This is a genomic window from Alteromonas sp. K632G (assembly GCF_017653625.1).
Classification (GTDB): domain Bacteria; phylum Pseudomonadota; class Gammaproteobacteria; order Enterobacterales; family Alteromonadaceae; genus Alteromonas; species Alteromonas naphthalenivorans.
The window spans coordinates 173,015-215,530 of the sequence record NZ_JAGGDM010000008.1; the positions used below are offsets into that span (position 1 = coordinate 173,015).

Genomic DNA, 42,516 nt, shown 5'->3' on the forward strand with positions numbered 1-42,516 from the left:
AAATCTTGATTTACGTCGGCGTTGCTCACTTCTAAAATCTTACGTACCAGTGAGTAACCGTTAGAGTGAGGACCTGACGACCCTAGTGCGATAAGTTTCTGGCCAGGCTTCACTTTAGTGCCGTCAATAACCTTTTCGGCTTCAACTACGCCTACGCAGAAACCTGCAATGTCGTAATCGCCGCCATGGTACATTCCCGGCATTTCTGCGGTTTCACCACCAATTAGGGCACAACCCGCTTGCTCACAACCATTACCAATACCGGTTACTACCGATGCAGCAACATCAACATCTAGTTTGCCAGTAGCGTAATAATCTAAGAAAAACAGCGGCTCTGCGCCTTGTACAATAAGGTCGTTAACACACATGGCAACTAAGTCGATACCCACACCATCGTGACGGTTTGCATCCATAGCAACACGAAGCTTAGTGCCGACACCATCGGTTCCAGAAACCAGCAACGGGTTCTTATATTTTGTTGGAAGCGAACATAATGCGCCAAACCCACCAAGGTTTCCTTTTACTTCCGGACGGTGAGTCCTTTTAGTAACGGATTTAATACGGTCGACAAGTTGGTTTCCCGCATCAATATCGACACCAGCATCTTTATAACTAAGAGAGGTTTTATTTTCGCTCACGTTTGCGCCCTAGAACTAAGAGTAAGAGGTAGAAAAACGCGGATTCTACCAGTAAGTCACCACAAGTCCAATTGACTAGGGCGGATAAGGGTCAGATCATGTGAAAAAAGTGTAATTTGAGTATGAATTCCCTTTTTTGATGGCTTCAAACTTCGTTTTTTATATTTATAGATGAAATAAACATAAATATGACAGAGAATAGCGGGCAACGATCTTTTGGCGTTGTAGTGGAGTAGTGAAGAAATTGATTTCTTATCGGAACAGGAAAATTAGGCGTATGTTTCAGCAACAATTAATTCGCGGTGTAGGGGTGGCAATAGCGGTGTGCACGATGAGTGCCCATGCTACGCAGCACGTGGTGGTTAATGAAGCACAGATACCTGTTAGTGATCAGAGTCAAAAAACACAAGCCAACGCAGTAAAAAAAGCCCTAACTGAGGTGATGGTGAAGGTATCGGGAAATACCGAGGTGTTGCAGAACCCTGGTGTAAGGGCTGCACTTAGAACGCCTGAAGCGTACCTTCGCTCGTACCGTTTTTCTTATTCGGGCAACGACACCTTTTATGTTGCTGAGTTTGATAAAACGAAACTGACCGATTTAATGAAACGTGAAGGCCTGCCTTTATGGGGTGAGCGTAGACCAGAAACTATTGTGTGGTTAGCCACAGAAACTGACGACAACGAACGCATCATTTTAGATGAAAGTACACCAACACCCGTAGGGGAAATGTTGGTTAACACCGCGAAAACCCGTGGGGTGCCGGTAAGTTTACCGTTAATGGATTTAACCGACTCAGCCAGTATTTCCATTTACGATGTGTGGGGTAGGTTTGTTCAGTCTTTAACAGCATCATCACAGCGTTATGGTGTTGATAATATTATTGGCGCTCGTTTGTATAAAAATACCGCGGGTGAAATGCCGTCTATTCCTGAAGGCTTACCTGCTTCGTCCAGCGCTGGTGAAGGTGGTTCTTACCAAGATACGGATTTCCAAGATACAAATTACCAAGACAATACGTACGCTGATAATCAAAGCCAAAGCGCTATTGCAGGTACAGCGCAGCCATTAAGTGGTCAACTCGATTTAAGTGACGTTGACAACATGGTTGATGGCGGGAACCTACAGGTAAACGAAGAGCAACAAGCCAGCCTTGCAGGCGATGAAGTGACCGCCACGGCGGCTTTGGTGAATGAAGCGCAAGAAATGCCGCCTTTCACGATGGATGAATTCACTCAACACGCCCAAAAAGCACAAGAAGGTGAATATGCGCTTGATTGGGTGTTTGTGGGCAATGGCAAGGTAAGCTACGGGTCTATTTTTGCCGACGAACCTACCTCACTTACTCAACAGTTGGTTGATGCCTATGCCAACTACTTATCTTCACAATACGCGGTGATCCCAGGTGCGGTAGATGCAGAAAGAGTGCAAATATCTGTGTCGGTTGCCAATATAGACTCATTAAAAAAATACGCTAACGCTAATGCGTATTTGAAGAGCTTAAGCGTGATAGAAGAAGCGATGTTAACTGGGCAAACTGGTTCAGTAGCCACCTACAATTTAACCTTGCTTGGTACCCCGGAAGATTTACTTAATACTGTAAGGCTTGAATCTAAACTTCGGCCTGTAACGGATTCTTTCGGTCAAGTGGTAGAAGGATATACCTTTTACTGGAATGAATGACCCTTTTGCTATGCAGCTAACTCTCCCTGTAACGCTACCCACAGATGAAACGTTCGACAGTTTTGTTGATACGGGAAACCAAGAAGTGGTGGCGTTGCTTAAGGGTATTCCAAGTGCTATGCCTGCATGGCACGATGCGCCGTCTTTAGCCTCGCTTTCTGCATTACATCTGCCGTTAGTTACATTGTTAGGTGGGCAGGGCTTGGGTAAAAGCCATTTACTGTATGCATTGTGTCATCAACTGGCGCAGCAGAACGTAAACCACCTTTATTTAAATTTGAACCATCATGCCCAGTGGTCTTTCGATATTTTTGATGGGTTAGAAAACCTCTCGGTTATCTGTTTAGATAATATACATGCCATTGCGGGTCATGCACGATGGGAAGAAGCCTTATTCGACCTTTTCAATCGGGTGATAGAAAACCCTCACGCACTTATTGTGGGTAGCAGTCAGCATGGGCCTTCACATCCCGCATTTCAGTTGCCAGATTTAAGTTCTAGGCTTGCGTGGGGCGTAATTTATCATTTAATAGCGCTTAATGATGAATCGCGTAAGGAAGTAGTTCGATTGCGGGCTAATCAACGGGGATTGCGGTTGTCAGAACAGGCATTGCAGTTTTTGTTGCATCACAGCGACCGAGATTTGCGAAGCTTATTAAACTTATTAGCCAGGCTTGATACCCGCTCATTGCAAGAACAAAAAAAGCTGTCTGTCGCTATGGTTAAGCGAGAACTCGGGCTTAATTAAGACAGCTTTATTCCTGCCGCTGTCGCTCTGCCGTAATTTCAGTACCGCGTTTCTCGCCTAATGTTTCTCGCCTAATATTGACTTTCTTCCAGCTTCTTTTGTGCTTCTATAATCGCATTTTTTTCATCGCCAGTTAGCTCGACACTTTCTTCATTGTCTAAATTAACCGTATTAAACCACGTGCTACCATCAGGAAATAAAGTCGGTGTTGGCATGGCAGCTTGAATAGCCGGAATGTCGAGCAAGGGTAATACCCGGCTAACCGCATAATCTACGCGTAGTTGAAGGTTGTCATCGTTAATACGATCTCGTTGGCCCCACGTGACATTATAAGAACCATCGTCTACTGCATCACCCGAAAATATACCCACATCGGCACTGGCGCCCATTCGATAAAGCATCATGAAACGCTCGACCAAATTAGCAAAGTCCTCTCTTTCGGTATAATAGGAATAAAAGGTCACTGCGCCGTCGTTAGCAAACCAATTAGCCACTTGAGCCGCAGAGTAAGCACGCTGTGTACTGTTAGCCGCATCGCCTCCGTAGCGTACCTGCGCCAGCGCATGCAGTTGCGATGAAGTCAGTGGCAAGGTGTTTTCAAGGCCTGTAGATAAAGGAGAGTTGTTGTTAACGTAGTTTAAAGGGGTATTGCTGTTAGATAAGGACGACCAAGTTGTATAGTCGAAGAAATCATTCGCGTGGGCGAGTTCGTGGTACATCAACCATGTTAATGCGGCATCGACACCTTGCTGAGTGCGGGTTGCCCTTGTTGACGCTGCTAAGCCAGTTTGTGGGTAGTAGTATTCACCTTCTTTTACATATCGCCAAAAGATAGAAAAATCTAAATCACTACCAAAGCCGCTTCGATAGTCGGGCTGGGTATTAATGGTGTCTCGTTCTTCAGGGCTGCGCCAAAAATTATTTGCGTCCAGATAAATAGCACCCGTAACCGCCCAATAAAATGAGGGGCGAATATCGTAAGAAATTACAACCGCACTGGTTGCTCTTAGCATTTGTAGCAAATCTTCGCTGCTGTTAGAGGTTTGTAAGAATTGCTCGAACGCTTCTCCCATCCAAGGATGTGACACATAGGTTCTATCTAAAATATCATCAATAGTAGGCGATTCTGTTTGCTGCCCAATAAGAGGAAGTTGGGCAAAGGTGCAGCTTGATGTTAGTTCATTGTTGTATACACAAGCTTCTAACGCAGAGGCATAGGGGCTATTCGGACGATACGCTTGCATGTGCGAAGTCACGGTTTCTGGAATACTACCTGAGTCGTCAACGAAATACGCATCTGAATTTATATCAATATTTTTTATCACCACCTGAACGGTATCGGTTGCAACAGAATCATCATCAAAAGTTAGCGTAGCTTGAATTTCTACAATGCTGTCGGCGCTGACTTGTGGTGCTTGAAAATAAAGGTTGTAGGATAAATCGTCGTCATCAAAGGTAAATGCGGGTATGGATGCCCCTGATAGCTGTTCCCAGGTAATGTCCGTTACGGTTTTTAAACTGTTGTTATCTACGTGCAGTGAAACGCGGCCCCCTTCGCTGGCTTCGTGACCTAAGCGTAAAATGGCTTCAGGAGGCTGACCTTCAATAACGGTAAGGCTAAGCTCTTGGGTCAAGGTTTCTAGGGTAGAGGTTTCGCCGACTGAAAACGATGCGGTAACCGAAACAAGGTATTCGCCGGCCGCCGTAACATCGAAGCCTATGGCTTGGGTGTGAGAGGCAAGAGGAGCGATACTGCCTGCTTCTGTGCTTGCACCACTCACCGCATTAACGGTCCAATTTACGCTGGTGATTGATGTGCCCGATGGGGCAATAACGGCAAAATCAGCAGAGTCGCCAGCAATGAGTTCGCTGGCGCCCTGTATGGTTAAACTGGGTGGCGAAGATGGGGTGGGGGTTGTGACACTACTATCTCCTCCTGAACCGCCGCATCCATATAATGCCAACAGTGAAATCGGTAGTAGCCACTTCATCATTATTCCCCTTGTTCGAAATGCGCCTTTTCTTCTTGCATAACTTGTTTAAGTTTTTTCAATCCAAGGCCAAGTTCACGTCCACGTTTACGCGCAAACGCACTGCAACCAACGAACATTCCCACACATAGTAGAATTTCAATTGCTGCATACCAGCGTTCTTCAGGCACAGCATAAGCCACAGTACAACCGTGCATTAGATAAAACAGTACCACGAAATTTGCCCAAGCGTGAGTATACGGCTTACCTTGTATAACGCCTTTGTAAGGTAAAAGTAACGGCACTAAATAAACTAGCGTAATAAATATTGGTGAGTACGTTAGCGTTTTATTAAGAAAAAACTGCCACGCAATAATCCACACAATTAATAAGGTATGACAACCCAGTGCCAAATAACGATAAAAACGCGTATTAGGCGCCATGTGTTGTCTCCTGGTTATTCGCATGCCACAAAGCACTGGCTAAGTTTGCCAGACGTTTACCTTGAGCAATACATAAAGATTTTTCATCTTCGGTAAGTGTGACCGCATTATCTAGGGCCACATGGCTCACACCGTAAGGGCTACCACCACTTCGCGTGTGATGAAGCGCAGGCTCGCTATAGGGCAGGCCGCACATCACCATGCCATGGTGAAATAGCGGAAGCATCATAGACAGCAGCGTTGATTCTTGACCGCCATGCATAGAAGAACTTGATGTAAATACACACGCAGGCTTATTAATTAACGAGCCTTTTAACCATTGGCTACTGGTGCTGTCTAAAAAGTGCTTCACTGGTGCAGCCATGTTACCAAATCGCGTAGGGCTTCCTAGGGCAAGCGCGCTGCACTGCTCGAGTTCTTGTAAGGTTACCGTAGGGGCGGCGTTAGGGTTTGCCTCTTTTAAACTGGCGTCTGCATTTTCTTCGCCTGAGCCCTGATCACTTGAACTATTCGAGTTAATGTTTAGGCTTGCCACGCTGCGCACAATTACTTCAGGTCGCACAAATGATGCAGCGGTAGCAGGTGATGCAGAGATAGCATTGGCTTCCATGCTTGATAGTTCAGCCATTGCGCCTTGTGCTATGGCATCGGCTAACCTTTTGGTACTGCCATGTCGGCTGTAATAAAGAATTAAAATAGGGCCCATTATACGATTTCCAGTACGGCCTCTGGCGGTCTTCCAATACGGGCTGCATTGTTGTTAATCACCACAGGGCGCTCAATTAACTTAGGGTGTTCTACCATAGCGGCGAAAAGCTGCTCATCGGTAATATCTGCACCACCTAATGCATTCGCTTTATAGGCTTCTTCTTTTGTACGCATCATGTCTCGCACATTTTCTATGTTAAGTTGTCCGAACAAGGTTTTAAGTTCATCGATACTCAGTGGCGTTTTTAAATACTCTACTACGGTAGGCGAGATACCTTTTTCTTCAAGTAGTGCTAAGGTTTGGCGGCTTTTAGAGCAGCGCGGGTTATGTAAAATAGTAACCGAAGACATAATGTCGCCTCATCGTTAAATCATTGCCAAATTTTGGCGCTGACTATTGCTTGTTTGAAGGTATTTTTCAAGGTGCTAAGGCCTTATTAGTGACAAAAGCGCAATAATATTGGTGTGTAGGCCCCATAAATGAAAGGTGATGCTAAGCAATTAACCCTGCTTGTGCAAACTACGCGTTAAATCTGGCGTAAATACCAAGGTAATCTCATTCCCAAATACATGAAAATACTTGCTATTACATACGCAGCAAGGCATGTTTGCACACCGTTGTTATTTATATTGTTGTTTATATTTTTTATAAATAATAACGCTGTTTTCTATGGTAAAGAAGTATGGCAAAGAAGTACGGCAAAGAAGGTACGCTAAAAATGACGAACGCTGTGAAGCAAGGGCTGTTGATTATATTGGTGATGCTACTTTCAGCAACCGCTGGAGTATGGTTTTACAATTACCATCAAACCGACTTTGAAACCCTTCAGGGCGACACATATAAATGGCGTGATTTAGAAGGTAATTGGGTGATCATTAATTACTTTGCACCCTGGTGTGCGCCGTGTTTAAGAGAAATGCCTGAGTTACATCATTTAAGCGAAAACCTACCGCCAAACACTTTGTTATTCGCCATTAATTACGACGTGCTACCGGAAGATGATTTACAGGCCATGGCAAACAAGTTTGATATTACGCTAAATTTGATTGTGGCTAATGAAGAAACCCAGCTTCCCATTACTAAGCCGCCGTATTTACCGGCGACTTACATAGTGGGCCCGAAAGGGCAGGTTCAAGCCGAAATTTTAGGTGAGGTAACCGCTGACATCTTAAAAGACAAAATTGCAGCGTTGCAGGCTCGGGCGCTATAAACGCTGTAACCGCTCTTCTTGATCTCTAAATTGCTTTATTCTTGCCCTAATGCGCTGCTTTTGAAGATGATCGTCATCTTTCGCAAAGTTATAAGCGTACTGTAATTCATCTACGGCGCGGGTATAGGCGCCATACAGGGCGTACACTTCTGCCTTACTTTGATGCATTTGCGAAAAGCGCTTCGCTTTTTGATACGCTTCTGACATCAACTGATGCGCAATTTGGTATTCGTCGTTCACCAATAAAAAGTCTTTCAATAAGCTAATGGCATCATCGTAGCGACTAGCACTTATCATGGCATTCGCTTGGTTAAGCGCCAATACTTGATTGCGTGGGCTGTTCTCTACAAAAGGTGACAGCATTTCCACTGCCTTCAAAGGCTCGCCTTTAGCAATGTAAATATCTGTCGCGGCGTCTAGGTAAAACAGATTGCCGCTATCTTTGGTTAACAAATCACCCATAATGATTTCTTGGGCTTTGTCGTACTCTTCCGTTCGCATATACGACAATGCTAAGGCGTAAAGCGAAGCTTCTCGTACTCGATAAGCCTTTTTATCTACCTGTGCGGTGAAATACTCTACCGCGTAATCAGGTTCGAATGAGTACCTGGCCATGATTCTTGCTTTAGCAAGTTCAAACTGTTTACTTACCGGAACAAAGCGAGAAGGGTAGTCGTCTGCACGCGAACGGGCATCGGCAATACGAGATTCCGTTAATGGGTGAGTTAACAAACGCGCTGGCGGGCGAGAAACGTTTCGATACTCTTCAGCCATAATTGAAAAGAAGTCGGCAGCGCCATTGGCATCAAAACCTGCTCGAGAAAGCATGGCAATACCGATGCGGTCGGCTTCTTGTTCATTAGAGCGGGTGTAGTCAATTTGCATTTGCACAGAAGCCGCTTGGCCAGCTTGCATTGCCGCCATACCCGCCTGAGGGTTTGCCATGGCAATTAATACGCCACCAATAAGAGACGCAATCGCTAAGGGCGACGAACGTTGTTGCGCTTGCATGCTTCGAGCGATATGCCGTTGTGTAACGTGAGAAATTTCGTGAGCCAGCACCGAGGCCAACTCACTTTCAGTATTTGCCCGTCGCATAAGGCCCGTGTGAACACCTATATGCCCACCAAAGAAAGCGAAAGCGTTAATCGCGTCGTTATTTACCCAGAAAAAACGGAAGGGGAATTTAGCATTTTCGGCATGAATAACTAAGCGGTTACCTAAATCTTGTAGGTATTCGTCTAAAACTGGATCGGCGATTAGCGGGCTTTGCCCGCGCATTTGACGCATAACGGCATCGCCAACAATCATTTCTTTGTCTAAAGAAATAGCGTCAGACGCCACTACACCAATTTCAGGTAGCGCATTTTTATTCGTGTAACTCACGCTTTGCGCAATACTCGACAAGCTTGCTGTAATAAGGAAAGACAGCACCAAGAGTTTTTGAGATAACCTTTTCTTCATGTACCTGTGATTTACTGAACAATACTGGAATACGTATTAGAGCACCAAAGTACCGTTTCAGTTTCAATTATTTATTATGAATTTTATCATTCTGCCTAGATAAGTAGGTTTATGCCAGTTTTAGTGCAATTTACCCTTATCAATTACTTTGGCATTTGACCTGAATATTGCTTGTTAAATCGTCTTACCAGATTGATTTAAATAGAAAGTGTATTGCCCGATGCTTAGTCTTTACACTATGATGCGTATCCTATTCTTCAAATTTCTCAGGAAGCTTTTATGATCAGTGTGTTTGGTCGCTGGTACCGACGCAAATTTTCCGATCCTGATGCAGCTATGCTGCTTATACTCATACTTATTACAACCGCCGCGCTGCTTTTGTGGGGCGAGCTTATCATGCCTGTTTTAGTGGCAGCCATTGTGGCTTATTTACTTGATTGGCCGGTTACCCACCTTGTTAGATTCGGCGTAAGCCGCGCTATAGCTTGCGGCATCGTATTAATGGGGTTCATTACCCTCGTCATTTTCATGTTGATTGGTTTAGTGCCCATTGTCACTCGGCAAAGCATTAATCTTATTCAAGAAACCCCTTTAATATGGCAAAAGGCCCAAGATTGGATCTTAACCTTGCCAGAAAAATACCCAGACTACGTGCAGGTTTACCAGATTCATCAAATGATGGAAGGGCTAAACGACAAACTTGTTGGTGTAGGCGAAACATTAATATCAGCTTCTTTTAGCAACATTGCCAATGTGGCTGCGCTGTTAGTTTATGCGGTGCTTGTGCCTTTAATGGTGTTTTTCATGTTGAAAGACAAAATGTATTTCTTAGAAAGCATTTCTAACTTGCTGCCTAAAGAGCGCCGATTAATTACGCAAGTTGGCCATGAAATGAATTCACAAATTGCCAATTATATTCGCGGCAAAGTAATAGAAATTGTGATTGTTAGCTTAGTGTCGTGCGTGACCTTTGCCTTCATGGATTTACGTTATGCTATTTTGCTTGGCGTATTGGTAGGTATTTCTGTGCTAATTCCTTACATAGGCGCAGCGGTAGTCACCATTCCTGTTGCCATAGTTGCACTATTTCAGTGGGGCTTAACGCCTGATTTTTGGTATTTGTTTATTGCCTATTCGATTATTCAGGCATTAGATGGAAACTTATTGGTGCCTTTGCTCTTCTCTGAAGCAGTAAGCCTGCACCCACTGTATATCATTATTGCTGTGCTGGTATTTGGCGGCCTTTGGGGCTTCTGGGGCGTTTTCTTTGCTATACCGTTGGCAACATTGGTAAAAGCAGTAATAACGGCGTGGTCGAGTAATCCTGCTGGATTACCGGTGGCTGAAAGCAAATAGGCTGTACATATTTACAATCCAGTGAAATAAAAAAGGCGGTAGTGTGAACTACCGCCTTTTTTGTCAGCTTTGCATCAATCTTTTTATCAATATTAAATCGATATCAAACCGCTAACGAAATACGTTTATAAAGAGTTACTTGTTATCGGCCAAGTAATCTAACACCACTGTGTGATGCTCTTTGGTTTTAAACTTATTAAAAACGTGTTCAATAACGCCGTTTTCGTCTACTAAAAAGCTCATGCGGTGAATGCCGTCATACTCTTTACCCATGAATTTTTTCAAACCCCATACGCCAAAAGCGTCTGCTACGGCGTGGTCTTCGTCAGACAACAAAGTAAAGTTTAGGCTTTCCTTTTCAGCGAATTTAGGCAAGCGTTTAACCGCATCAGGGCTAATACCCATTACTTCCACATTCAAACCGTCTAACGCCTCTTTACTGTCGCGTAAGCCTTGTGCTTGCACGGTGCAACCTGGCGTCATCGCCTTAGGGTAAAAGTAAACCAGTACTTTTTTACCTAGGTAATCTGATAACGTAATGGTTTCATCATTTTGGTTTTGAAGTGAAAACTGTGGTGCTTTATCACCAGCTTGAAGCGTGTTCATTAGATTCCTTAATATGTTTGTCTACAACTTTACCGGTTACATTGAGTTCTTCAAACAACGCGGTTAGTTCTGATTCTAGAGCAGCAAAATCTTCCGAGGCGGGCATGTTCACAACAAACTTGCATCGCATACATTCGTTTTTACACTCGGCCGCTTTGTATGTGGCTTGTCTAAATGCACTGATTGATGCGTTACGTTTTGCGAAAAAGCCCGTCACTGCCTCAATAAGGCCAGCGGTATCTTCGCCGCTGAATTCAACGTGAAATAAGTGATCGAGATTTTGCTTTTCGTGGTGACTAGTACGTTTCATCATGGAAAGCAGATCGAGACGCTGACAAAGGGGAGGCACAGCACACTCAGCGCGAGTAATGGCTGACTGCGAACCTTCTAAAATCATAGTGAGTGAAAATTCTTGACCATAAATAGCTTGCCGACTATCTAAAATGTTGCACTGGGCTTCCGATACCGTGGATGCAATTTCACTTAATATACCCGTTTTATCTGAACCTAAAATGGTCACAATCAGTTGTTGCTGAGACATTAAAACCTACATCACAAGAAACGTATTGCGTGATGGTAGCATAGAGTTTTTTTTTAGTACCAGCGGCTTTTTGTAGTATTGATACAGATTATTGTCAAATTCTTGGCATTTAGGCGTGAGATAGCTTGTGTTTAGCTACCGACATATTTACCATGTGCGCTCATATTTTGCGGAGAGATTATGTTTACTGGTAGTTACGTAGCACTCGTCACGCCGATGTTTGAAAACGGCGACATCGATTACAAGTCACTTGAGAAGCTAGTGCGCTTTCATGTTGAACAAGGCACACATGGTATTGTGTCTGTTGGCACCACTGGCGAGTCGGCCACCTTGCCGTTTGATGAACACGTAAACGTAGTTAAAGAGACCGTTGCTATGGTGTCTGGCGCTATTCCTGTTATTGCAGGTAGTGGCGCAAACTCAACTGCCGAAGCGATTTTTCTTACCCAACAATTGGGTGCGGCCGGTATCGACGGCTTCTTAAGTGTAGTTCCTTACTACAACAAGCCTCAACAAGCAGGCATGGTGGCACACTTCAACGCCATTGCTGATGCCAGCGATTTACCGGTGTTATTATACAATGTACCGGGTAGAACCGTTGCTGACATGCTGCCTGAAACCGTTGCCGAACTTTCATCTCACAAAAACATTGTTGGATTAAAAGACGCAACAGGCGATATTGCTCGCCTTAAAGCAACACAAGCACTTGTACCTTCAGACTTCGTTTTACTCAGTGGCGATGACGGCACAAGTTGTGAGTTCATGTGTGAAGGCGGTCATGGGGTTATTTCTGTGACAGCAAACGTGGTACCTAAAGCAATTGCACAAATGTGCGAAGCCGCTTTAGCAAAAGATTTTGATAAATGTCGCACTATAGATGAAAGCATCGAATTGCTTCACAGCGCGCTATTTATCGAGCCTAATCCAGTTATTCCAAAGTGGGCTTTATACAAAATGGGCATGATGGAAAGTGCACAAATGCGATTACCTATGGTTTTACCGGAACTTGTAAGCCAAAAACATATCGAAGAACTATTACAAAAATACGCATTGATTTCGGGTTAATAAGGAACACAGATGAATAGAACGCTGGCTATAGTGAGTTCGATGGTTGTAATCGCACTTGCAGGTTGTTCAAGCCAAACAGATAGAAAGACGGCTTCAGGAACGTACAAATACTTAGAAACAAAAGAACAAACCCCAGTACGTGTTCCTGCCGACTTAGATGCGCCAACTTTTTCTAGAGAGTTTGCAGTACCTGAATTAGACGAAAGCGTAGATGAAAGTCTTGTTGGAAAGAAATTACTTGTGCAGTCTCCTGCATTGGTATTGCCGCTTGTTACGGGTTCACACGTTGAAGAAGGCAAAAGCACAGCAACAATTTGGTTTGACCAAGTTGATGATAGCCAGCCGTTAAGCCAAGCCGTGTGGAATTCTTTGTTAAGCTTCCTAGACGAGCAAGGCATTGGCGTAGATTTCTTCGATCCTGAACAGCAAGTGCTAAACACTGACTGGATGATCATCAAAAAAGAAGTGGATAGCCCGTGGTACAGCTGGACCAGCACGGAAAGTGAAGTGGGTCGCCGCTTTGAATTCGTTCTAGAAGTAAAGCCTCACGGTAGAACCGCAGCGCTTTCTGTTGATTTAAAAGACTACATGGCCACCACAGGTGACGATGTTGTTGCAGAAATTTCAAGCATGCAAGAGCGCCGCGAAGAAGTAGACGTACTTAACCAAGTGATTGGTCATTACGAATACCAAATTCAGTTACAAGAAACCCGCCGTATTGCACGTATTCGCCAAGGCCTAAATACCGAAATGGGCTTTAACGATGACGGCAACCCCGCATTTATGGTAGATGCACAATACGACGTGGTATGGCCACGTATGTTACTAGTATTGCGTAAACTTGGTTTCGACGTAAAAGATTTAGACAAATCAAACGGCTTACTGTTTGTTACCTATAATGGTAGTGACACGGGTTGGTGGGGCGGCTTGTTCTCCAGCGACAACGAGTTACTTGAAAAAGGTGACTACCGTTTAAAAGTTTCGCGTGCCGGTGAGAAACGCAGTTCAGTGACTTTCATGAATAATGAAAGCGAACCTTTTGAAGCCAATCAGGTTTCAGACCTTTACGGCGCATTTGCCGAGGTCATGTCAGAAGATAACCTTGATATATAATTGAGACTGAGAATGGAAAAACGTGACGAGCTTTACCGCGGTAAAGCAAAAACTGTGTATTTTACCGATGACAGCGATAAGTTAATTCTGCATTTCAGAAACGACACATCAGCTTTCGATGGTGAAAAAATTGAACAGCTAGACCGTAAAGGCGAAGTGAATAACAAGTTTAACCATTTTATTATGACTAAACTTGAAGAAGCAGGTATTGCTACGCAAGTAGAAGCGTTGCTTTCTGACACTGAATCTTTAGTTAAAAAGCTAGACATGATCCCAGTGGAATGTGTTGTTCGTAACCTAGCGGCTGGCTCTTTGGTTCGTCGTCTTGGTGTAGAAGAAGGGCAAACGTTGGCACCGCCTGTGTTTGAATTCTTCCTTAAAAACGACGCACTGCACGACCCTATGATTAACGATTATCATATTGTGTCATTTGGTTGGGCGACTGAAGCGCAAATTGCTGAAATGAAGTCGTTAACGTTTAAAGTAAATGCCGTACTTAAATCGCTGTTTGATGAAGCAGGCATGTTGCTAGTAGATTACAAACTTGAATTCGGTGTTGATCCTGATGGCAACATTGTTTTGGGTGATGAATTTACCCCTGACGGTTGTCGCTTGTGGGACAAAGAAACCCGTAAGAAGATGGATAAAGACCGTTTCAGACAAGGCCTAGGCTCAGTAGTTGAAACTTACATTGAAGTTGCAGAACGCTTAGGTGTTTCACTTTAACGGCTAGTAATGTAAAGATTGAACGAAAAAAGGACCCATTGCGGTCCTTTTCTTTTGTCTGTAAAAAGGTAAATTAAACAACACTTTGATTAACAGAGCTTTGATTAACAGAGCTTTGATTAAACAATGCTTTATTTAAAATAGCCTTGTTCAAAAAGAGCTTTGTGCATTTTATATAATGCTTAATGCACAACTAAACGCTATAAAATTATCATCATTATAAAAAGGGCTTTTATGTATACGCTGCTGGAGAAAACGAATGGGTAACCCGTACGGATTAGTGTGTATTGCCATGCTGGCGTTTGCGGCCAATTCGTTATTATGCCGAATGGCATTGGCTAATACTGATATCGATCCGGGCCTTTTCACCACAATACGCTTGGCCAGTGGCGCATTGTGTTTAGCCCTTTTAGTGGCCTTTACTGCCCGCCGTTCTTCAAAAAACACCAGCCCAATTGCAGCAATTAAACAACAAGCATCAATAGCAGGGGCGTTAAGCCTATTTGTTTATGCTATTGCATTTTCTTATGCGTATATCTCGATGTCGACAGGCACAGGTGCGTTGTTATTGTTTGGCGCAGTGCAGCTCACTATGATTTCAGTAGGCTTATTAAAAGGCGAACGCTTTGCTACATTTCAGTGGCTAGGGTTTTTACTGGCTTTTGCAGGTTTAGTTATCTTGCTGCTTCCAGGGGCTAGCGCGCCACCATTGTTTTCAGCCTTATTAATGATAAGCGCCGGTATTGCATGGGGTTTTTATTCCTTACTAGGTAAAAAGAGTAATACGCCCTTATTGCTAACGGCGGGTAATTTTTTATATGCCACGCTACTTACCCTGCCTTTGATTGTTTGGTTATGGGTAACCGATACTTGGCAATGGAGCAACGATGGGGTGTTATTTGCGCTGGCATCTGGAATAGTGGCATCTGGTTGTGGCTATGCCATTTGGTACAAGGCATTACCTTTAATTCAATCGACAACGGCTGCCACCGTTCAGTTAAGTGTTCCGGTTATTGCCACGCTGATGGGCTGGGCGTTTCTTGCCGAAGCCATTAGCGTACAAATTATGGTTGCGTCTTTAATGACATTAGGCGGTATTTGGTTGGTTATTAAAATGCGCAAAGCTTAATCTAATAAAGCTTGGCCTATAATAAGCCGCAACGCTAATATGAGCGGCAGCTCAGACTAAAAACCGCAGCTTCGACCATTACTATAAGGGATTAACGTGGGCTTATTGACTAACATTCGGCGTGCACTAATTGCTTCTAAATTTCAGCGTAAAGACTTAAAAATTATTGAAGCTATCCCAGGCGAAAGGTTTGCCACCATTGTTTTCGACTTTAAAGATAAAGGCTGGGAATTAACTGATGCTCGAGGCGACCTAGATGTAAGCCATGACAGTTGGCAGGGCAAGCTTCGAAAAGGCACCAGCACGCTTACTTGCACATGGAGTAAGGACGACCAAGGCGAGATAGTGGGCTTAACCCGCATTGTTGAGGGCATAGCGAAAGACTACAACTTAAAAGTGCAATCTACGCCTAGTCGATAACCCAAGTCGTTAACCCATGCCGATAAGCTGAGCTTTTGGTTTTCAACACATAAAAAAATGACGTAAATAAGCATAAGGGAAATAAAGCTAATCTACGTCATTTATCAACTGATGGAGTCGTAATGAGAGCGGTTACGTTATAGCGGTTGAGTGAATAACACGCTATTACCATTTTCCATTACAGCCATCTTTTCTCGCTTTTTACTATCAAGCTTTTTACTAAAAAGCCTAGAAACGATAAGACGCCGACACTCTAAAGCGGCGCGGTGCACCTGGCTCAACCCATACATCGGCAAAAGAGTTGGTGTAGTGCTCTTTATCGAAAAGATTGTCTACTTCTGCACGTACCACTAAGTTTTCAACCGGTTCAATTTGCGCAAATGCGCGCACGGTAGTGTAACTAGGTAAATAGAAGTCTGTTGCTGTTTGGCCTAAACGCTCATCTACGTACAACAAACCAGTGCCTAGGCGAACCGGCATATCTGAAACCATAAGGCTTTTGCCTACTTGAACGCTAAGCTGATTTTCAGGCACGTTAATTAGCGGGTCGCCCGCTTCAATAGCGGCCACAAAGTTAGCGTCAGCCGCATCGTTGGTACTTTCTGCATCGATATACGCATAAGACACCCACAACGCAATGCCATTGCTGAACTCAGCGTTAATATCTAGTTCAACACCACGACTGCGCGCTTCACCGCCAGGGGTTAAAAAGAAACCGTCAGACGCTTCATCGCTGCTATCGAACACCAAAATATTGCTTTGATCGATATTAAAGATAGACAGGGTGATGTCGCCGCGAACGTTGTTAAAGAACGACGTTAGGTCGGTTTTTACACCTACTTCGGTAGACTCAGATTGGTTTGGTTCAAACGGATTACCTGCATAATCAGAACCCGTAAGTTGGCGAAATCCTTCACCGTAGGTGGCGTAAAAACTAATGCTGTCATCAAGTAAATACACTGCACCTAACTGAGGTGAAAATTGGGTGTCATCTTGCGAGGTAATGGCTACCGGATCGCTTAAGCGGTTTTGAATTTCTTGTTCAAATTTGTCAATTCGACCACCAAAGCGCACTTGAAATTTATCGGTAATGTTCACTTGGTCTTGAATATACATACCCCATGCTTCTTGGGTTTCTAGGCGGTTTAGGTTGTCTGATAATTCAACATCAGCCACAGGCGAGTAATCTGGGTTAAGAATATCTACCACAAGATATTGGCTTAAATCCAAATCGTTAATGTCTGTATCGCCAGAAAAATAAGATGGGCGGTAGCGCAAGATAACCTGATCGTTTTCAAACTTATCGTAATCACCACCAATAATAACGCGATGGCTAATTGAACCCGTATCAAACTCACCGGCTATTTCGCCGCGCAGTACTACATAATCGGTTTCAAAGTCGCGGTAGCGTTTAAAGCGTGAAAGCAAGGTTTGATCTGGGTCGATAAACAAGGTTTGACGCCCTGCAAAGTTGGTTTCTAGTGCATTACCTTCAAAGGTAGTGTCACGCAGGCCAGCGCCAATAAGTAGGTTCCAGTCATCGTTGAGTTCGTGAGAAATCTCAAGCTGGTGCCCAACCACGTCGGTAGTAATTCTATCGCCAGATGGGTCGCCCACGAAGGTTTCAATAGGCTGTATACCTAACTTACCATCCACCGCAATAACACCACGGTCGAAGGGGATTTTTTGATTTGTGTATTCAAGCTCGTAGGTAATACGGGTATCTTCAGAAAACTCCCAGGTAACAGAAGGGTAAAAGCCTAACTTTTCGGTTTCTACCGTATCTCTGAAGCTTTCAGCGTCTTCGTAAAAGCCCACTAAGCGAACGCCAACGTCTTCTTTTGCGCCCGCTACCGTTTGCACGTCGGCTTCAATGCGCATTTGATCCCAACTGCCATAAGTGGCTTTTACTTCGCCACCTGAAACAAATTGTGGGCGCTTGGTCACCAAGTTTACCGCACCGCCAGGTTCACCACGGCCAAATAAAGCCGCTTTAGGGCCTTTTAATACTTCCACATGGTCGATACCCGCCAAATCACGAGGGCCGCCAAAGCCACGGCCAGCATTAAACCCATTTACCAAGAAACCACTTGGTAGGTTTTCATCACCAGAAAAACCACGAATGGCAAAACTATTCCACAACCCACCAAAGTTATTCTGCCTGGCTACCGAAGCAGAAAGATCTAATGCATCATTTAAGTTAATGGCACCGGCATCACCAATTAAGCCTAAGTCGATATCTTGCGCGGCGGCAGGCACTTCTTTGTATTCAAATGCACCTTGATAAGCGCGGTGCATGCCGTGTACCGTAATTTTCTCGACCTTTGCTTCTTCGTTTTTTTGAGACGCGCGTTGGGCATTTGTTTGACCGTCATTTGTTTGAGCAAAAGCAGGGGCATTGAAAAATGCAGCAATACTGATGGCGAGTGTAGATTTCACCCAGTTATTTTTCATTGGTGTTTTCCTGTGTGTTCATTTTTTGTTGTAGTAAATTGTGAAGTTGTAGTGAATTGTGGAAGCTGCTTAAGGCTGGCTTCTGTAAACTCAGGCGCAGCAAAAAGTTGTTGGTAATAAAACTCGCGCAAGGATGCGTGAAACGCGCGCACCTTATTTTCATAATCAATCATAGATTGCACGTTGGTGTTAGCGGTGTTCGATAGCAAACGCTGGGTTAGTAACGAAGGCGATAACAAAGACACATAACCTGCCAGTTGGTTTTTTCTAAGGGTGGCTTGTTGATAAGCGTTAGAAAGTTCGCTTGCCCGTTCATCGCCAACTTGTTGAAAAGCGTAATACCATTTCCAGTTAAACGAACCATCACGTTCAGGATCGTACGCCGTGTAATTAGCCCACTGTGGATGAGTTTCAATAAACTTTTCCCACGTGGCTTCTATCGGCTTATCCCAGGCGCCGTTTACGGCTTCACGTTGTGTAAGCACAATATCGCCACCTTCCGGTGTATCGACAATCGCATTAATAACGGTATGGCCGGTAACCGGCACTATTACGGTGGTAATAAGCCATACACCCAACATTAACGAGGCAAGGTGGGTGGCACTGTATTTAGCAAAACGTTGCGCCGCGCCAATGGCCAATACAATGGCAGACCACACGCTTATAGTACCCAGTACAATAACGCAGGCTAACAAGATAGAACGTAGCGATGCGCCATTTACAATGGCAAAGGCAATAAAAGGAATAAGTGTAACTAAAGCTAACGGCACCAGGGTAACTAGCGTACGCGAGGTCCATACCGCATGGCTATTGCGCGCCGTTACATTAAGTAAGTCGAAACGTCTGGCTTCACGCTCTTTTGCTTTTAAGTCGTACAGCAACAAGATAATAAATAGCGGTAGTAACACGCTTACCACAAAGGCAAAATCGAAACGCCCTAAAAAGGCTAATTCTGGGTTGTCGGTGTCGCTTTCGTATATTTGGCCTTCAAGGGCTAACATACGTATACGATGCTTCCACGGAAACACATCACGTTCACCCACAACAGCAAAGGCGAGGGGCGACGGCGGCGCATAGGTTAGATGAAAGGCGTAATACGCCACCATGCCATAGCTATTTTGATGGGAAAGCACCGCTTCACGCTCTACAGTGTCTTTTTCTAATAAGCGTTCAATAGTCGCTTGTTGCGCCTGCATTTCAGCATGACCCGACCACAAGGCTACCGTGCTTAATAGAAATACCACCAACAAGGTTAATTTGAATTGGCGGTGTGCAAACACAAACCCCGCTTCGCGCTTAATATCGTTAAACCGCATCATGGGTTTAGCCTCCTTACTGCAAGATTAAGAAGTAGTACAGCAACACCCACCCAAAGAAGAAGTTGTAAACAGTACATGGCAGCACTGCTTAAGCGCGCCATGGGGGCTTCGGGCTGGAAACTAAACTCAGACAATACTGCCCAGTTACTGGCTTCTACTACCGCTTTATCTGCGGCTTCTTCGCTAGCATTGCGGTTCATATCAAGTTTGTAATCAAGCTTTTCTACGTGCACTTTGTTTAAGCCTTGTACAAACTGCATACGTAGCATTTCGGCTTCACGCAAAAAACGGTGGTGAGTTTCAATACTGGTGCCCGCAAGCAGGGTAGAGAATGAACGCAGTGCCACGGTAGGGGAAAGCCAGCCAAACTGCCTTGCAATACGCGCTTGGGCTAGTTCTTCTTGCATGCGGCTTTCTGCAAATTCATTAATGACAACAGCTTGGCGCTGCTCTGAATATTGCGCCACTATGCCTCGAAAGTTCACGGGAAGGTCGTTTACCGAATCGACATTGTATTTATCGAGAAGGTCTTGTTTGAGTTTAACAAAAGCCGGATCGTTAACATCGTGACCATCACCTAAGCTACGAAGCTTTTCTTCTACTTTGAAGTCGGCTTCTAACTTACCAATAGAGGGCTCTAAACTGGTCGCCACACTGCTGCCCATTCTAGGTAGCAATATGCAAGCGCCCATCCAAATAACGATAAGCACGGTAAAGCTGGCACTGCTTTTTTCAAATAACGTAGAGCAGGCGGTAACCACCACAGCCCACAACATGAAGTAAAGCATGTAACCTAAACAAAAAAGGGTTACCACTAAGGCACTTTCATTGGAAAAAGCGACATACACGCAAGCTAATAACAAGGGCAGTAAAAAAATACCGCTAGCCAGCATTAAGGCCACTAGTTTTCCCAACACCAACTGCCAACGGCTAGCGCCTTGGGTAAGTAATAAAGTGAGAGTGCCTGCTTCACGTTCCCGTGAAACACTGCCGTAGCCAATTAAAATAATAAACAGTGGTGCCAACACCAACGCCAAAAAGCTTGGCGTTAAGCTACTAAAACGGGTAAGCCCTGCAGACTGACGCTGCTCGGCAAACATGGCACTGTTTTGCCTGTGGCCTTCCAAGAAAATAGCGTTACCTGTGTACGTGTCTACACCCGGTTCTATTACGCTAAGCGGGGTAGGCGTACGAAACACATAATGCCCGTAATGCACCATGCGGTGCGGATGTTTGTCGGGCTGGGATAAAAAGCGTTCTTCAGCTTCATGTTGAAGGTGTTCTCTGGCGTGCGCTGCCTCTTCAATATGAAAGCTATTTACCACAAGTGCAGCTAGGGTGAGTACACTGCCCAAAATTAACACCGTGGTAGCAACCTTGGTTCGAAGCCAATAACGCCACTGTTCGGCGCAAATTGTTTTTATTGTTTTGCTTATGATTCCGGCCATTATTTACGCCCAGCAAAGGCTGCGTGAACGGCTTCGGTATCGATAGGCGTATCGCCCGAACGTTCAAACGAACCAGTAAGCTTGCCGTTACTTAGCAACACAATACGGTGCGCAACCTGACAAGCCCCATACACATCGTGGGTTACCATAAATATGGTGGCACCATTGTTTGCTAACTCCGACACTAGCGAGTTAAATTCATCAATAGCAGCAGGGTCGAGGCCAGAGGTAGGTTCATCTAAAAACAGCACTGGGGCATTACGAAGAATGGCTAATGCAATGGCGGTTTTTTGCCTCATCCCTTTTGAGTAATTCGATAAGGTGTTGTGCCAGGCATTTTCTTGAAGCGCTACTTTTTTAAGGGCTTCATGAATAGCTTCGTCCGTTTTTTCGACACCAGCAACCGACAAAAAGTAGCGAATGTTTTCATACCCTGAAAGGTGACCATAAAGCGTGACCGACTCCGGTAAATAAGCCACCGACTTTTGCACTTCATTAGTATTGTCTGCTACCGACATACCCATAACAGACGCTGTGCCAGTGCTAGGTTTCATTAACCCTAAAAAAGTTTTAAGGGTTGTGGATTTACCCGCACCGTTTCCACCAAGAAGGGCAAACACCTCACCTTTGCCTACTTCAAAATTAAGGTTATCAAGAATAGTACGTTGGCCTATACGTATCGATAATTCACTAGCACTAATTACAGATTTTGATGTCATTGATTTACGGTATAAAGTCGAAATTTAGTGATATGTTATATTGTAACATTTGCGATGTGAAATACTTTTTGCTTTTTTCGTTTATATAGCTACTAAGCGGTTGGGAAATGACTAATTGGTGGTGATTAGATGGCTAGTTATTGGTGCGTAGCTGGGTAGTAAGTAAAGAGTCGATGGCTAATAAATAAAGAGTAGAGGCTAGTAACTAGCCACCCTTATGGCGCTATATCATTGAACAAAATAGGCATTTCATAGACGTGAACATGACTTACTATTATCTTGTTGTTATTCAGCGTTTAAGAGTATGTTGTAGTGTATATTTTGTATGGTTCTGAAGTGTCTTTGTATACGGGTAAAATTCGCGCTTACCTTAACTATAAGCAACTGCCTTTTACCGAGGTGCTGTCTACCGTATCGGTATACAATAAAATTATTCGCCCGAAAACCGGTGTTACCTTTATTCCGGTGGTGAAAACCCCTTCAGATGAATACTTACAAGATACCGCCCGCATTATTGATTACTTTGAAGCGCAGGCTAATACACAGGCAGATACCAACACCAATAATCTATCAGTAGTACCCACCACACCCGCACAGCACCTTGTAAGCGAACTTTTCGCCCTATGGGGAGATGAATGGCTGGTTATTCCCGCCATGCACTACCGCTGGAACAAAGATAACTTTCCTTTTATATACGAAGAGTTTGGGCAAGTAGTTACCCCTAAAGCCCCCAAATTTGTTAAAGCGTATTTTGGAAAGAAACTAGCCAAAAAGTTTCAAGGGTTTGTGCCACTGTTAGGCATTACCGAGAAAAGCATTCCGCATATAGAAGACTGGTACGAAAACACCGTTCTGCATTACTTAAACGAACACTTTGCTACTCATAAATATTTGCTGGGCGATAAACCCTGCACTGGCGACTTTGGTTTATTAGGCCCATTGTATGCTCATTTATACCGCGACCCTGCACCTAAAAAATTAATGGATAAGCTAGCACCCAATGTAGCCGCTTGGGTTAAGCGAATGAATACCCCTAGCGCTGAAAAGTACAGAAGTGCCGCTGCCAGCAGCCCTGCTAACAACCCCGCCTTTTTAGAAAACGACGAAATACCCGCAACCTTATTACCGCTATTAAAGGATATGTTTGCCCAGCAATGGCCGGTGTTGAAAAACACTTCAGAAGCGTTAGCTGATTGGCGAGAGAAGAATGCGGGTAATGAAAATACTTCGCGCTTTATTCCAAGAACAATAGGGCAGCACACTTTTAAAATAGGGCAGGGCGAAGCTGAAAATGTAGAAGAGCAACGTTTTATATTCAGCTTTCATCAGTACAAATTACAACGTGTATTAGATGTGTTTAATAGCATTGAACAGCCGCGTCCTGAGTTGATGAGTTTGTTGGATGAAGTAGGGGGCTTGGAATATATGCAGTTGAAGGTGAAAGACCGGGTTGCTTTTGTGGGGAATAGATTGGTGTTTGGGTGAATTAGGTTGAGGTGATTGGTGGGCTGTTTATTTATACAGTTGGTTGCTGTTTTAGAGCTGTTGGAAATAAAAAGGAATTATTCCAGAATGTGGGAGTGCCTTTGAAAGGTTGGAGTGTAATAGATTGATAATAGGTTGTTTTCGTGCGAAAGTTTGTGAATTAGGGAAATGATGTACGGAAACTTTCCATCTTGTATAGAGGAATTTTTTCGTATAATAAGCTGTTATATTTCACGGAGAATTGAGTGGACGAACAAGACAAAAAAGCACTCGATAATATCGACAAATATGGGTGCCATGTATTAAATATTATGGAAGGTGATGGTGAGCCGTGCTTTACATATTCGATTGGTATTGAGAAATCACAGGGTAAGCCTGATCTTGTCATACAAGGTCTCAAACGAGAACTCGCTCACAATATTGTGAATGATTACAAGGATCGTTTGCTGTCTGGAGAAACATTCGAACCCGGCAAGTACTATTCTGATTTTATTGGTGGCTTAGATGTATGTTTTATTGAAGTCGCTAAGTCTCACTATAAAGAATATTTTGGTTGGGGCTTGTGGTTAAACAATGGTGACAATTTTAGAATGTTGCAGCTAGTTTGGCCTACAACGGAAGGTGTGTGGCCATGGCATGAGGGCAAATCAGAATATTATCAATGGGCACAGCCGCTCTTAAATAGTTCTGGGGAGTTAAGTGAAATATAACAAAACAATTAATTGGACACATCCTCGCTGGCTGCGCTCGTACCTCGCGTATTTTAGCCAACTCGTCTGTGCCATTTATTGTAAGCGTTATGTTTTTAAGGAGTCATCATCGAAGCTCAAGAGTTAGTTAATAGTTTAAGTCAGATTCAATTTAAACAAACTTTAAGTATAGATACTTACTTTATCATACTTATAGTCTCTGCATTAGGGGCTTGGCTTGCTTCTTATTTTAAGGTGAAAGGAAAAAACTTTGCCAATAAAGAAGACTTCAATGAGCTAAAAACTCAACTAGAAAATAATACAACTGCTGTAGAACAAATTAAAACTGACTTATCACATAAAAGTTGGATATCTCAACAAACATGGATAAAGAAACAAGAGGCTTATGAAGCAATTTTCAATTGTTTATTTCATGTGAAAAAGTATGTTTCTCATAGCGAAAGCGAATACTACGAATGGGAACATTACAACCATCACTACCCTGAACTTGCTTATGAAATGAATGATGAGTATTCAATTAGGATTTGGGAGCATGAGAAAGAGGAATACCTTAAAAAATCACAAGACCCAGCGACAAAAGCAGAAGCTGAAAAAATTAAAACCAAATATGATGAATCCCTAGCCAAGCTTTTCCATATCATCGAAGTTAAATCCATATACTTGGATGAAAAAGTTGGAAATACTATTAATGATCTTAAAAAAGAACTATCAACTACACAAGATTATGAAGATTGGGATGAACATTTTTTCCGTCAATCTAAAGCAGTCAAAAGCACCGAAACTAAGTTAAAAGAAATAAGTATTGAAGAGTTGAAAATCAAAACATAACAAGTCATTTCAGTAGGACAAAAAACAGCTGGTTTTTGCTCGTACCTCGCTAATTTTAACCAGCTATTTTATTGCCTCTGAATGAGGCGTTAGGTGCCGATATTAGCTATGCTATTTTATTACTTCACATCTGCAAAATACGGAATTGAGAACCTCAAAAACGAGCGTTTGAAAATATCCGATTTTTCAAACGTAAATGATCCATTTGAGCTTTTAGGCATTGAATTACGAGATGAAGTTGTTCGCAAGGCCGTGAATTTTGAAAAGTCTAAAATTTCGGAAAAATATGGTTTGCTCTGTTTTAGTGAAGATAAGTACAATCCTGTTCAATGGGCTCACTATGCTGACAATCATAAAGGTGTTTGTCTAGGATTCGAAATTGATGAAAAAAAGCTTCGGAAAGTTAAATATGTTTCAGAGCGCCTTGTAAAAGAAACCTTAAATCAAGCCGATTGTAATGAGAAATTGTTAACTACCAAGTTTAGCCATTGGAGTTACGAGCAGGAAAGGCGTTTAATAATCCAAAACACTAATGATTCAATAGCTAATCAAGGTTTGCGCTTTAAAGAATTTGATAGTGATATGTTGCTTAAAGAAGTTTATATAGGTTGCAAATCAGATTTAGTTTTTGCCGATATAGTTGACGCTTACGCTAGCAAAAATAAAAGCGTGATTGTAAAGGTAACTAGACCATCATTTCGAGATTTTCGTATCGTTTGGGATAAAAGTAAGAAAAGTGTCCGCACCTAACAAGGGTTTTCAAGTCGGACAAATTACAGTTGGCTTTTTGTTCGTTCCTCACTTATTTTAGCCAACTGTAATATGCCGCTTAAAACGGCGTTAGCAGTCACGTTGTTACCTGGACACTTCATTAGAAGGATGAATTGATGGAAATTTTGAATAAAGTAATGCAATTTCTAGTAAGTAACTATGAATGGTTGTTTTCAGGTCTGGGGATACTGGTTCTAGGTCTTTTTTTTAAGAGCAGGTCTTCATCTGTAAACAAAGTTACACAAAAAAACATTAAGGCTCGTGGAGATGTCATTGGACGAGATAAACATTGAGAAAATAAGATGTTTGATAATAACAAGGTAGTACAGTCAGATATTGAAGCTAATAAAGTAATTGGAAGGGATGATAACAGTACAACCCACAATCACTTTTATAACAGAGTTGTAAATTATAGAGAAGATCTGGTTTTGAAAAGGCTATTGGATGAGCATGAGATAGAAAAGAAAAATGACCCTAACTACCAACAGTTTTCTGACGATTTAAATAATTTTTTTAAACATAAGTCGGTTGAAAATCTTAGAGATCTAAATAAGAAACTTATAGATGGAAACAGGAGGAATCTTGTTGACTTAGCGATGGAGTCAAAGGAAAGAGTCACAAAAAAAATACATAAGTTCGCACTGTATAAATCCGCACAAGATATATACACCTACTTACTAGTCAACATTAGAACTGCCTTTAAGCATTGCGTTGAAAGTCGAATAAAGTCGGGAAGGTTCGAAATATTTGAGATTGATGACATAGTTAAAGCTGAAATTATAGAGCCATTTTTCAGTAATGTTCAAGGTTCTAGTTTATGTATTGATATCGATGAGTTGTATGGGATTTTGTATCTTCTAACTGGCAACTGTCACATCGAGTGGGATTGAACAATGATTATTTATCACCATAGAAATGATGTCTTTAATTGTATTTTTAGATTTCTATCAATTTTCAGTATTTTAGATAGAGAAAAAATTGAATTCGAAAGGCTAAAAATCATCGATTTTTATTTTGCTTTCCCACACTTGCTCGCGACTACCACAATACCAAGAGCTGCAGGTAGTAGTAAACTTAAGAAGTTTGCACAGACCTTGAGTATTCCTTACGAAAATTTTCCTAGCAACAGGATCCTTTTTTCAGAGATGGGCGATTTCCAATCACAAGCTCTAGATATTCTCCGTTCTAAAGAAATTTTGATTCTTGACGATGGATGGTTGAGTGTTGGAGAGGTTTTTTTCCGAGAAGAAGTTATGCGACTAGTTAACGATAGTAGATTTACATCTAACCCGGTATTTAAAACGCTGGTAACGGTTTTTATGACTTGTAATCTTCATGGGGCAAATGGTCTGAAAAGTAAAACAGGACTTATGGAGTATAGATACGATGCAGTATAAACCTTTTCTTATAGTAAACCGTCTAGTCGTAACGAAAGGGAAGAGTGTTGTTTACGATGAGGTTTTCAATCAAGGTGTGAATATAATCCGAGGTAAAAATAGCTCTGGTAAGTCCACCATTGCAGACTTTATATTTTACGCCCTGGGTGGTGAACTTACGAAATGGAAGGAAGAAGCATCTGCTTGTAGTCATACTTATGTTGAGGTCAATCTTAGTGGAAAGTGTTTTACGTTACGCCGAGAGGTGCGTGAATCATCTAAGACTGGGATGGATATTATTGCTGGGTCATATGATTTAGCAAAAAGTAAAGACATTGTAAGCTGGTTGCGCTACCCGTATTCAGCAACTGAAAACAAAGAAAGTTTTTATCAGGTAATACTTAAAGAACTAGGCATACCTTACTCAAAATCAGAAAGTTCTAGCAGCTTAACATTACATCAGCTCTTGAGGCTGATGTATGTTGATCAAATGACATCATTAGATAGGTTGTTTAAATTTGACCATTTTGATAACGCAAACAAAAGGAAGGCAATTGGAGAGTTGTTGATCGGCCTGTCTGATCTAAGCCTTTACCAGCATAGGGTAAGGCTTCAAAGATTAGATAAAGAATTGACAAAAAAAGTTGATGATATTGGAACTTTGCATAAATTTTTTGGCAGCGAAATTAGAACTGCTGAGGAAATAGACATTCAAATCGAAAAGAAGAAAGAAGTTCTTGAAAATTTAGAAAAGCAGCTCGAGTCAGGCCAAGTTGAGGTTAGTGAGGTAAAAACAGAAGAAAGTCAATCTCTGATTCTTAGGCGAGAGATAAAGGATTTAAGAGATAAGTTGAAAACACTGGAAAACCGTAGGCTAAGCGTAAGTTTTGAATTAACTGATTCCGAAAGGTTTGTTAGCTCACTACTTTCAAGGCTTGAGGCGCTTGATGATACTTCTCGTACAATTAATGCGTTGTCAAATATCGGCTTTAAATACTGCCCATCCTGTTTTAAAGCTACGCACTCTAGACCAATAAATCAATGCTGTTTATGTGGGGTGGAATCACAGGACGATGAGGCTAGCGTCGATCCAACCTTTAAAATTAGAAAAGAAATAGAATTTCAACTGTATGAATCAAATTCAATGATTTCATTACGGCAGAAAGAGCTAGCCGAAATTGATTCAGATATTGATGAATATAAAAGAGTGCTTGAAACAAGAAAATCAACACTGGATGTAATAGAGCAACCCCTTAGAAAGGTTAGCCAAGAGACTAGAGAGCTTCTTATTCAAATAGGTATTACAAGTAAAGAAATAGATCAATTTGCAATAGCGAAATCTAGATTTTCAAATTTATATGAGCTTTATAAGGAGCGAGACGCAATTCAAACTGAATTTACTCATCTTTTTGATGCCGTAGCGAGACTTGAAGCAAACCTCGAAAAGGAAATGAGCAAGAAGAAAAAAATAATTTCCAATTATACAATGGAAATTGTGCAGGCTGATATTAATCATGAAGAAGCTTTCAACAATGCACAAAATGTTGAGTTTGATTTTGGAGAAGACAGGGTCTCTATAGATAACAGAGTATTATTTTCTGCAAGTTCAATGGTCTATCTAAAAAATTCGTTCCGGTTAGCATTGTTAGAAGCTTCCTGTAATGATCCTTCCTTTTTATACCCGCGATTTCTATTAATGGACAACATTGAGGATAAGGGAATGGAACCGGAAAGGAGTCACACTTTTCAGAAAGAGATTATTAGAGTTTCATCTGAAATAAAGGTACCTCATCAGATAATTTTCACAACCTCAATGATCGATGATGACCTCGAAGGTTCGAGTTATTGTGTTGGGAGATTTTATCACGATGCAAATAAGAGCCTTAATGTATAGTGGCAGAGACTGCTAACAAGCCACTGCATTCGGATATTTTACTCGCTCCGCTCACAAAATTCCGGTGAGTGGAGCGTTAGCAGTCAAGGAGGACAAATTTGTACATCGTAGATTTTAAAGATAGCTGTATCGAAGAGCTCGGTGAAAGTTTAGATAGTGGTCCTATCATCAAACTTAAGGAAGAAAATGATGGTATCCATGAAATATTTTCGATTAAAAAGCAGCTTGTCGCTCGCAACGGCGGATACAGATTTCACATATACGCAAACGAACATCCACCACCACATTTCCACGTGAAGTATGGCGAAGAAGAAAATAGCTTTTCTTTATTGGACGCATCTCCACTTCATCCAAACAATGGATTGAAAAAGTATTTTAAAAATATCAAAAATTGGCATTCCAAGAATAAAGAAAAACTAATAACCGCGTGGAACAGTTCTAGACCAACAAACTGTCCTGTAGGAAAATATGACTGCTAACAAAACGCTGTTGGCACTCCCTTCGGTCGCTGGGACGCAAACACGGGGCCGCTTCGCGATTATAGCCCCGTGCATGCGCCCCTTAAGACTAACCAAGACAGGCATATTAGGGAAGGTAAAGCTTTTTATGAAGGCTATATTCGTCGACTAAACAAGACAGGCATCTTTGTGTACAAAGTTATACATTTTGTGCCTGTCTTACTCTCTCTTTACTCTCTCTGGTTTATAAAAATTTAGAAGAATTCAAACAAAGATCTGTCTAGTAAAGTCTGATGGGTTCAGTACGCCTTTATATGATTGTTCAAAGGTGTCCGTCCGGTAATCCCCACATTCAATTCATAGGTTTTCTACGTCATGGTGCTCTCTTTGTTAAGGAGAATGACCATGGCGCATCATCAACGAAGAGAAGTAGAAGACTGGCTCAATTTATTTGAGCAACAAAAACAAAGTGGACTCACAGCGGTGGCGTTTTGCCGCCAGCAACAGATTAATGTCCAAACCTACTACACCAGGCGACGTGATATTCGTCTTCAGCGTACTCACAGCAAGTTCGTTCACGTCAAACGTGAAGTAACAAAGGTTGAGTCACACACCGATGAGACCGGTGGCGAACTTCTTCTGCAACTTGGGAGCGCTCATCTTAGCGTGCCAACGAATGTTAGCCCTCACTGGCGTAACCGTTCACCAAGGCCCTATTGACAGGCAGCTTTGAAGTCGTCGAGCAGAGGATAGGACGTTTTGTTCAGCGTCGCTTCGAGAATGGCGCGGAGCCAATTCAGTGGATTCAGCTTTTGTTTCCGGCAGGTTTCGACGATGGTGAGTATACGTTGTCTGAACAGTTCCCCTCGGTGAGACCACACACCATAGCTGCCTTTTCGCCACAGCACATAGCTTCGCAATGAACGCTCGGCTTCATTGTTAGTGAGAGGGACGCCATCGTGACTGAGGAATACCCAGCACATGTCATCGTGTTTTAGCAGTAGCTTACACCGGTTCTGATAGCGGGGAGTCACACAGCGTCTTGATGCCAGTTCAAGTTGCTCTCGCCAGGCGATGCGTAGTTTTTCCATCCGGTCCAGGTATCGCTTTTCACTTAGTGCGTTACTCTCATACCGGTGTTGCAGCCGGAACAGTATGCGAATGAGCCTGACTAACGTCGTTCCATAAGTCTTGTTCGTTCCCCAGCTTTCCGCCAGCGCATTCATGTTTCTTAAGATATGCGCCCAGCACAATTGACGGTGGTCTGAATCGATGTAGTGATAACCGGCATACTGGTCAGTAACAACAATGCTTTCCGGATTATCGCCGAGTAGTTTCTTTGCCGCCCAGGCGCCACGTGAGAAGTGCGTCATAAAGCATGATAATTCTGCTGTGCATACCTGCCACATCCAGCGGTTTTCGTTACCACGCTGATGACGGGTTTCATCGCAGTGCACCACCGCCTCAGTGCGCATCGTCTCTTTGATATCCTGATACGCTGGCGTCAGTACTGAACTAACCCGGCCCTGCGCTTCAGAGATAGCACCGCGACTGAACGATAAACCGAAGTTCTGTTCGAGCTGCTGCTGGATTTTACTGATACTCTGGTGAAACTGCCCCGACTGCATTGCCACATAGGCTAGCAGGTTATTGCCCATCTGCCCCTGATTCACGTTGTCAGGTAGCGTTGCTTTTACCGTTTTGCTGCACTGACAACACTGGCCCTGATGCAACTGATGTTCGACTACAGAGAATGCCTGGCTGGGAATATCAAATACCTGATGCCGACGATAAGGGGAATCATTGATAGCAATGTCACCACCGCAAGCACAAGTATCGTCGGGATAATAGGTGCGCGTCTCATCAACGGTATCGGCCAGCATCCGCTTACTGCCTTTATGGCCGGATTGCGCACCGCGCTTACGGCCTGTCGGCTTTTTAGCTGGCGCAGAAGAGGACGCCCCCGGCCCATTAGACGATGGCGGACGCGATGAATTACGACTGTTTTGATTCAGTCGGTCTTCGAGGTCATTTAGCCTGTCCCAGAGTGTACTAATGAGCTCATTGGCATCATCGAGATTAGTAGCGACGGGTGGCTTTGTGGGCTGCTTTTTACGTGGCATGAAACCACTCTGACAGACTGGCGGGATCAATCAATAGGATCCCCACGATCATTGAAAATAAATATTACTAACTGTCAATAGGGCCCTGGTGAACGGTTACCTCACTGGCTTGCTACCGTGATGAAGGCACTAGCTGAATGAAGATGTTTGTTGAGCCTGCCGACGTTTATTTATACATGGATATCGTCGACTTTCGTAAATCGATTAATGGCTTGATTGTAGTGGTCGAACAGAACATGGAGCTCAATGCCTTTCGTGATGCGCTGTTTGTGTTTTGCAATAAAAAGCGCGATAAGCTCAAAATACTCTATTGGGATAAAACGGGCTTTGCGCTTTGGTACAAACGTCTCGAGAAGCATCGGTTCAAGTGGCCTGTCGATGCTAACTTACAGCATCTGAATGTAAGTGAACAGCAGTTACAGTGGCTGTTATCAGGCTACGATGTAATAGGCCATCAGCCGTTGCACTACAATGCATCCGGCTTATAACCTGTGATCATAAGTAGCGATTAACGATCACGAAATCGTCTTAATAATGTCGGTAAATCAATGCATTATTACATTATAATAAGACCATGAATATTGATATCGAAAGCTTACCTGATGACCCAGCAACATTGAAAAAGGTGTTGTCGCAGGTGATGTCTCGCTATCAATATCTTGAGGAGCAGTTTCGTATTTCCCAGCATAAACAGTTCGGTCAAAGCGCCGAAGGTCATCCTGGGCAAGGTGAGTTGTTTAATGAAGCGGAAGCGCTTGCTGTTGAATCAGATACGCAAGAAGAAGCCATAAGCTACACGCGTAAAAAGCCCACACGTAAACCGTTACCCAAAGGCCTACCTCGTGAGGTTATCGTTCACGATATTAGCGACGAAGAAAAAGTCTGTGGCTGTTGTGCAGGTGAGCTACATCGCATTGGTGAAGATAAGTCAGAAAAGCTTCAGTTTATTCCTGCTCAGGTCAAAGTGATTGAGCATGTTCGCCCTAAATATGCGTGTCGTACCTGTGAGAAAGACGGTATTAGCAACACAGTAAAACAAGCGCCTGTACCTCACAGCGTTATCCCTAAAGGTTATGCGACCCCAAGTTTATTAAGCCAAATCATTACCAGCAAATATCAGTATGGGTTACCGCTGTATCGACAAGAGTCTATGTTCAAACAGCATGGTATCGAATTAAGTCGTAAAACCATGGCTGACTGGATAATCCGCTGCGCTGAGCTATTTAAACCGCTTTATGACCAGCTCCATCAACATATCCTGAAACAACCGGTTATCGCGGCGGATGAAACCACGCTGAAGGTCGTTGAATCTGAGAAAGTGAATAGCTACATGTGGTTGTACGCCAGTGGCGCTGACTCACCTACCGGTAATATCTCGGGGACAGAGATACCTAATATCGTGCTGTACGACTATCACAATAGTCGCGCTGGGCAATGCGCCGTAGACTTCCTTAAAGGTTACAGCGGCTACTTACAAGTGGATGGCTATCAAGGCTACGAGCAAACGCAAGCCATACTCATTGGTTGCTGGGCACATGCACGCCGTAAGTTCATGGAAGCCAAAAAAGGCGCAGGTAAGAAAGGCAGTGGCAAAGCGGATTGGGCACTCAATCACATCCAAAAACTCTACCGCCTAGAAACCCAGCTAAAAGATAAAACGGTAGAGGTGCGATATATTACAAGACAAGAAAAAAGTGTGCCGTTACTGAGCCAGCTTCATATGTGGCTAATGAAATCGGCTCAACAAGTGTTACCCAAAACCAAGTTGGGCGAAGCGATACAATACTGCTTAAACCAATGGAAAAAGCTGGAACGCTATACACTCGGCGGGTTATTGAGTATCGATAATAATCGCGCTGAGCGCGGGATAAAGCCGTTCGTCATAGGTAGAAAAAACTGGCTGTTTAGCCAAACGGCCACGGGCGCCAACGCCAGCGCTGTTCTCTACAGCATCATCGAAACGGCTAAAGCCAACGACCTGAACGTATTCGAGTATGTGATGACTTGCCTTGATGAACTCAGCCAGCCCGACGTCAATATCGAGCAACTGCTACCATGGCAGTTTGCTAAGCGCTAGGTGGAATTATCGGACGCTTACGTTCAAAGCTCTAAATTTGTGCAATTAAGCACCAATATAGTGTGTGTCATTTAGAAATGATAAGTAGTTAAATGTACCCAATATGTGGTCTAGGTAGTCAGTTCAAACAATAGCATAGTAGGAGTAAATGCTCGTTGGTCGGTTGGTATAATCCTTGCTTCTCAGAATTAACGGTATATAAGATTCTTGGTGTTAACTTCTGATTTTGATGTTACAGGAATGTGGTCTATTTAGCGGTTTATTCGATGAACTATTTGATAATCATCTTAAGGATAAGAAATGACTCGCTTACTAAAAACTCTCCTACTATCAATGATTTTGCTAACATCATTTGCTCATTCCGCGTTGTTGACTTTTAATTTAGATGGCAATGTTTCCGGTATAAAAAATATGGCCCTTAACACAAATTATGGTGGCGATATTTTTGATATAGACTTTATAGATGGCTCTTGTATTGAATTGATAAGCGCCTGTAGTTTCGATTCAAGTGTGTTTAATTTTAATGCTGTTGCTTTCTGGCCCTCTGCCGGAATAAGAAGTGCCTTGGGAAGCTATTTAGATACGCCTGAGTTAATTGAAGGGTGCGAATCCACACAGTCTTGTAATATCTATATACCGCAAGGCACGTACTGTTGTTCTTTTAGTTTAAGTGGTGAACTGTTAAACGTGCAAAGTGGCCCCAATAACGATATTGCATACTCAACATCTAACCTTGGTCCGCTTCGTGACACCGACTTAAGGCTTGACGGTAATGGCACTTATGCTCTCATTACACTGGCTGATGACTCACCAGTAATAGCCGCGTCAAGTCCAAGTATATTGTGGCTATTCGTTCTTGCACTGCTTTCTATTGTACGGCTAAACAAGACAGGCATATTAGGGAAGGTAAAGCTTTTTATGAAGGCTATATTCGTCGCTAATTGTGTAGGTAAACGTTTCTTTTTAGTTGATGGTCAGAAAAAAGCAGAAGTGCGTATGCGATTAGCAGGCGCTTAAGTGTATTTATTTCTTAGCCGCGTAAAGTGACAATTAGTTTGGCGAGATTTGCTATTTAGATGCAACGCTATCCCAGTAATCGCATTGCACTTTGTCGCCCTTGAACCCGTTGCTGATGTTGATTGTGTGCGTATTGCTCAAGGTGAATCACTTTACCAGCGGCCTGCTTAAAGCAGGTTTCAAACTGCGTGGTTAAGATTAGCCATTGCTCGTGTTCAATATTGAGACGTTCTAAAATGCATGGCAGGCTATGTTCAACCTTGCCGCGCTTGTTTGGATGAATATATCGGCTTGTTATATCTATAAGCTGTAAGTAGTCTGGGAGGGTAAAAGGTAAACCTTGCGGCATCTCTTGCTTTGGGTTGCCCGCAAATGGCATAAGTCGTTTGGGGGTTTTGCCTACCCTGGCTGCGTTAATACGGTATTTAATGCTGGTATGGTTAGATGTTTCGGGTGTTTTGGCCATTTTTGCCCGTACTGGGTTTAAATCAACATAGGCCATGCAGGCGGCAAGGGCCGACTCATCTAATAGCGCTTGAGATTTAAACCGTCCTTCCCAAAAATGCCCCGTGCAGTCATCCTCTTTATTGGCAGCCCTGGCAATATATTCATTCAGTGCACGCATAAACCAGCTGATATCAAATAGCCGTTTACGCCATACCTCAGCCGTTAACTCCACCGTTTTAATCTGGGTTTCATGTAAGTCTTTGCGTAAATCTGGTGATATATAGCGCTGCGAGAGTAGGGTGCCTTTGTAAAGCCTGTGCCAACGTTGAATCACGTCTTCTGTACTTAGTGCGTCCGCCTTCTCTTTAGCTATGTGCAACACCAGATGCGTATGATTACTCATCACCGAATAAGCACATACATCAATGGCAAACACCTCACTCAAAACATGAATACGGTCTTCCACCCATTGGCGACGATGTTCAAAGCTTTTACCATTTTCCTCGCCACACAAAAAGGCACGACGAACACAGCGGGAAACACAGTGATAATACGGCGTATCCAATAAACTAATTTGCGACTTTCGGGCTTTAGGCATTGCGGCTGTCTAACTCTGATTGACTCGTTTACCAGTTTGAATAGCCATTCAGATTAAAGAAAGTGTACTAAGGGACAGTTTTGGTGTTTTCGAATTATGTTTTCGAATTATGCCTGTCATGGTTAGTTATTGGTGTTTTCGAATTATGCGTGTCACGTTTAGTTACTAAAGACTAGCGGTTAACTAGCCTAAGCTTGCTCTCACATCTGCAATGGAGATGAAGAGTTTGTTTTCAGCGTCTTGAAATGCCTGAAAACCATAGCGTTCATAGAAATGTTTTGCTCCGTCTTTGGCATCAACAATAACAACTGGAAATGCAACGCTATCACTAGCGGCTAATAGCTTTGTGAGTGCGTCGATAAGCAGCCACTCACCAAAGCCTTTCCCTTTGTATCGGTCATCGACAGCAAGACGGGCAATCAGAACACCAGAGGTGGATGATTGGTGCTTTTTTTGTAACTTATCAGGCAATGCCTGTAAGTCAATTGGTGTCATTGTTAGCGTGTAAAGGCCGATGACATGTGAGTTGTCGCTATCATCTTCCAAAACAAACGTTCTGGTGTTGTCCTTTTTTGCTTGCTGACTCGCCATTACCTTTAAGTAATTATTGAGAGCTTCGATGCCACAGTTGAATCGGTTTCTATCGTGTTTAGCTTTATCTAGCAGTACCGTATTCATTATTGAGTTTTGTTATCGTATCGATCAGCAGCAGCTTTTAGTTTTGAGTTCTGTGTTGCAGGGCGGTCTAAAGCTTCCATGAGCAACATCGCATCAGCTTGGCTCAGTTTTAAAGCCTGTTCACGTTCGATGACTTGTTTAGCTTTTTCGATTGCAGCGCTTAGAACAAACGAGTTGATGCTAGACATGCCGGCGATCGCGGCAGCCTTAGTAAGTAAGTCTTGTGTATCGACATCAACTCTAGCGGTGATGCGAGGTAAAGTAGTAGCCATAATGTTATCTCCTGTTGTGTCAAAATGTCACATGTGCATTATGGTCTTAAAGTGTGGAATAAGCAATTTCGGTGTCACTTTGGCACGCAAACTACCAAACAATTTAAGATTGATTCGGCACGCTTGGCAATGACCTTAATCGCTAACACGCTTTTTAAAAGTAAAAATACTATTGGTTTTTTCATTCCTTTCAATATTATACACTCACTATATTTAGCCACTCGTTGTCGAGATTTATAAAATGGAAAGCGAATAAGGGAACTAACAATGAGCATTAAAACCCTATTAACCCTGTTGTAACTGAGCGCGAGTGAGTGCGTTACAAGTCAAGTCAAACTACAAATTTGCATAGCGAAATTGGCATTTTCCTGACAAAAAAAAGCCCCTAATGAAAGGGGCTTACATAGCTTAATTTAAAGCGTATCTAACGCTTATTGATTCAACGGCACGCTACTATTATGGCGAACTAGCCCTTTTAGCGTAGGCATCGTTTCTTCACAGTTTTGCTCAAAGTCGACGGCTAAGCTTTCTACATTGCCACTCTCGTCGTAACTTAGTTCCAGTATTTCAAATCTTCCGCTTAATCTATTGCAGCCTCTGCTCGCGCCCGAGAAATCTAAGCCTGGGCCCGTAGGGGATTGAAATGGCCATCTGGTTGCACCTTCATATACCCCAACACCTAATACTTCATCAGTGGGAGCGGCAAGATCTAACGTCCACCAATCGTCGGTTTGATAGTCTACCGATAAGTAATGAGGTGCATCTTCATGGCTGATAAAGGTGAATACACCCTCATTTTCAGTGAACAAGCGCTGTTCGCCGCCACCAACAAAATCACCCTCTGGGCTATCGAAGCTTAGAATTGTACCAAATGGATCAACGTACTCTAGTACCATTTTTTCATTTACGCTATATCCGTATTCCGAAGTAATAACAACTTCGATAGTAAGCTCACTGTCAGCAGTTTCTGGTACTGTAAATGTTGTGCTAGCCGCGTTTGGTGTTTCAAATACAACACCTGAATCACTTAACTCTTGCCACTGATAGGTAAGTTCACCGTTGGTATTATTACCTGTATCTTCTGCACTTAACCTAGGTGTATCGTTAAATCGATAGAGATGAGTTTGCGAGGTTACCACCGGAATAATGTCGTCACGGGTTTGCACCGAAGGTACGTACATATTGAAGCTTTGTTGATTAGTACTTGTTACTAAAAAGCTTGATAAACCATAAAACGAATCGGCCATCAGACTCTCTTCAGGGGTAATGGTAACCAAAGCGCCGTTAATCTCAACGCTAGCCGTTACTTCATCGTAAGGCCAGCTTTCAGATTGGAAAGACATCTCACCGTAATCGGCTACAATCGACTCAACCGGTCTAGAAAATACTAATTGGTAGCTATCTTTAAGGCCAAAGTTAGATAACGTATTTTGATTAAGCACGGATACAGACGTAAAGTTGTCTGAACGAAATTCTGCAATATATTGAGTAATTTGGCCGTTTATGCCGGTTATTGCACCTTCAATTGCATCATTCCAGTACATCGAGAAAAAATCGTCTTTATATTTAACATCGAACAAAGGAGAGTTTTCAACAAAGTTAGCTTCAATGGTTACACTTTCAGTGCCACCAGTGGATATAGTCAATTCACCCTCGTTAGGGAACTCGTCAAAATATCCAGAAAACGGGGTAACTTGACTCAATGAGTATGTGCCGTTTAAGGCTTCATCCCTAATATCGCCATCTACACTTACGCTATATTGCGCTTCTGAAAATTCTTCGCGCTTTACAATTTGGAGATTGCTAAGTGAAATGATTGTTTCACCATTTATGTCAACATCAATTCCAGTCGGTGTTGATAGGGTCATAACAGACTGAGTTTCTTCACGCTGATAATCTACATGTAGTGAACCTACCAGGTTGACATTATCATCTACGGTTAACGAACTGGCATCAATGGTAATATCGTAATCCGATTGCTCGTTGAACGCTGTTACAGAATAACGAACGGAGCCATCTGTAGAGCCATTTAAACTATCCAGATAACATTCTCTGTAGGTGACCGTTACTTGGTCACCGGCTGAAATCACAGAGTTATCGTCGTTATCGGTGAGTGTTTGTTCATATATGCCACCATTAATACAACTTCCTTTTCTGTTGGCGTTAATGTGCGCTGTGGTAAACAACGTGTTATGAGCAAGAAAGCTGAGTTGTAACAAGCTATCTACTGAAGACAAGCTAATACCACTTGCTTCACCCGCATAGTCAGCAAGACTAACAGGGGGCGTAACCTGAACCGGAGGGGTAACAGGGTCTGTACTACCGCCACCACCACCACCACAGGCACTGATGAGCGAAACGGTTAATAAAGACAATAGGGGAGTTTTATAATTAACAGAGGGGTACTTCACGTAGACTTCCTTATCTGATTACGGTTTTTTATAGTTTTGTAAATATTAGTAAAGATATATTTTAGATGTTGTTAACAGAATGGCAAGTTAAAATATACCGCTAGCCTTAACACTTCATATTCTATTTTTCATGAAAAATTCCCCTCAGCTACCCGTCACTTTTTACAAACCTGTTATGTCATCAGTACAGTTTTGTCCCATTTTCTGGATACTTTCGTGACATCTTTCTTTCAGTATTGATAGGGCGTTAACACAAACCTATTTATTACTAAGGAAACATCATGAAGCGATTTAATAAAATTTCTGCAGCGGCATTGCTTGCGTTTGCAAGCCAACAAAGTTTCGCTGCTGATATAACAGTAGAAATTCAGAACTTAACTCACGGGTTGTACTTCACACCTATTGCCGCTGTGGCGCACACCGCTGATGCTAGCTTATTTGAAGTAGGCGAAGCTGCCAGCACTGAATTACAAATGATGGCCGAAGGCGGCAGCTTAGACGGTATTGCTACCATTGGTACAGCTATTGGTGCAGACGTAATTGCTAACCCTGCAGGCGGACTGTTAGCGCCTACCATGTCTACGTCAGCCGACTTAATGACAGCCGACGACAACGTTGTATTGTCGGTAGTAGCGATGATCCTTCCTTCTAACGATGGTTTTATCGGGTTAGATAACTGGGAAATTCCAACAGAAGCTGGCACTTATACGGTTTTCATTAATGCTTATGATGCGGGCACAGAAGCTAACGACGAATTACGTGGTAGCGGTGAACCAGGTATGGCGGGTATGCCAGTACCACCACCATTAGACCCATTACTTGGTAATGGTGGAACCGGTGTAGCAGGCGCAGATACTAACACTACCGTACATATTCACCGCGGAAACATTGGCGACGACTCGTTAACGGAAGGTGCAAGTGATGTAGATAACGCCGTTCATCGTTGGTTGAACCCAGTAGCTAAAGTAACAGTAACCGTACGATAAGGAGGCTGTTATGCAATATTTAGCCAAACATTATAAAAAAGCATTGGTACTTACGTTACCCTTTTTGCTTGCGGCGTGTGGTGATGACGATACCCGTGAAGTAATTGTAGAAGTAGAAGTGCCAGCTGAAATTCCCGATCCAGTGCCGGTATCGTACGACGTAACCGTAACTAATTTAACCAATGGTCAGCCAGTTTCGCCGCCTGCGGTAGTGCTGCATAGCGAAGGTACGTTGTGGGAAGTAGGTGCCGTTGCATCGGTGGAACTAGAGCGTATTGCCGAAGTAGGCGATTCAGCCGACTTTTTAACGTTAGGTGATGCAAGTGCTGGCGGCGTTGGCCCAATTACCCCAGGCGACTCACAAACAATTAGTGTCACTATTAACGATATCACTGACGCTAACCTGACTATTGCTGCCATGCTGGGAAATACTAATGATGCCTTTACCGGTATTAACAGTTGGAGCCTAGCCAACCTTGAAGTAGGCGCTACCTATACGACTGTTAGGCCAGCTTATGATGCAGGTACGGAAGCAAACACAGAAAGTGCTGCAACAGTACCAGGCCCTGCAGCGAACGGAGAGGGCTTTAGCCCAAGTCGTGACGACACAGGGTTTATCTCAATGCACCCAGGTGTGGTGAGCTCGGACGACGGCCTTTCAACCTCGGCGTTAACGGTTGAACATAAGTTCGATAACCCGGTTATTCGTATACAAATTACGCGAACTGAGTAATGAAAAATAACGCCCAAGACTTAGACTAAAGTCTACTTTAACGGGCGGGTAAATAAAAAGCGTTAATCTTGTGAAAGATTAACGCTTTTCCATCGTTCTATTAGTTTTTGAACTGTGGCTTTCCCAAACATGACCGACAAAATATTAATTGTTGAAGACGACCAAGATATCGCAAATTTAATGCGGGTTAATCTGTTAGAACTGGGTGTTGAAATAGAACATCAAACTGACGGAAAAGTAGCACTGGAATGCGCGTTGTCTGATGAATACGCCATTGTGATTTTGGATGTAATGCTGCCTAGCATGAGCGGTTTAGATATATGCCGCAAGGTGCGAGATGCCTTGCCTATGCAAAGCATTATTATGCTTACCTCGAAAACCTCTGAAACCGACAGAGTATTAGGGTTAGAGCTTGGCGCCGACGATTACATGACAAAGCCATTCAGTGTAAGAGAACTGCAAGCAAGGGTGCGTTCTCAGCTTCGCAAATATCATGTGGTGCAACAAACTCAAACCACGCAACAACAAACAGATACACCGTTAAAACTAGGCCGCCTTGTTATCGACCAGCGAAATCATCAGGTATTTTTATCTGAAGAAGAATTGGTACTAACCGCCACTGAATTTGAATTGCTTCATCACTTAGCCAGTCACCCTGGGCAAGTGTTTAGTCGCAGCCAATTATTAGAATCGGTGTGGGGTTACCATCATAGTGGCTACGAGCATACGGTGAATTCACATATAAACCGGCTGCGTTCGAAGTTAGAAAACGACGCCACCGCGCCCCAAATTGTACAAACCGTATGGGGTGTAGGGTACAAATTTAATCCTCAAGGAGTGTAACTCTATGAAATTTGGCTTTTATCCTCGCCTTGCCGTGTGCTTGGTTGGCGTATTTATGGTGGTGATGATTGCCTGTTTTTACTCCACGAATTTATTACAAAAACGTACTCAACAAGAAGCAGAGCAAAAACTGCATATTGGGTTGGCGGAACATCTTGTTAGTGATAATCCGCTGCTTAAGGAAGGGGTGTACGACTACGAAGCCCTTGGAAACCTTTTCCATACGCTAATGATTTTGGGCCCAAGTTTTGAGTTCTATTATTTAGACCCTGAAGGCACCATTCTTACGTATTCGGCCGAGCCTGGAAAAGTGAAAGCCGAGGCGGTGGATATTGCCCCTATAAAACAGCTTATTAATACCCATCGCGGTTTTCCTATTGAAGGCGATGACCCAAGAAACATTGGCCTGCAAAAAATATTTTCTGCGGCACCGGTTTATAACAACGAACAACTGCAAGGCTATTTGTATGTGATTATTGGTGGTGAGCGTTACGACTCCATTATCGCGAATTTACAAAATAGCCAGAGCATGCGCGAAGTCGCATTATTTATGTTTGTTGGTTTGTTTTTGCTTTTGCTAGCGTTACTTGTGTTGTTTAAATATTTCACCATGCCGTTAAGACGCTTAAGCGATGATATGGACCGCGTACGAGAAGCCGATTTTCATCGAGAAAAACTACCCCCTAATTTGGCTACATGGAACAGAAACAGCGCCAACGAAATAGACCGCTTAGGCTGTGCGTTTACCGATATGCTTACCCATATAGACAATCAGTTCGACCAGCTTAATAAAATTGATAGCCAACGGCGTGTACTGCTTGCCGACTTATCACACGACCTGCGTACTCCTTTGGCTAGCCTGCAAGGTTACATTGAAACATTAGCGCTAAATGAAGACAGTTTATCTAAAGAGGACAGAAGGCATTTTGTAGATGTGTCGCTTAAAAACGCGAAAAACTTAAAGCATCTTATTGACGTGGTCAACCAAAATCACACAACCCAGTTAAGCCGCTTTTTGTAAGTTAGCCATGTCAGCCTCATATTGAT

42 protein-coding genes (1 of these 42 running past the window's edge) are annotated in these 42,516 nt (G+C 43.0%); 25 read left to right on the plus strand and 17 right to left on the minus strand.

Going from position 1 to position 42,516, the window contains the following annotated elements:
* Positions 1 to 638, minus strand: the 5' portion of a protein-coding gene (gene purM / locus J5X92_RS10075; RefSeq protein ID WP_208805640.1) for a phosphoribosylformylglycinamidine cyclo-ligase. Its footprint begins 403 nt before the window's first position; 638 of the gene's 1,041 nt are visible here — the first part of the coding sequence; the start codon lies at positions 636 to 638; its stop codon lies beyond the left edge, outside the window.
* 277 nt (positions 639 to 915) lie between these two features.
* Between purM and J5X92_RS10080 the strand changes: the two genes are divergently transcribed.
* Positions 916 to 2,319 carry a DUF2066 domain-containing protein gene (locus tag J5X92_RS10080; protein WP_208805641.1) on the plus strand — a complete coding sequence of 468 codons (1,404 nt, stop codon included), beginning with the start codon at positions 916 to 918 and terminating at the stop codon, positions 2,317 to 2,319.
* A 10-nt stretch (positions 2,320 to 2,329) separates the two neighbouring features.
* A complete protein-coding gene (hda, locus tag J5X92_RS10085; protein ID WP_208805642.1) occupies positions 2,330 to 3,067 on the plus strand; it encodes a DnaA regulatory inactivator Hda in 738 nt (245 codons plus the stop codon).
* Between the two features lie 71 nt (positions 3,068 to 3,138).
* Here hda and J5X92_RS10090 read toward each other — a convergent pair whose 3' ends face one another.
* Genes J5X92_RS10090 through arsC form a run of 4 tightly spaced genes read right to left on the minus strand, consistent with a single transcriptional unit; the run spans position 3,139 to position 6,539 of the window.
* Complete coding sequence (locus J5X92_RS10090; RefSeq protein WP_244360549.1) at positions 3,139 to 5,061, minus strand: hypothetical protein; 1,923 nt, start codon at positions 5,059 to 5,061, stop codon at positions 3,139 to 3,141.
* Positions 5,061 to 5,480 carry a DUF2069 domain-containing protein gene (locus J5X92_RS10095; RefSeq protein ID WP_013784241.1) on the minus strand — a complete coding sequence of 140 codons (420 nt, stop codon included), beginning with the start codon at positions 5,478 to 5,480 and terminating at the stop codon, positions 5,061 to 5,063. The genes J5X92_RS10090 and J5X92_RS10095 overlap by 1 nt, the downstream gene beginning before the upstream one ends.
* Positions 5,470 to 6,186 carry an NAD(P)H-dependent oxidoreductase gene (locus J5X92_RS10100; RefSeq protein WP_208805643.1) on the minus strand — a complete coding sequence of 239 codons (717 nt, stop codon included), beginning with the start codon at positions 6,184 to 6,186 and terminating at the stop codon, positions 5,470 to 5,472. Before J5X92_RS10100 ends, J5X92_RS10095 begins: the two co-directional genes overlap by 11 nt.
* Positions 6,186 to 6,539, minus strand: a complete 354-nt coding sequence (arsC, locus tag J5X92_RS10105; RefSeq protein WP_129738150.1) for an arsenate reductase (glutaredoxin) — start codon at positions 6,537 to 6,539, stop codon at positions 6,186 to 6,188. Before arsC ends, J5X92_RS10100 begins: the two co-directional genes overlap by 1 nt.
* Positions 6,540 to 6,871: 332 nt before the next feature.
* On the opposite strand from arsC, the gene J5X92_RS10110 reads away from it, so the two are divergent.
* The gene (locus J5X92_RS10110) at positions 6,872 to 7,399 is read left to right on the plus strand and encodes a TlpA disulfide reductase family protein (protein WP_244360552.1); all 528 of its coding nucleotides are present in this window, start codon (positions 6,872 to 6,874) and stop codon (positions 7,397 to 7,399) included.
* Here the strand turns inward: J5X92_RS10110 and J5X92_RS10115 are convergent.
* Complete coding sequence (locus tag J5X92_RS10115) at positions 7,394 to 8,863, minus strand: M48 family metalloprotease (protein WP_208805644.1); 1,470 nt, start codon at positions 8,861 to 8,863, stop codon at positions 7,394 to 7,396. The two genes, J5X92_RS10110 and J5X92_RS10115, sit on opposite strands and share 6 nt — an antisense overlap.
* Positions 8,864 to 9,142: 279 nt before the next feature.
* On the opposite strand from J5X92_RS10115, the gene J5X92_RS10120 reads away from it, so the two are divergent.
* Complete coding sequence (locus J5X92_RS10120) at positions 9,143 to 10,219, plus strand: AI-2E family transporter (RefSeq protein WP_013784235.1); 1,077 nt, start codon at positions 9,143 to 9,145, stop codon at positions 10,217 to 10,219.
* Positions 10,220 to 10,354: 135 nt separating this feature from the next.
* On the opposite strand, the gene bcp is transcribed toward J5X92_RS10120, so the two are convergent.
* Positions 10,355 to 10,825: a thioredoxin-dependent thiol peroxidase gene (gene bcp / locus J5X92_RS10125; protein WP_013784234.1), complete on the minus strand. Its 471-nt coding sequence runs from the start codon at positions 10,823 to 10,825 to the stop codon at positions 10,355 to 10,357.
* The gene (locus J5X92_RS10130; protein ID WP_208805645.1) at positions 10,803 to 11,366 is read right to left on the minus strand and encodes a glycine cleavage system transcriptional repressor; all 564 of its coding nucleotides are present in this window, start codon (positions 11,364 to 11,366) and stop codon (positions 10,803 to 10,805) included. The genes bcp and J5X92_RS10130 overlap by 23 nt, the downstream gene beginning before the upstream one ends.
* A 180-nt stretch (positions 11,367 to 11,546) precedes the next feature.
* Between J5X92_RS10130 and dapA the strand changes: the two genes are divergently transcribed.
* The 5 genes from dapA to J5X92_RS10155 all read left to right on the plus strand — a co-directional run bounded on the left by dapA (position 11,547) and on the right by J5X92_RS10155 (position 15,822).
* Positions 11,547 to 12,431 carry a 4-hydroxy-tetrahydrodipicolinate synthase gene (dapA, locus tag J5X92_RS10135; protein ID WP_013784232.1) on the plus strand — a complete coding sequence of 295 codons (885 nt, stop codon included), beginning with the start codon at positions 11,547 to 11,549 and terminating at the stop codon, positions 12,429 to 12,431.
* Between the two features lie 12 nt (positions 12,432 to 12,443).
* Positions 12,444 to 13,547, plus strand: a complete 1,104-nt coding sequence (gene bamC, locus J5X92_RS10140; RefSeq protein ID WP_208805646.1) for an outer membrane protein assembly factor BamC — start codon at positions 12,444 to 12,446, stop codon at positions 13,545 to 13,547.
* A gap of 12 nt (positions 13,548 to 13,559) precedes the next feature.
* Positions 13,560 to 14,273: a phosphoribosylaminoimidazolesuccinocarboxamide synthase gene (gene purC / locus J5X92_RS10145; protein WP_013784230.1), complete on the plus strand. Its 714-nt coding sequence runs from the start codon at positions 13,560 to 13,562 to the stop codon at positions 14,271 to 14,273.
* A gap of 259 nt (positions 14,274 to 14,532) precedes the next feature.
* Complete coding sequence (locus J5X92_RS10150) at positions 14,533 to 15,402, plus strand: DMT family transporter (RefSeq protein ID WP_208805647.1); 870 nt, start codon at positions 14,533 to 14,535, stop codon at positions 15,400 to 15,402.
* A gap of 96 nt (positions 15,403 to 15,498) precedes the next feature.
* The gene (locus J5X92_RS10155) at positions 15,499 to 15,822 is read left to right on the plus strand and encodes a hypothetical protein (protein ID WP_013784228.1); all 324 of its coding nucleotides are present in this window, start codon (positions 15,499 to 15,501) and stop codon (positions 15,820 to 15,822) included.
* 228 nt (positions 15,823 to 16,050) lie between these two features.
* Here J5X92_RS10155 and J5X92_RS10160 read toward each other — a convergent pair whose 3' ends face one another.
* Genes J5X92_RS10160 through J5X92_RS10175 form a run of 4 tightly spaced genes read right to left on the minus strand, consistent with a single transcriptional unit; the run spans position 16,051 to position 21,762 of the window.
* A complete protein-coding gene (locus J5X92_RS10160; protein WP_208805648.1) occupies positions 16,051 to 18,276 on the minus strand; it encodes a TonB-dependent siderophore receptor in 2,226 nt (741 codons plus the stop codon).
* On the minus strand, positions 18,273 to 19,595 hold the full coding sequence (locus J5X92_RS10165; protein ID WP_208805649.1) for a DUF3526 domain-containing protein: 1,323 nt from the start codon (positions 19,593 to 19,595) through the stop codon (positions 18,273 to 18,275). Before J5X92_RS10165 ends, J5X92_RS10160 begins: the two co-directional genes overlap by 4 nt.
* Positions 19,592 to 21,043: a DUF3526 domain-containing protein gene (locus J5X92_RS10170; RefSeq protein WP_208805650.1), complete on the minus strand. Its 1,452-nt coding sequence runs from the start codon at positions 21,041 to 21,043 to the stop codon at positions 19,592 to 19,594. The genes J5X92_RS10165 and J5X92_RS10170 overlap by 4 nt, the downstream gene beginning before the upstream one ends.
* On the minus strand, positions 21,043 to 21,762 hold the full coding sequence (locus J5X92_RS10175) for an ABC transporter ATP-binding protein (protein ID WP_208805651.1): 720 nt from the start codon (positions 21,760 to 21,762) through the stop codon (positions 21,043 to 21,045). The genes J5X92_RS10170 and J5X92_RS10175 overlap by 1 nt, the downstream gene beginning before the upstream one ends.
* A gap of 312 nt (positions 21,763 to 22,074) precedes the next feature.
* On the opposite strand from J5X92_RS10175, the gene J5X92_RS10180 reads away from it, so the two are divergent.
* From J5X92_RS10180 to J5X92_RS10220, 9 genes are all read left to right on the plus strand, one after another.
* The gene (locus tag J5X92_RS10180; RefSeq protein WP_208805652.1) at positions 22,075 to 23,247 is read left to right on the plus strand and encodes a glutathione S-transferase; all 1,173 of its coding nucleotides are present in this window, start codon (positions 22,075 to 22,077) and stop codon (positions 23,245 to 23,247) included.
* A 245-nt stretch (positions 23,248 to 23,492) separates the two neighbouring features.
* The gene (locus tag J5X92_RS10185) at positions 23,493 to 23,957 is read left to right on the plus strand and encodes a DUF4262 domain-containing protein (protein ID WP_208805653.1); all 465 of its coding nucleotides are present in this window, start codon (positions 23,493 to 23,495) and stop codon (positions 23,955 to 23,957) included.
* 234 nt (positions 23,958 to 24,191) lie between these two features.
* Positions 24,192 to 24,785, plus strand: coding sequence for a hypothetical protein (locus J5X92_RS10190; protein WP_208805654.1), 594 nt, complete (start codon positions 24,192 to 24,194; stop codon positions 24,783 to 24,785).
* Between the two features lie 93 nt (positions 24,786 to 24,878).
* Positions 24,879 to 25,535, plus strand: a complete 657-nt coding sequence (locus J5X92_RS10195) for a DUF2971 domain-containing protein (RefSeq protein ID WP_208805655.1) — start codon at positions 24,879 to 24,881, stop codon at positions 25,533 to 25,535.
* 323 nt (positions 25,536 to 25,858) lie between these two features.
* A complete protein-coding gene (locus J5X92_RS10200; protein ID WP_208805656.1) occupies positions 25,859 to 26,446 on the plus strand; it encodes an ABC-three component system protein in 588 nt (195 codons plus the stop codon).
* A 3-nt stretch (positions 26,447 to 26,449) separates the two neighbouring features.
* Positions 26,450 to 26,953, plus strand: coding sequence for an ABC-three component system middle component 5 (locus tag J5X92_RS10205; RefSeq protein ID WP_208805657.1), 504 nt, complete (start codon positions 26,450 to 26,452; stop codon positions 26,951 to 26,953).
* Positions 26,943 to 28,826 carry an AAA family ATPase gene (locus tag J5X92_RS10210; protein ID WP_208805658.1) on the plus strand — a complete coding sequence of 628 codons (1,884 nt, stop codon included), beginning with the start codon at positions 26,943 to 26,945 and terminating at the stop codon, positions 28,824 to 28,826. Before J5X92_RS10205 ends, J5X92_RS10210 begins: the two co-directional genes overlap by 11 nt.
* Before the next feature lie 98 nt (positions 28,827 to 28,924).
* The gene (locus J5X92_RS10215; RefSeq protein ID WP_208805659.1) at positions 28,925 to 29,305 is read left to right on the plus strand and encodes a DUF4160 domain-containing protein; all 381 of its coding nucleotides are present in this window, start codon (positions 28,925 to 28,927) and stop codon (positions 29,303 to 29,305) included.
* Positions 29,306 to 29,689: 384 nt separating this feature from the next.
* Complete coding sequence (locus tag J5X92_RS10220; RefSeq protein WP_208805660.1) at positions 29,690 to 30,004, plus strand: IS66 family insertion sequence element accessory protein TnpB; 315 nt, start codon at positions 29,690 to 29,692, stop codon at positions 30,002 to 30,004.
* Here J5X92_RS10220 and J5X92_RS10225 read toward each other — a convergent pair.
* Positions 29,998 to 31,407, minus strand: a complete 1,410-nt coding sequence (locus tag J5X92_RS10225; protein WP_126873483.1) for an IS66-like element ISAma4 family transposase — start codon at positions 31,405 to 31,407, stop codon at positions 29,998 to 30,000. The genes J5X92_RS10220 and J5X92_RS10225 overlap by 7 nt on opposite strands.
* A gap of 137 nt (positions 31,408 to 31,544) precedes the next feature.
* On the opposite strand from J5X92_RS10225, the gene tnpB reads away from it, so the two are divergent.
* The 3 genes from tnpB (at position 31,545) to J5X92_RS10240 (ending at position 34,501) form a co-directional block, all read left to right on the plus strand.
* Positions 31,545 to 31,895: an IS66 family insertion sequence element accessory protein TnpB gene (gene tnpB / locus J5X92_RS10230; RefSeq protein ID WP_013784480.1), complete on the plus strand. Its 351-nt coding sequence runs from the start codon at positions 31,545 to 31,547 to the stop codon at positions 31,893 to 31,895.
* Between the two features lie 86 nt (positions 31,896 to 31,981).
* Positions 31,982 to 33,484 (plus strand): IS66 family transposase, encoded by a 1,503-nt coding sequence (locus tag J5X92_RS10235; RefSeq protein ID WP_126874086.1) that lies wholly within the window; start codon positions 31,982 to 31,984, stop codon positions 33,482 to 33,484.
* Between the two features lie 411 nt (positions 33,485 to 33,895).
* On the plus strand, positions 33,896 to 34,501 hold the full coding sequence (locus tag J5X92_RS10240) for a hypothetical protein (RefSeq protein WP_208805661.1): 606 nt from the start codon (positions 33,896 to 33,898) through the stop codon (positions 34,499 to 34,501).
* A 67-nt stretch (positions 34,502 to 34,568) separates the two neighbouring features.
* Here J5X92_RS10240 and J5X92_RS10245 read toward each other — a convergent pair whose 3' ends face one another.
* The 4 genes from J5X92_RS10245 to J5X92_RS10260 all read right to left on the minus strand — a co-directional run bounded on the left by J5X92_RS10245 (position 34,569) and on the right by J5X92_RS10260 (position 38,907).
* Positions 34,569 to 35,546 carry a transposase gene (locus tag J5X92_RS10245; protein ID WP_208805662.1) on the minus strand — a complete coding sequence of 326 codons (978 nt, stop codon included), beginning with the start codon at positions 35,544 to 35,546 and terminating at the stop codon, positions 34,569 to 34,571.
* Positions 35,547 to 35,729: 183 nt separating this feature from the next.
* Complete coding sequence (locus J5X92_RS10250; protein WP_208805673.1) at positions 35,730 to 36,227, minus strand: GNAT family N-acetyltransferase; 498 nt, start codon at positions 36,225 to 36,227, stop codon at positions 35,730 to 35,732.
* The gene (locus J5X92_RS10255; RefSeq protein ID WP_208805663.1) at positions 36,224 to 36,496 is read right to left on the minus strand and encodes a DUF1778 domain-containing protein; all 273 of its coding nucleotides are present in this window, start codon (positions 36,494 to 36,496) and stop codon (positions 36,224 to 36,226) included. Before J5X92_RS10255 ends, J5X92_RS10250 begins: the two co-directional genes overlap by 4 nt.
* A gap of 431 nt (positions 36,497 to 36,927) precedes the next feature.
* Positions 36,928 to 38,907: a hypothetical protein gene (locus tag J5X92_RS10260; RefSeq protein ID WP_208805664.1), complete on the minus strand. Its 1,980-nt coding sequence runs from the start codon at positions 38,905 to 38,907 to the stop codon at positions 36,928 to 36,930.
* A 281-nt stretch (positions 38,908 to 39,188) separates the two neighbouring features.
* Between J5X92_RS10260 and J5X92_RS10265 the strand changes: the two genes are divergently transcribed.
* The 4 genes from J5X92_RS10265 (at position 39,189) to J5X92_RS10280 (ending at position 42,490) form a co-directional block, all read left to right on the plus strand.
* The gene (locus J5X92_RS10265; protein WP_013784180.1) at positions 39,189 to 39,893 is read left to right on the plus strand and encodes a spondin domain-containing protein; all 705 of its coding nucleotides are present in this window, start codon (positions 39,189 to 39,191) and stop codon (positions 39,891 to 39,893) included.
* Positions 39,894 to 39,903: 10 nt separating this feature from the next.
* Positions 39,904 to 40,626: a spondin domain-containing protein gene (locus tag J5X92_RS10270; RefSeq protein WP_208805665.1), complete on the plus strand. Its 723-nt coding sequence runs from the start codon at positions 39,904 to 39,906 to the stop codon at positions 40,624 to 40,626.
* A gap of 129 nt (positions 40,627 to 40,755) precedes the next feature.
* On the plus strand, positions 40,756 to 41,469 hold the full coding sequence (locus tag J5X92_RS10275; RefSeq protein WP_129738223.1) for a response regulator transcription factor: 714 nt from the start codon (positions 40,756 to 40,758) through the stop codon (positions 41,467 to 41,469).
* A gap of 4 nt (positions 41,470 to 41,473) precedes the next feature.
* On the plus strand, positions 41,474 to 42,490 hold the full coding sequence (locus J5X92_RS10280; protein WP_244360557.1) for a histidine kinase dimerization/phospho-acceptor domain-containing protein: 1,017 nt from the start codon (positions 41,474 to 41,476) through the stop codon (positions 42,488 to 42,490).
* The last annotated feature ends 26 nt before the right edge of the window (positions 42,491 to 42,516 follow it).

Bases quoted from the DNA above. Each gene is read 5' to 3' on its own strand.
- J5X92_RS10080 (WP_208805641.1), top strand. From the start codon at position 916: ATGTTTCAGCAACAATTAATTCGCGGTGTAGGGGTGGCAATAGCGGTG.
- hda (WP_208805642.1), top strand. From the start codon at position 2,330: ATGCAGCTAACTCTCCCTGTAACGCTACCCACAGATGAAACGTTCGAC.
- J5X92_RS10090 (WP_244360549.1), bottom strand. From the start codon at position 5,061: ATGATGAAGTGGCTACTACCGATTTCACTGTTGGCATTATATGGATGC.
- J5X92_RS10095 (WP_013784241.1), bottom strand. From the start codon at position 5,480: ATGGCGCCTAATACGCGTTTTTATCGTTATTTGGCACTGGGTTGTCAT.
- J5X92_RS10100 (WP_208805643.1), bottom strand. From the start codon at position 6,186: ATGGGCCCTATTTTAATTCTTTATTACAGCCGACATGGCAGTACCAAA.
- arsC (WP_129738150.1), bottom strand. From the start codon at position 6,539: ATGTCTTCGGTTACTATTTTACATAACCCGCGCTGCTCTAAAAGCCGC.
- J5X92_RS10110 (WP_244360552.1), top strand. From the start codon at position 6,872: ATGGCAAAGAAGTACGGCAAAGAAGGTACGCTAAAAATGACGAACGCT.
- J5X92_RS10115 (WP_208805644.1), bottom strand. From the start codon at position 8,863: ATGAAGAAAAGGTTATCTCAAAAACTCTTGGTGCTGTCTTTCCTTATT.
- J5X92_RS10120 (WP_013784235.1), top strand. From the start codon at position 9,143: ATGATCAGTGTGTTTGGTCGCTGGTACCGACGCAAATTTTCCGATCCT.
- bcp (WP_013784234.1), bottom strand. From the start codon at position 10,825: ATGAACACGCTTCAAGCTGGTGATAAAGCACCACAGTTTTCACTTCAA.
- J5X92_RS10130 (WP_208805645.1), bottom strand. From the start codon at position 11,366: ATGTCTCAGCAACAACTGATTGTGACCATTTTAGGTTCAGATAAAACG.
- dapA (WP_013784232.1), top strand. From the start codon at position 11,547: ATGTTTACTGGTAGTTACGTAGCACTCGTCACGCCGATGTTTGAAAAC.
- bamC (WP_208805646.1), top strand. From the start codon at position 12,444: ATGAATAGAACGCTGGCTATAGTGAGTTCGATGGTTGTAATCGCACTT.
- purC (WP_013784230.1), top strand. From the start codon at position 13,560: ATGGAAAAACGTGACGAGCTTTACCGCGGTAAAGCAAAAACTGTGTAT.
- J5X92_RS10150 (WP_208805647.1), top strand. From the start codon at position 14,533: ATGGGTAACCCGTACGGATTAGTGTGTATTGCCATGCTGGCGTTTGCG.
- J5X92_RS10160 (WP_208805648.1), bottom strand. From the start codon at position 18,276: ATGAAAAATAACTGGGTGAAATCTACACTCGCCATCAGTATTGCTGCA.
- J5X92_RS10165 (WP_208805649.1), bottom strand. From the start codon at position 19,595: ATGATGCGGTTTAACGATATTAAGCGCGAAGCGGGGTTTGTGTTTGCA.
- J5X92_RS10170 (WP_208805650.1), bottom strand. From the start codon at position 21,043: ATGGCCGGAATCATAAGCAAAACAATAAAAACAATTTGCGCCGAACAG.
- J5X92_RS10175 (WP_208805651.1), bottom strand. From the start codon at position 21,762: ATGACATCAAAATCTGTAATTAGTGCTAGTGAATTATCGATACGTATA.
- J5X92_RS10200 (WP_208805656.1), top strand. From the start codon at position 25,859: ATGTTTGATAATAACAAGGTAGTACAGTCAGATATTGAAGCTAATAAA.
- J5X92_RS10205 (WP_208805657.1), top strand. From the start codon at position 26,450: ATGATTATTTATCACCATAGAAATGATGTCTTTAATTGTATTTTTAGA.
- J5X92_RS10210 (WP_208805658.1), top strand. From the start codon at position 26,943: ATGCAGTATAAACCTTTTCTTATAGTAAACCGTCTAGTCGTAACGAAA.
- J5X92_RS10220 (WP_208805660.1), top strand. From the start codon at position 29,690: ATGGCGCATCATCAACGAAGAGAAGTAGAAGACTGGCTCAATTTATTT.
- J5X92_RS10225 (WP_126873483.1), bottom strand. From the start codon at position 31,407: ATGCCACGTAAAAAGCAGCCCACAAAGCCACCCGTCGCTACTAATCTC.
- tnpB (WP_013784480.1), top strand. From the start codon at position 31,545: ATGAAGATGTTTGTTGAGCCTGCCGACGTTTATTTATACATGGATATC.
- J5X92_RS10235 (WP_126874086.1), top strand. From the start codon at position 31,982: ATGAATATTGATATCGAAAGCTTACCTGATGACCCAGCAACATTGAAA.
- J5X92_RS10240 (WP_208805661.1), top strand. From the start codon at position 33,896: ATGGCCCTTAACACAAATTATGGTGGCGATATTTTTGATATAGACTTT.
- J5X92_RS10245 (WP_208805662.1), bottom strand. From the start codon at position 35,546: ATGCCTAAAGCCCGAAAGTCGCAAATTAGTTTATTGGATACGCCGTAT.
- J5X92_RS10255 (WP_208805663.1), bottom strand. From the start codon at position 36,496: ATGGCTACTACTTTACCTCGCATCACCGCTAGAGTTGATGTCGATACA.
- J5X92_RS10265 (WP_013784180.1), top strand. From the start codon at position 39,189: ATGAAGCGATTTAATAAAATTTCTGCAGCGGCATTGCTTGCGTTTGCA.
- J5X92_RS10270 (WP_208805665.1), top strand. From the start codon at position 39,904: ATGCAATATTTAGCCAAACATTATAAAAAAGCATTGGTACTTACGTTA.
- J5X92_RS10275 (WP_129738223.1), top strand. From the start codon at position 40,756: ATGACCGACAAAATATTAATTGTTGAAGACGACCAAGATATCGCAAAT.
- J5X92_RS10280 (WP_244360557.1), top strand. From the start codon at position 41,474: ATGAAATTTGGCTTTTATCCTCGCCTTGCCGTGTGCTTGGTTGGCGTA.